Genomic DNA, 57671 nt, shown 5'->3' with positions numbered 1-57671 from the left:
CGGAAGATTCAAGCGATATGTGGGCAAATCCTCATCTCTTTAAAACAGATGAAAATGGAAAAGCAACCTGCATCGCAGGATGCCCACCAGATGAGTTCTCAGCAACTGGTCAGCTTTGGGGCAACCCAATCTATGACTGGGAAGCAATGGACAAAGATGGTTACAAATGGTGGATTGAACGCTTGCGTGAGAGCTTCAAGATCTACGACATCGTGCGGATCGACCACTTCCGTGGTTTTGAATCTTACTGGGAAATCCCAGCTGGTTCTGATACAGCAGCACCAGGTAAATGGGTCAAAGGTCCTGGCTACAAACTCTTTGCCGCAGTGAAAGAAGAACTTGGTGATTTGAACATCATCGCAGAAGACCTTGGCTTCATGACGGACGAAGTCATTGAGCTTCGTGAGCGCACAGGCTTCCCAGGCATGAAGATTCTTCAATTTGCCTTCAATCCTGATGATGAAAGTATCGACAGCCCTCACTTAGCGCCAAATAACTCTGTTATGTACACTGGTACACATGATAACAACACGGTTCTTGGATGGTACCGCAATGAAATTGACGATCCAACTCGTGAGTACCTTGCTCGTTACACCAACCGTAAAGAATACGAATCTGTTCCACATGCGATGCTTCGTACCGTCTTTGCTTCAGTCAGCTTTATGGCCATCGCTACCATGCAAGATTTGTTAGAGTTGGATGGCTCAGCTCGTATGAACTTCCCATCTACTCTTGGTGGCAACTGGGCATGGCGGATGACAGCGGATCAATTGACTCCTGCTGTTGAGCAAGAATTGCTTGATTTCACGACCATCTATCGTCGTGAAAATACTGACTTGGTGAAAGAAGAAGCGAAAAAAGCAGAAAAATAATCTTTCCCCCATTAAAATTGTTGAAACAAAGGAGACTTTAAAACATGGAATCATTACAAAAATATGTGATTGATCATCACCAAAAAACAATTGCAGAATGTTCAAATGAAGAATTGTACATTGCTTTGCTTAATTACACCAAGCAAGCAAGTGCCAAAAAGAAATTAAATACTGGTAAGAAAAAAGTTTACTATATCTCAGCTGAGTTCTTGATTGGTAAACTCTTGTCTAACAACTTGATCAACTTGGGTCTTTACGATGACGTCAAAAAAGAATTGGCTGATGCTGGTAAAGACTTGATCGAAGTCGAAGAAGTAGAATTGGAACCATCACTTGGTAATGGTGGTTTGGGACGCTTGGCAGCCTGCTTTATCGACTCTATCTCTACTCTTGGATTGAACGGAGACGGGATCGGTTTGAACTACCACTTTGGTTTGTTCCAACAAGTCCTTAAAAACAACCAACAAGAAACCATTCCAAATGCATGGTTGACTGATCAAAGCTGGCTCGTTCGTTCAAGCCGTAGCTACCAAGTGCCATTCGCACACTTTACATTGACTTCAACACTTTATGATATCGACGTACCTGGTTACAAGATCGATACTAAGAACCGTTTGCGTTTGTTTGACTTGGATTCAGTTGATTCTTCTATTATTGAAGAGGGAATCGAATTTGACAAGACAGATATCGCTCGTAACTTGACTCTTTTCCTTTACCCAGACGATAGTGACAAACAAGGGGAATTGCTCCGTATCTTCCAACAATATTTCATGGTTTCAAACGGTGCACAATTGATCATCGATGAAGCCATCGAAAAAGGAAGCAACTTGCACGACCTTGCTGACTACGCAGTTGTACAAATCAATGATACTCACCCATCTATGGTCATTCCTGAGTTGATCCGTCTCTTGACTGAACGCGGTATCGAAATGGATGAAGCCATCTCTATCGTTCGTAGCATGACCGCTTACACTAACCACACAATCCTTGCAGAAGCCCTTGAAAAATGGCCACTTGAATTCTTGCAAGAAGTGGTTCCTCACTTGGTACCAATCATTGAAGAATTGGACCGTCGTGTTCGTGCTGAACACAAAGATCCAGCTGTTCAAATCATTGATGAACACGATCGTGTCCACATGGCCCACATGGATATCCACTATGGATACAGTGTAAACGGGGTTGCAGCTCTTCACACTGAAATCTTGAAGAACTCAGAGTTGAAGGCCTTCTACGACCTTTACCCAGAAAAATTCAACAACAAAACAAACGGAATTACCTTCCGTCGTTGGCTCATGCATGCCAACCCAAGCTTGTCTCACTACTTGGATGAGATCCTTGGACGTGACTGGCACCATGATGCTTCTAAGTTGGAAGACCTTCTCTCATACGAAGATAAAGCTGCTGTCAAAGAAAAATTGGAAAACATCAAAGCCCACAACAAACGTAAATTGGCTCGTCACTTGAAAGATCACCAAGGTGTGGAAATCAATCCAAATTCTATCTTTGATATCCAAATCAAACGTCTTCACGAGTACAAACGTCAACAAATGAACGCTTTGTATGTCATCCACAAATACTTGGACATCAAGGCTGGTAACATCCCTGCTCGTCCAATCACAGTCTTCTTTGGTGGTAAAGCAGCTCCTGCCTACACAATCGCTCAAGACATCATCCACTTGATCCTTTGCTTGTCAGAAGTCATCGCAAACGATCCAGCAGTGGCTCCACACTTACAAGTAGTAATGGTTGAAAACTACAACGTGACTGCAGCAAGCTTCTTGATCCCAGCATGTGATATCTCAGAACAAATCTCATTGGCTTCTAAAGAAGCTTCAGGTACTGGTAACATGAAATTCATGTTGAACGGAGCTTTGACGCTTGGTACTATGGACGGAGCTAACGTGGAAATCGCTGAGTTGGTTGGAGACGAAAACATCTACATCTTCGGTGAAGATTCAGAAACTGTTATCGACCTTTACGCAAAATCAGCATACAAATCAAGCGAATTCTACGCTCGTGAAGCAATCAAACCATTGGTTGACTTCATCGTCAGCGACGCTGTTCTTGCAGTTGGTAACCAAGAACGTTTGTCTCGTCTTCACAATGAGTTGATCAACAAAGACTGGTTCATGACCCTTCTTGACTTGGAAGACTACATCAAAGTCAAAGAGCAAATGTTGGCTGACTACGAAGACCGTGACGCATGGTTGGATAAAGTCATCGTTAACATTGCCAAAGCAGGATTCTTCTCATCTGACCGTACAATCGCTCAGTACAACGAAGATATCTGGCACTTGAACTAATTTGTTTTCGACATTCTAGAAGCAATATACTTAGAAAGAAGAGCTCCTTTTGAATCATATCCTGATTTAGAGGGAGCTTTTTTAGCACAGGATCGCTGGGAAAATCTAAACTTGCGCTTCCCTAAGGTTCACGTTATAATAAATACTATGGATATTAGAAACGAGGAAATACAATGAAGAAAAATCCAATTTATATGTATGTCTTGCTAGCTCTATCAGCGATGGGAACTCTATTAACTGCTCAGTCCTTCTTTGGATTGGCTAAAGTGGAGCTCACAGATGAAATGGCAGCTTCTTTGAACTTAACCACTGCTCTTGAACGGGAAGAATACAAAGCCTTCCTTGAGAAATTAATCGTAGCCTTACGCGGACCGATTGCTTGGTTGTTGCTATCTCTTTTGATTGGGGGCTTGATTGCAGTTGCCTATTTCTTCCTGTCTAAAAAGGATATTGTTAAGGCGACCTATGCCTATATGGGACAGATTGGTGCCTTTGTCTTAATGAGCTTGCATAATTTCTTGTCTTATCGTTCTTCTATGTCTGTGATCACGTCAGACAAATTGCGGACCTTGTTACAGGCTTCTAGCTTATATGCACTTGTCTTGAGTGTGGTTGTAGCCCTTGTTTACTTGGGAATCCTCCTCTACAAATTGAAAAATAGACCAGCTAGCGACCTTCAAGCTTAGATCATAGCATTAAAAAACTCCTCAAGTCTGGAACAAAGAAGAGGAGCTGGTCTGATTGGAGAAAAAAATGAAAGTATGTTTTGTCTATATCAGTTTAAGTGGCAATACTGAAAGTTTTGTTCGTCGTCTCAGTGATTATCTATGGGAGCAGTACCCTGACTTGGACATTGAAAAAATCCATGTCAAAGACCTAGTCAAAGAAGGGAAGCCCTTCTTTGAAGTCGATACACCTTTTATCGCCTTTTTGCCGACCTACCTAGAAGGAGGAAATGGTGTTGATAATGGGGATGTGGAGATTTTAACGACCGATGTAGCAGACTTTATTGCCTACGGAGACAATGCCTCTAAATGTTTAGGAGTTGTAGGATCAGGAAATCGCAACTTCAACAATCAATATTGCCTAACGGCCAAGCAGTACAGCCAACGCTTTGGTTTCCCTATGCTAGCAGACTTTGAGATGAGAGGGATGCTAGGGGATATCAAAAAAGTAGCTGGCATTATCGAAGAGTTGTATCACTTTTAAAATTAGAACCCCCAAGCCTAAACTTGGGGGTTCTAATGTAGAGAAGCTATTTTTACATGAAATAGGAAAATGATTTTCACAAAAAGATTTTTATTTTGTGTCCATTAAGCAAATCTAAAACTTTCCGCTGTGAGTAAAGTGTCTGAAACAATTGTGTTTCAGACACTCGGAATTATTGAGACCATAGGCTCAATAATTAGTCATGGAACTTTGAAGGAGTTCGCTGACGTCCGTACTCACCTAAGGAAGGTTTTTCAGATTGAAGCACTTTCTTTATCAAAAGAGAAGAGGAGGCGAGAAACTAAATCTCGCCTCCTTTTTGCTGCTTATTTTAATTGATCTGTGATTTCTTTCGAGAGCAAGAGGCCGAGGCGATAGTCCTTATTGATGGCGTGGATGACATCGTTGATGTTTTCCGTCGTTTGGATTTGTTCCTTGATGCTTGCTTTGAATGCTTCATCTTTTAAGAGTTGCTCTTGTAAAATCTTTTGCAGTTTTTCTCTCTCGTATTTATTGATTAAAAAGAGAATAAGCAGACTAACTAAAATAAGAATATAAACAGTTTGATTCATAGGGTTCTCCAGAAGATAAGATAATGGATAAAGGGAAGCGATAATCCCTAAAAATATAGGTGTGTTTAACATAAGAAAAGGAGTGAGATGGAACTAAATAAGATTTATTTAGCGATTCCTCTCACTCCTAAAAGAGATGGTTTCCTATCAAAAAGTAAGGAAGATATTACATTTTCTCAGGTGCTTCGACACCCAATAGACGAAGCGCTTCTTTCAAGACTACTGCTGTTGAGTAGCTAAGAGCAAGGCGGCTATCGCGTTCTGGGCTTTCATCCAAGATACGAGTGTGAGCATAGTACTTGTTGAAGGCTTGAGCCAAGTTGATGGCATATTTTGCAATCAAGGATGGATCATAGTTTTCAGCAGCACGTTTCACGACACGAGAGAAGTCTTGGAGAAGTTTGATGATTTCCCAGCTTTCTGGGTCGCTCAAGCTGTAAGTTGCATCTGCAGATGGTGTGAAGTTGGCTTTGCGAAGGATGGATTGGATACGTGCGTATGCGTATTGAACGTATGGTCCAGTTTCTCCTTCGAAGGATACCATGGCTTCAAGGTCAAAGTCATACCCGTTGCGACGGTCTGTCTTCAAGTCGTAGAACTTAACGGCACCAACACCGACTGCATGTGCCACTTCTTCTTTGTTTTCCAATTCAGGATTCTTTTCTTCGATCTGAGCTTTGGCACGAGAGATAGCTTCTTGAAGAGTTGGTTCGAGCAGGATGATATTTCCTTTACGAGTTGACAATTTTTGACGGTTCTTTGTGACCAAACCAAAGTCAACGTGGATCATATCGTCGCTCCAGTCAAATCCCATTTTCTTCAAAACAGCTTTCAACTGACGGAAGTGGTTGGATTGTTCTTGACCGACAGCATAGATGTTTTTCACAAAGTTGTAAGTCCGTGCACGGTAGATAGCTGTTGCGATATCACGAGTGATATAAAGAGTGGCACCGTCTGATTTCTTAATCATAGCTGGCGGAAGGTTGACATCATCCAACTCAACGATGCTAGCTCCTTTAGACTCTTTCAACAAGCCTTTTTCTTCAAGGATTTGGACAGCTTCATCCATCTTGTCATTGTAGAAAGCTTCTCCGTTTAAGCTGTCAAATTCAACACCGAGGAGTTTGTAGATACGGTTGAATTCTACCAAGCTCTCGTCACGGAACCATTGCCACAATTCAGTCGCTTCTGGATCTCCATCTTCCAATTTCTTGAACCAGAGACGTCCTTCCTCATCCAAAGCAGGATCGTTTTCAATTTCGGCATTGATGCGGACATAGAGTTTCAACAATTCATCGATTGGATTGGCTTCGACAGCTTCCTTGCTACCCCATTTTTTGTAAGCGACCATCAAGAGACCGAACTGTTTGCCCCAATCTCCCAAGTGGTTGATTTTAATGGTGTTGTAGCCCATTTTGCGGAAGATATTTGAAAGAGCATCTCCGATAACGGTTGAGCGCAAATGACCAACTGAGAAAGGTTTTGCAATATTTGGACTAGAAAGGTCGATGGTAATATTTCCTCCATGTCCTTCGTCTTGCTGACCGTAGGCTGCACCCGCTTGGATAACCGCTTTAATGACTTGATCAGAGATTTGTGATTTATCTAAGAAGAAATTTACGTAAGGACCAGTAGCAACGACTTTTTCAAAGTGAGAGGCATCGATTTTTTCCGCAATATCAGCAGCAATCGCTTGAGGAGCTTTGCGTTCGATTTTAGCCAAAGAAAAGGCAGGAAAGGCGATATCTCCGAGGTCTGAAGATTTTGGTTGCTCTAGTAAATTTAAGATAGTTTCTTGGTCTAAGCCTTCAATGACTTTTGCCAATTCACTTGCAATAAGTTCTTTATGATTCATAGTAGCTCCTTTGGTCTTTTGTTACTATTCTATCACAAAATTCGGCCTTTCTTCAAACTTTTTGGTATAATCAAAGTATAATTATTCAAAAGTGGAGCAAAAATGAAAAAAGATGAACGTCAGCTTTTGATTCGAGAAATTATTCAACATGAGAAGTTATCGACGCAAAAAGACATTCAAGACCGTCTAGAACAAAGAGGGGCGGGAGTGACCCAGACAACCTTATCTAGAGATCTACGAGAAATCGGTCTGATCAAGGTAAAAGAAAAGGGTGGCCTCTATTATAAATTGGCAGATGAACCTGATCGAACAGACATTTTTAGACTGATTGCTCAATATGCACAAGTGGTCTCGAGAGCGGAGTTCACATTGGTTGTTCGGACGGAGCTGGGAGAAGCGGCTATTTTAGCCAACGCAGTCGATGAGATTTTGGATGATCAAATCCTTGGTACCGTCGCAGGGGCCAATACCCTCTTAATTGTTTGTAAGGACCAAGAAGTAGCACAAACAGTCCAGCAGACCATTCTCCAACATTCTAGTCACTAGTCAAGGGCGAGGGACCAGTCCAGAAAGGGATCGGCCCTCCTTTTATGTCAGTTTAGAGTTGGAGTAAGCACTCAGAATGAATGCAATGATATAGAAAAGGAACGATATGGCAGCAGAAAAAATATCACCTGGCATGCAGCAATACCTAGATATCAAAAAAGACTATCCGGATGCTTTTTTGCTCTTTCGGATGGGGGATTTTTACGAGCTCTTTTATGAAGATGCCGTCAATGCAGCACAGATTTTAGAGATTTCTTTGACCTCTCGGAATAAAAATGCAGAAAATCCAATTCCCATGGCTGGAGTTCCCTATCATTCGGCCCAGCAGTACATCGATGTCTTGATCGAAAAAGGTTACAAGGTAGCTATTGCAGAGCAGATGGAAGATCCCAAGCAAGCCGTCGGTGTGGTCAAACGGGAAGTGGTCCAAGTCATTACTCCGGGGACCGTTGTCGATTCGACCAAGGCAGACAGCGCCAACAACTTCCTGGTAGCCTTGTCTCATGATGAGACAGACTATGGCCTTGCCTATATGGACCTAGTGACCGGGGAGTTTCAGGTCACCAGTCTGAATGATTTTGCCATGGTCTGTGGGGAGATCCGCAACCTACGGGCGCGGGAGATTGTCCTAACCTACTCCTTGTCAGAAGGTGAAGAAAGAGTCCTTCTTGGGCAAATGAACCTCTTGCTCTCCCCTATCTCAGAAGTGTCGGAGGATGTCCAACTTTTAGGGGCTGACTTGACTCATTTGGAAAGAATAGCGGCAGGAGGCCTGCTCCAATACGTCCAGGAAACCCAGAAGAGGGAACTCCACCATATCAAGCCTGCCCATCACTATGAAGTCCGTGATTTCTTGCAGATGGATTATGCGACCAAGGCGAGCTTGGACTTGACAGAAAATGCTCGGACTGGCAAGAAACATGGCAGTCTCTACTGGCTTCTAGATGAAAGCAAGACAGCTATGGGAGGCCGTCTCTTGCGGGCTTGGATCCAGAAGCCTTTGATGGACCGCCATCGGATCGAAGAACGCCAAGAGATTATCCAGGTCTTCTTGGACCATTTCTTTGAGCGAAGCGATCTGGCAGATCGTCTCAAGGGGGTGTATGATATCGAGCGCTTGGCCAGTCGGGTTTCCTTTGGCAAGACCACTCCCAAAGACCTCTTGCAGTTGGGCGAAACCCTGCGCCATGTTCCCTTGATCAAATCGCTTTTGGTCGAGATGGGCGAGCCAGTGCTAGACCTCCTCGTTGCCCAGTTAGATGAGCTGCCAGAGCTTTGCCGTCTCATCGAAGCAGCCATTGATCCGGATGCTCCGATCGTTCTGACAGAAGGCAATATCATCCGTACCGGCTTTGACCCAACTCTGGACCAGTACCGTGTCGTCCTCCGAGAAGGGACTGGCTGGATTGCAGAGATCGAAGCCAAAGAACGGGAAGCCAGTGGCATCACTGGACTTAAAATTGACTACAACAAAAAAGATGGCTACTATTTCCATGTGACCAATTCCCAATTATCCCGTGTGCCAGCTCATTTCTTCCGCAAGGCGACCTTGAAAAATTCTGAGCGCTTTGGGACGGAGGAACTAGCTCGGATCGAAGGGGAGATGCTAGAAGCTCGGGAACAGTCGACTAGCCTAGAGTATGCGATTTTCCTACGGATCAGAGAGGAAGTCGGCAAGTACATTCAGCGTTTGCAGTCCCTAGCCCAAGCCCTAGCAACGGTGGACGTCTTACAAGGCTTAGCCTGTGTGGCTGAAAGGCAACAACTGACTCGGCCAGTCTTCCAAGAGGCGCGTGATATCCGGATTGAGAAGGGTCGTCATCCAGTTGTTGAGAAGGTGATGGGAGCTCAAAGCTACATCCCCAACAGCATTTCTATGGATGAGACCTGTGATATCCAGTTAATTACGGGGCCCAATATGAGCGGGAAGTCCACCTATATGCGCCAGTTGGCCATCATTGTCATTATGGCTCAGATTGGTTCCTTTGTACCGGCTCAAGCAGCGACCCTCCCTCTTTTTGATGCTATTTATACCCGGATTGGGGCTGCAGATGACTTGGTATCCGGCCAATCGACCTTTATGGTTGAGATGATGGAGGCCAACAATGCCATTCGCCAAGCGACTCCGGCTTCTCTTATCTTGTTTGATGAGTTGGGACGGGGGACGGCGACCTATGATGGGATGGCTCTGGCTCAAGCCATCATCGAATACATCCATGACCGGACAGGGGCCAAGACGCTCTTTGCCACCCACTATCATGAGTTGACCGACCTGGAGCAGACCCTATCTCGCTTGCGCAATGTCCACGTCGCCACCTTGGAGAAGGATGGCCAAGTGACCTTCTTACACCGAATCGAAGAGGGTCCAGCGGATAAATCCTATGGGATCCATGTGGCCAAGATTGCAGGTCTGCCAAGCGATCTCTTGAAGCGGGCAGATACTATCTTGAGTCAATTAGAAGGCCAAAGCCACGAAGTTCCGATGGCGTCTCCAACACAGCAATCCTCTCCACAGGTCGGAAAACAGATATCCTTGTTTGAAGCAACTTCCTCCCACTCTGTCTTAGAAGAGTTGAAGAATCTCGATATCTACAACATGACCCCGATGGAAGTTATGATGGCAGTTGCCGAGATGAAAAAGAGAATATAAAAAACAGTTCATTTGAACTGTTTTTTTTAGATTCCTCAGGCTTTTCCTTGCAACTGTTGGTTGATCTCTTCTACTTTTTTCTTGTAAATGCGATAAGAAACAGCCCAGATAACCAAGTACACAAGGCTAAACTCTATAATGACGGAGATGTAGAAGCTGATTTGGATTGGGAACCAGCCTCCCAAGGTTGCCAAAGGTAGAAAACCAAAGAGCATCAAAAGGTAGTGGCTGAGGGTCGCACGGAGGAGGCTCCAGTCTTTGTTGAACAGGTTTTTTCCTAAGCTGAAGAGCAAGCCGATGCCAGCCCATATAAGGATACAATAGAGCATGACAAGGGATCCATGCACGTCGTGGGCTTGCATCCATTGTCCAACGCCTGAACTTGGACTGAGAGGCATGTAAGTGGAAGGTGAGTTTAGGAAAGAAAAGACGATAGAGAGGGTAAGGCCGATGAAGATTCCTTTAGAGGCATTCGATAGATGAGTCTTTAACATGATAATTTCTCCTTAATAGCTTTTAAATAGCGACGAGACGAATAGGTGATGGTCCCGTTTTTCAGATTGATTTGGACCGATCCGCTGCTGGTAAAATGCAGATGATCGATTTCTTTGGTATTGATAATTTCAGATTGGGAAATTTTTAAAAAGTAGATGGGTAAGTCTTCAGAGAGTTGGTAGAGGGGGCCGGTGAGGATGAAGTGGTCATCCTTTGTTTCCCCAACGACTTGACGGTTTTCAATATAGAACCGATGAAACAAGTGAGTCTCTACAAGATAGGTTTCGCCCTCCTTCTTCGCTCGCAAGCGTTCCTTCTGGTCCAATTCCTCAATGAATTGTTGGACTTTCTGGATGCGTTCGCTAGGTTGTGGCCCTGTGATGGCCACGCCTTCTTCTTGAAAATGGGGGTCAATGGTAACTGTTACTTTCATACAAATCCCTTCTAACATATTGACGTCAGGTAAGCGATCCGCTAGCAGGACTTCTTGCTTACAAGTCTATTAAACACTTTTTCAGGCATCAAGACAAGGCTTTTCGCATATTCGGTCAGTTTGTCTGTTTATCTGGTAGAAGACCGGTATCTTTAATGGGGCTGGGGCACAAGGTTTTATAAAGGGAGGCCTTCCTTGGAGATATGGTATAATAGTTCTACCTATGCGCGTATAAAACATAAGAGGGGAAGCTATGTCACAGATTATCGAATTACCAGAAATTCTAGCCAATCAGATCGCTGCCGGTGAGGTCATCGAGCGCCCTGCTAGTGTGGTCAAGGAACTGGTTGAAAACTCCATCGATGCGGGAGCTAGTCAGATTGTCGTAGAGATCGAAGAAGCTGGCTTAAAGACCATTCAAATCACGGATAATGGACAAGGGATTGCCCATGAGGAAGTGGAATTAGCTCTTCGTCGCCATGCGACTAGTAAGATCAAGAGTCAAGCCGACCTCTTTCGTATTCGGACCCTAGGCTTCCGTGGCGAGGCCTTGCCGTCTATTGCCTCTGTCAGTGTCATGACCATCCTGACAGCTCAGGAAGGAGCTAGTCATGGGACCAAGCTAGAGGCTAAAGGGGGCGAAATTACTTCTCTTGAGCCGGCGACTAGCCCTGTGGGGACTAAAATTACAGTTGAGGACCTCTTTTTCAATACACCAGCCCGCCTCAAATATATGAAGAGCCAACAGGCAGAGTTGTCCCATATCGTCGACATTCTCAACCGCTTGAGTCTAGCCCATCCAGAGATTGCTTTTACCTTGATCAATGACGGCCATGAAATGACACGGACAGCAGGGACGGGAAATCTCCGCCAAGCCATTGCAGGAGTCTACGGGCTCGCTACCGCTAAGAAAATGGTTGCCATCGAGACAGGTGATTTGGACTTTGAAGTGTCGGGCTTCGTCTCTTTGCCAGAACTGACCCGGGCCAATCGCAACTACATTAGCCTCTTTATCAACGGTCGTTACATCAAGAATTTCTTGCTCAATCGGGCCATCTTGGATGGCTACGGTAGTAAACTTATGGTCGGACGCTTCCCGATAGCAGTGATTAATATCCAGATTGACCCCTATCTAGCCGATGTCAATGTCCACCCAACCAAGCAAGAGGTGCGCATTTCTAAAGAGCGAGAACTAATGGCCTTAATCTCCCAGGCCATTGTCTCCGCTTTGAAAGAGCAGGATCTGATTCCAGATGCTCTAGAAAATCTAGCCAAGTCAACGCTTCGTCGAACAGAAAAGCCAGTCCAGACCAGCCTTCCTCTAAAAGAAAATAGCCTCTATTACGACCGAGACAAGGGAGACTTCTTTGTCCGTCCAGAGGTCGGGGAATCCCAGCCAAGTGGTGAATTGACCCCAGAGCAAACGGTTCTCTTTGCCCCAGAAGAGGGAAATCAGGAGGCTAAATTACCAGCCATCAAATTTGCGGAGCGAAAGGCGCCTCAGTATGATCAACTGGACCACCCAGAGTTGGATCTAGCTAGTCTAGACAAGGCTTATGACAAGTTGGAAGGGGAAGAACATTCGACCTTCCCAGAGTTGGAATATTTCGGTCAGATGCATGGGACCTATCTCTTTGCCCAAGGCAATGGGGGTCTCTACATCATTGACCAGCACGCGGCCCAAGAGCGGGTCAAATACGAAGAATACCGGGAGAGCATTGGGGACGTAGACGGCAGTCAGCAACAACTGCTGGTTCCTTATATCTTTGAGTTCCCTGCAGACGATCTGATCCGCTTGCAACAGCGCAAACACCTCCTAGAAGAAGTGGGAGTTTATCTTGAAGAGTACGGAGCCAACCAGTTGATCTTGCGGGAGCACCCGATCTGGATGAAGGAAGAAGAGATCGAGTCGGGTATCTACGAAATGTGTGACATGCTCCTTTTGACCAAGGAAGTGTCCATCAAGAAATACCGGGCTGAATTGGCCATCATGATGTCCTGCAAACGCTCCATCAAGGCCAATCACACACTGGACGATTACTCCGCACGCGATCTCATCTACCAACTGTCCCAATGTGACAACCCTTATAACTGTCCTCATGGCCGTCCCGTCTTGGTTAACTTTACCAAGTCAGATATGGAAAAGATGTTCCGACGCATTCAGGAAAATCACACCAGTTTACGGGAATTGGGCAAGTATTAAACAAAGAATAAAGGAATCTTATGTACGAATATATTAAAGGAATTTTAACGAAAATCACTGCCAAATACATCGTGGTAGAAACAGCTGGAATCGGCTATCTCTTGCATGTGGCCAATCCCTATGCCTACTCTGGCAAAATGAACCAAGAGGTGCACGTCTACCTGCACCAAGTGGTCCGTGAAGACGCCCACCTTCTTTATGGTTTTGCGACCGAAGAAGAGAAACAGCTCTTTTTAAACTTGATCTCAGTCTCTGGGATTGGACCTGTCTCAGCTCTGGCTATCATTGCTGCAGATGACAATGCAGGCCTTGTCCAAGCCATCGAAAGCAAGAACATCACCTACTTGACCAAGTTTCCGAAGATCGGCAAGAAAACAGCCCAACAGATGGTCTTGGACCTAGAAGGCAAGATCAATCTTGACCTAGAAGATGCACCGGCTCAATCCAAAGCCAAAGCAACAGAAGAAAACCAAGCCCTCGAAGAAGCCATGGAAGCCATGTTGGCATTGGGCTACAAGGCAACGGAGCTTAAGAAAATCAAGAAATTCTTCGAAGGAACGACCGATACAGCAGAGAACTATATCAAGTCTGCCCTGAAGATGTTGGTGAAATAGGAGGTTCCTATGCCAAAACGCTGTGGCTGGGTCAAAATGACCAATCCGTTATATGTGGCCTATCATGATGAGGAGTGGGGACAGCCCCTCCACGATGACCAGGCGCTTTTTGAGTTGCTCTGTATGGAGACCTATCAGGCTGGACTATCTTGGGAAACGGTACTCAATAAACGGCAGGCTTTCCGAGAGTCTTTTCATGGCTATCACCTTCAAAGTGTCGCGGAGATGACGGATGAAGAGCTGGAAGCTTTGATGAATAATCCAGCAATTATCCGCAATCGAGCCAAGATCTTTGCGACACGAGCTAATGCTCAAGCCTTTTTACAAGTCCAGGCAGAGTTTGGCACCTTTGATGCCTATCTCTGGTCTTTTGTCGATGGGAAAACCATCGTCAATGATGTTTCAGATTACAGTCAAGCACCAGCTAAGACGACTTTATCTGAGATATTATCTAAGGACCTCAAAAAACGTGGTTTTAAATTCACAGGACCAGTCGCAGTTTTATCTTTTCTACAGGCTGCAGGCCTGGTCAATGACCATGAGAATGATTGTGAATGGAAAAATCCGAATAGCTAACCCATCGTAGAAAATTTTTCTACGATTTTTCTATTTTTGTGTTACAATGAAGAAAAATTACGAATAGTATAAGTGGAGGCGTTATGAAAGCAGAGATCATTGCAGTGGGAACTGAAATTCTCACAGGACAGATTGTCAATACTAATGCGCAATTCTTATCAGAAAAGTTGGCCGGTCTAGGAATCGACGTTTATTTCCAAACTGCAGTTGGAGATAATGCCGATCGTCTCTTGTCTGTTCTTGCGATTGCGCGTGATCGAAGTGATCTCGTCATCCTTACGGGAGGCCTCGGACCGACCGAAGACGACCTGACCAAGCAGACTCTAGCCCAGTTTTTAGGTAAAGACCTGACCTTTGATCCAGAAGCAATGGCCAAGTTGGATCGCTTCTTTGCCAGTCGACCAGACCATGTCCGAACTCCCAACAATCTGAGACAAGCTCAAATAGTGGCAGGTTCAAAAACGCTCCAAAACCTGACCGGTTTGGCAGTGGGAGGGCTGATTGAAGTAGAGGGCGTTAGCTATGTGGTCTTGCCTGGTCCCCCTAGTGAATTGAAACCCATGGTTAATGATGAGTTAGTGCCCTTGCTAGCCACAGGCGAGAAGCTCTACTCACGTGTCTTGCGCTTCTTTGGGATCGGGGAAAGCCAGTTGGTAACCGTTCTAGCCGATGTGATTGATGGCCAGACTGACCCGACGGTGGCTCCTTATGCCAAGACCGGAGAAGTGACCTTGCGCTTGTCGACCAAGGCTGCGTCACAAGAGCAGGCTGATCAGAAATTGGATCAGTTGGAGCAAGTAATCCTTCGTCATGAGACTTTAGATGGTCAAGCCTTGAGCCAGCTCTTCTATGGCTATGGAGATGACAATTCCCTAGCTAAGGTTGCTTTTGAACTCTTGCGAGAGAGAGGCTTGACTCTGACCGCAGCAGAGAGCTTGACAGCCGGGATGTTCCAATCGACTCTGGCTAATTTCTCAGGAGCCTCAGCGGTCTTACCGGGAGGTTTCGTCACCTACAGCATAGAGGAAAAGAGCAAAATGCTCCAAATCCCCCTAGCTGAGTTGCAAGAACATGGAGTGGTCTCTGCCCATACAGCTGAGCGGATGGCAGCGCAAGCCCGTCTCTTAACAGGGGCTGACTATGGAGTCAGTCTGACAGGTGTTGCAGGTCCAGACAGTCTAGAAGGCCACCCAGCAGGGACCGTTTTTATTGGAATTGCAGGTCCTAAAGGAGTCCAATCGATCAAGGTCAATATCGCTGGCCGGAGTCGTATGGATGTTCGGAAAGTTGCAGTCCTTCATGCCTTTAATTTGGTGCGCCTGGCTGTATTAAATGGTGAAAATTTGGTATAATGAAATTTGTGCCAAATGAAGAATAATTCTAAAAATGGATAGGAAATATGCCTTTCAAATGGTGGAAACCGTTTGTGAGTTGCATGCATTTCCTGTATAGCAAAAACATAGGAGAAAAGAATGGCGAAAAAACAGAAAAAATTAGATGATATCTCTAAGAAATTTGGAGATGAGCGTGAAAAAGCGCTTAATGATGCCCTAAAGTTGATCGAAAAAGACTTTGGTAAAGGATCGATCATGCGTCTGGGCGAACGCGCAGAGCAAAAAGTTCAAGTCATGAGCTCTGGTTCCTTGGCGCTTGATATTGCCTTGGGTGCTGGTGGCTATCCAAAAGGTCGGATCATCGAAATCTATGGTCCAGAATCATCAGGTAAAACAACCGTTGCCCTCCATGCAGTAGCGCAAGCACAGAAAGAAGGAGGCATTGCCGCCTTTATCGATGCCGAGCATGCCTTGGACCCATCCTATGCTGCAGCTCTTGGTGTTAACATTGATGAACTCCTCTTGTCTCAACCAGACTCAGGGGAACAAGGACTTGAAATTGCTGGTAAATTGATTGACTCTGGTGCCGTTGACTTGGTTGTTATCGACTCTGTTGCGGCCTTGGTCCCACGCGCAGAAATCGATGGAGATATCGGCGACAGCCACGTTGGTTTGCAAGCGCGGATGATGAGTCAGGCTATGCGTAAGCTTGGAGCTTCTATCAACAAGACCAAGACCATTGCCATCTTTATCAACCAATTGCGTGAAAAAGTTGGTGTCATGTTTGGGAACCCTGAAACCACACCTGGTGGTCGTGCCCTGAAATTCTACGCTTCTGTTCGTCTAGATGTTCGTGGAAACACTCAAATCAAGGGTACTGGGGACCAAAAAGATACCAACGTTGGTAAGGAAACCAAGATCAAGGTTGTGAAGAACAAGGTAGCTCCACCGTTCAAAGAAGCCATGGTCGAAATCATGTACGGAGAAGGAATTTCACGTACAGGCGAATTGCTAAAAATCGCGACAGATCTTGATTTGATTCAGAAAGCTGGCGCTTGGTATTCTTATAATGGTGAGAAAATTGGTCAAGGTTCTGAAAATGCTAAGAAGTACTTGGCAGACCATCCAGAAATTTTTGATGAGATTGATCACCAAGTGCGCGTGCGTTTTGGCTTGATCGATGATGACACTGCTGTAGTTGCACAAGATGAAGTAGCTGAAAGCCCACTTGTTGAAGAAGTAACACTAGATCTTGATGATGCCATTGAGATTGAAGAGTAATTTTTTTCAAAATAGGTCGAAAGACTGATGCTTTTTATGGTATAATATACTACAATGTTATTATCGTGTGGCGAAAGGAGTGCATGCATGATTAAAATTTACACAGTTTCAAGTTGCACGAGTTGTAAAAAAGCCAAAACTTGGCTAAATGCTCATCAGTTGATCTATAAAGAACAAAACCTTGGTAAAGAAGGAATTACAAAAGAAGAATTACTCGATATTTTGACAAAAACAGAAAATGGGATTGCAAGTATCGTTTCTTCAAAAAACCGATACGCTAAGAATCTAGGTGTCGATATTGAAGACCTCAGTATGAATGAAGTCATCGATATCATCTTAGAAACACCACGAATCTTGAAAAGTCCTATCCTAGTGGATAACAAGCGGCTTCAAGTTGGTTATAAGGAAGATGATATTCGCGCCTTTTTACCACGTTCTGTACGAAATGTTGAAAATGCGGAGGCTCGCTTAAGAGCAGCCCTATAAGAACAAGTAGCCAAACATTGAGCTACTGAGAAGAGTCGAGATGTCAGGATCTCGACTTTTTCTTTTGTATCTGGCCAAAGAATCCACGAAAAAATGGTTGTAAGAATGTTTTTGCGGGGGATTCTATGGTACAATACTTCTGTGGGGGAAATCCCTTTATAGAAGCTTATCAAAGGAGAAAACATGAAAAAGAAGCTTATTTGTCTAGGAGTCTTGCTCCTGACGCTGACAGCTTGTGGACAGAAGAAACATGGGAAAACCGATTCTTCCAGTGTTCAAAAATCCAACAGTGCTAAAATAGAATCGTTCAATAAAGAAAATCGAAATCTGTTAGACAAGGCAGAAGAGCAGCAAGTCTTTACCAAACACTTTGTCCTTCCAACAGATGAGAAAGGTATTCGCCAAGAGCAGACCATCACCTATCAAGGGGAACAATTACAAAAATTGGTCATGACCAATACCACTCCTGCCAGTGATGAATTGAAAAATGCCATTCAAGAAGTTGGCCTCGAAGAAGCCCAACGATTGATGGTGGAGTCGATGGACAAGGACGAACAACTCCAACAAGCACGGACTCTTCCAGGCTTTACCATTGAACTGACCGTCCCAAATGAAAATGAATACAAAACGGTCATCACCTATGATTTCACCCAGTTGGATACTAAAAAAGCGGTTGAGTTAGAGTACTTCAAATCAGCCAATATTGCAGATTTGTTGAAGTTGACACCAACAGAATATATGAATAATCTACTCCGTAATGGAGCAAAAGAAGAATAAGGAGAAAAAAACATGAAAAAATTTCTATTACTAGTCGTTTCTGGATTGCTTTTCTTGGCAGGTTGTGGGAACTCTCAATCAAAAGGGGGCAAGTCCTTATCGAAAGATAGCGTCGTTACTCGGACCTTTAAGATTAACAGAGATGTCAATGAGGCTGACGAGGTAGCCAAACAGGAAATTACAGTAACCGTATCCTACCAAGGTAAGAAATACAAAAAAGTTTCCATCAAACTAGCGACTCATGTGTCGGACGAATTCAAAGATGAAGTCAAGAAATTGATCGATGCTGAGGATGATAAAGAAGGTGCCAAACAAGCCTTGATCGAAGGTTACGAAGGTGAAGGTGGCATTGATGAATTGAGAGACTACGATGGAATCACCGTGACATCAGATTGGACAGGTGAAGCAATGATCTCTGAGATTGAGATTGATCCTGATAAAGTAGACTTCGATGACATTAAAAACAGCGAAGACTTGGGAGAAATTTGCAAGATGATCAAGACCTACTCTCCAACGCTCTTCATCAAAAACTTGGAAAAGAATGGCTTTAAAGAAGTCAAATAAAGTCATTGAAAAAATGTAGCAGATTGCTTTCGAAAATAAGTGATGAAAAGTCCAAGAAAGCCCGTAAAATCAATAATTTTCGTTTGAGAAAGTACGGAAATTATGATATAATAGTATGAATATAAAGAAAGAGGGTGGTATTGTGGGATTTACAGACGAAACAGTACGTTTTAATCTTGACGATTCAAACCGTAAAGAAATTAGTGATACATTAAAGGATGTCTACTTATCTTTGGATGAGAAGGGCTACAATCCAATCAATCAAATCGTTGGTTATGTACTCAGTGGTGATCCTGCTTATGTACCTCGTTATAACAACGCTCGCAACCAAATTCGTAAGTACGAACGAGATGAAATTGTTGAAGAATTGGTTCGTTACTACTTGAAAGGGCAAGGGATCGATCTCTAATGAGAATTATGGGACTAGACGTTGGCTCGAAGACAGTCGGAGTAGCCATCAGTGATCCATTAGGTTTTACCGCTCAAGGTCTAGAAATTATTCAGATTGATGAGGAGAAAGGAGAGTTTGGTTTTGACCGTCTCTCTGAACTGGTGAAGGAGTACCGGGTTGATCGCTTTGTTGTTGGTTTACCGAAAAATATGAACAACACAAGCGGTCCTCGAGTGGAAGCGAGTCAAGCTTATGGAAAGTGCCTTGAAGAGTTATTCAACTTGCCGGTTGAGTATCAGGACGAGCGTTTGACGACCGTTGCCGCAGAGCGAATGCTGATTGAACAAGCAGATATCAGCCGAAATAAGCGAAAAAAAGTAATTGATAAATTGGCTGCCCAGTTGATTTTGCAAAATTATTTAGATCGAAAATTTTAGAAAAAGAGGAAATAAGATGGCACACAATCATGACCACAACCATGACGAACGCGAATTGATTACATTGGTAGATGAGCAAGGGAACGAAACTTTGTTTGAAATCCTTTTGACCATTGATGGAAAAGAAGAATTTGGTAAAAACTATGTTCTTTTGATTCCTGCAAATGCAGAAGAAGATGAAAACGGTGAAGTAGAAATCCAAGCTTACTCATTTACAGAAAACGAAGACGGAACAGAAGGCGACCTTCAACCAATCCCAGAAGATTCAGATGATGAATGGAACATGATTGAAGAAGTCTTCAACAGCTTTATGGAGGAGTAAAAATGTTCAGTGAACATTTTTACCCTTGCGCTAGAACCAAGGACCGCAAGTAAGTCCAGTGGATGTTTTTAGCCCAACTCCAAGAAATTGGAAAGAGTTGGTAAGTCCGGGGGACGTTTTTAGCCCTGCTTCTAAAAATACTGGAAGTGAAATAAGAAACCAAAGAAATAGCAGAGCGTGAGCCGGCAACAAGGCTTGATCGCTCTTTTCTTTTAGGAGAAAGATATGAATCAAATTGAAGAATGGATGAATAGTCGAATTGGACTTAATTTTCGTTCAGGCTTGGGGCGGATGAAACAGGCTGTCAAGCTCTTAGGGGACCCTCATGAAGCTGTTCCGATGATCCATGTGACGGGGACTAACGGGAAGGGATCAACCATTGCGTTTATGCGCCAACTATTCCAACAACATGGCCTAAAAGTCGGGACCTTTACTTCTCCGCATATCGTTAGTATGCATGATCGGATTTGTATCAATGGGCAACCAATTTCGGATCAGGACCTGATTCGCTTGGGTCAGAGCATCCAAACGATGGAGTCTCAACTTCTCGAGACCCACGACCAACTGTCTTACTTTGAGATTATCACCCTCTTGGCCTTTTTGTATTTCTATGAGCAAGAAGTCGACTTGGCCTTGATCGAGGTTGGGATTGGAGGCCTCCTTGATACGACCAATGTCATCACAGGAGAGGTAGCAGTGATCACCTCAGTAGGGCTGGATCACCAGGAGACCTTGGGAGGAAGCCTAGAGGCCATTGCTAGGCAAAAAGCTGGGATCTTTAAAGCCGGGAAGCCGGCTGTTATCGGTCCACTGGCTGAAGAGGCTGAGCGTGTCTGCCTAGAAAAGGCCCAGGAAACAGGCTGTCCGCTGGCTCGCTATGGAGAAGATTTCCAACTGGTGAAGGGCGTCTTCCAAGATGCGTACCATCGGTTTGATTCACTAAAAATTGGGCTCAATGGAGCTTATCAAGAAGAGAATGCTGCGGTGGCTCTTGAAGCCTTTCTCCTCTTCATGGAGCAGAGAGGTCTGGCGGTCGATGAAAACGGTGTTCGGGAGGCTTTGCAAGCGACTAGCTGGCCGGGTCGTCTGGAAAACTTTGACCAAGGCGTCTATCTGGATGGCGCTCATAACCCCCATGCCATCCATCGCTTGGTCGAATATGCCCGTACCTTTTCAGATAAGCGCGTGAAGATCCTCTTTGGTGCCTTAAAGCGCAAGGACTACCAGGGGATGTTGGAGATTTTTGCAAGCGACTTGCCGGAGGCGGACTTGACGGTCACGACCTTTGCTTATGGGGAAGTGGTCCAAGAGGCGGATGGCTTAGGCTATCCTTATGTAGCAGATTTCAGAGATTATTTGCAAGATTTTTATAGCCGACAAGATGGTCAAGAGGTGCTCTTTGTCACTGGTTCTCTCTACTTTATTTCAGAAGTTCGCGCATATCTATTGGAGCAGGGAAAGAATCCTTCATAGGCAACGGTGTTCATCGGCCAGTCATAAAAATTGACCGAAAACAGGCTCTATCGTATACTAAAGGTGAGCCACAAATGAACGGGGAAGTCCGTTGAAAAGTTGGCGCGAAAGGAGACCATCCATGACAAAGAAAATGACTGCTTTATTAGCAACAGCTACAGTCCTCCTACTTGGAGCGTGTTCAAACCAGCAAACACCATCGCAACCGAACACGTCATCAAGTGCGACGACCACAACGGCAACTTCTTCTCAACAGACAACGACTAGTCCGCAGGTAAACCAAGCAGGTCTTGACGGAACCTATATGGGAATGGATGAAAGCGATCAAGTGACGCTCGTCATCGCTGGTGATTCAGGTACTTGGACGGCTGTAGAGGCAGATGGAGAGCAAGAGCTGAAACAAGTCAAGCTAGATGCTGCCAACCAGATCCTCTTTATCGGAGATGATGGCTACCGCTATCAACTGGAGGGGCAACAACTGACCCTGAAAGAAGCGGATCAAGACTTGAATGATCAGGATACGATCGTTCTGACCAAGCAATAAATTAGCAGAAGTGAGAGTGGGACAGAAATCGGTAATTCGTTAGAATTCGATTTCGTCATCCCACCTCCGCACAGTTGAGTAGGGCTGTAAAAGCTGATGAAATCAGCGTAGTAGAGCCCACTCAACCACTGCGTCTTGCTCGATAATCCAAAGACAATTGAGAGGCTAGGACTTTTGTCCCACTCTCTTTTTCATTTTATCGGGTTTGCGCTCACTTCGTAGAACTGGTATACTAGTAGGGATTATAAAAGAAGGAGAATGAGGGTGAGTTTTCGAAAGATTCGATTGTTAATGTCCAAATATGGGTTCAGTATCCTCTTTATGGGGTTTGAACTCTGGCTGTCCTTTGCGGCCTTCTTTTGGTTAAATGAATGGTTCCCCAACTGGATGTCTGTCACCATCATGGTCCTCTTGTATATCTCGACCATTTTGGCGATCGTCAACCGAAATATGCCTCCAGAGAGCAAGGTGACCTGGCTCTTAATCGCCGTCATCCCCGTCTTTGGTTTCCTTCTATACCTCATGTTTGGGGAGCGTCGTCTGTCCAAGAAAGAAATGGTCCAGTTGGAAAATATGGAGTCCATGAATTTCCGTGAGGACAACAGCCGTGAGCTTCGCCTCCAGTTAAAGGAAGAGAGCAAGACCGTCTATGGGATGGTCAAGTCTATTCTATCCATGGACCATACTGCAGACCTCTACAACGGAACAGCTTCGACCTTTTTCCCACTAGGGGATCAGATGTTTCCCCAATTGTTGGAGGATTTGCGCTCAGCCAAGAAATTTATCTTTCTCGAATTCTATATCATTGAGGAAGGTCTCATGTGGAACAGCATCCTAGATATCCTACTTGAGAAAGTCAAAGAAGGGGTCGAAGTGAAGCTGCTCTACGATGATATTGGCTGTATGGCGACCCTGAAGGGGAACTATACCAGACGCTTGCGCAAGTTAGGCATTGATGCCCACAAGTTTAACAAGGTGGTCCCACGATTGACGGTGGCTTATAACAATCGAGACCACCGCAAAATCTTGGTCATTGATGGCCAGATTGGCTATACAGGGGGGGTCAACCTAGCGGATGAGTATATCAACCAGAGAGAACGCTTCGGTCATTGGAAGGATAGTGCAGTGCGCTTAGACGGTCGAGCCGTCAAGGCCTTGACGCGACTCTTTCTCATGAACTGGTACATCAACCAGGGAGAAATTGAAGATTTCGATAAATACCATATGGAAAACCAAGCGGTAGATGGCGAAGGCTTCTATATTCCCTTTGGTAGTGGACCGAAACCCATCTATAAGTCCCAGGTGGGGAAGGCTGTGTATCAGAATATCATCAATCAGGCGACGGACTATGTCTATATTACGACCCCTTATTTAATCATTGATTATGATTTGACCGAAGATATTCGAAATGCGGCTCTCCGTGGTGTGGATGTACGCATCGTGACCCCTTTCATTCCGGATAAAAAATTGATCCAAATTGTTACACGAGGGGCTTATCCAGACCTGATGGAAGCAGGGGTGAAAATCTATGAATACACCCCAGGCTTTATCCATAGCAAGCAAGTATTGGCCGACGATGAAGTCGCAGTAGTCGGGACCATCAACTTTGACTATCGGAGCCTAGTCCATCACTATGAGAATGCTGTCTGGATGTATCGAAGCCCAGAATTGACCAAGATCCGAGCTGATTTTGAAGAGATCTTTTCCGTGTCCCAGCAGATCAAGTTGGACACTTTCCGGATTACCTGGTACCAGCATTTGATCAAAGAGATTATGCAGTTATTTGCGCCCATGCTATAGGCGATTAGATCCCTCCTCGAGAGAAGGGGTCTTTTTATTACGAAGTAGAGACAAAATATTACAATTTCTTTACATACGCTTGTCTAAGAATGTTCAAGGGGGCTATTTTTGGTATAATGAACATAATCTATAAAAAATAAGGAGAACTTATGAAAAAGCTCGTAAAATATGGTGTCTTACCAGCCTGCTTGTTGTTGTTGGCCGCTTGTTCGTCAAAACCAGCTACTGAGAAAAAAGCAGCCAAAGAGGACAAGGTAGAACAATCTAGCGAATCAAAAGAAGAAAAAACAAAAAAACAAATTGAGAAAGATGGAGACATCATTCTTCGTGCCATCTTCACTGACCATTCTTCTGGTTTCACAACTTTGATGGGAACATCAGTTGACAAGTGGAAAAAACAAATTACTGAAAAATTTGTTGATGAAAATGCATCAAAATATCTACCTGCAGAAAACTTCACACTTGAATTGACAACTGAAACATTCACTCCAGAAAAAATCTTGGAATTGTTTGACCAAGCTCGTTTCAAAGTGTTAGCAACAATTGGTGATGACTATGAAATCACTAAAGTTGAAGACGAAGGAGATACTGCTACAGTTACCTTCAAATCTCGTGCGATTGCAACACGTGACTTGGCTAACTTGATCAACCGTGCAAAATCTAGTCTGTTTGAAAACGGAATTGAAGATGTTAAAAAATTAGAAGACAACACAGATCCAGACCTAGAAAAACGCTTGTCTCTATTGAACAACTTCTTGTTCTACTATGCCTTTGATCGTTTGAACGAAGACTTCGGTTACATTGAGCCACGCGAATACACTTTGGAATTGACTAAAACCAAAGAAGGACGTTACATCCTTAGCGATGAAAGCTTCCTTGAATTGCGTAAGGAAATCTTTGTAAACGAATATTCTGCTGATGGAGCTGAAACTCGTAAAGGAAGCAATTCTTCACAGAGTGATTCTTCAACTAGCAAGGATTCAGATACAAGTTCAACCTCAAAAGATAAAGTATAAATCTATACAAAAGGTGAGTTTTCTCACCTTTTTTATTTGCTCATTTCTTTTTCCCATATTGCTGTACAGAGAGCACAGAATAGTATAAAATTAATAGTGGAGAATTGGGCATAGATTCCGATTTTTAGGATGATTTTATGTTATAATATTTAAGAAAATAGTATGGGGGATAAAATGAATCAAAGCAGAAAAAACAAACGTTCAACCAGAACTAGCAGTTGGGATCAGCTACGGATTGTCAATAGCGGTCTCTGGATCTTAACGCTACTTGTGGCTGGGCTCTTTCTTTATAATGTCTTTAGCTACAATATCCTAGCCTTCCGTTATTTGAATATCCTTGTGACGGCCTTGCTAGTTGGCGGACTTTTTTTAACCTTGGGTTTGATCCTTGCAGGCAAGGCTAAAAAGACGACGCTATTTTTATTGGTCCTAGGCTTGCTAGGAACTTCCGTGGGGACCTATGTTACCCAGCAATTGGTCGATGTCGCTGGAAATGTGAACCGCAATGCCAATTATACGGAGTTTGAAATGGCTGTCTATGTCAAAGCTGATAGCCCGATCCAAGATATCAAAGAAATCAGCAGTGTGGCAGCGCCTACGGGGAATAATAATGCAGATGATCTGATGGCCCTAGTAGAAGAAGTGAAGAAAACGCGCCAGCATGACTTGACCATCGAAGATGTGGAATCTTATGCGGCAGCCTATCAAGCCCTACAAGAAGACAAGACACAAGCCATTGCCTTGAACAGTACCTTTGAAGATACTGTAGCAAGTGTGGATGCTGACTACGCTAAGAAATTAAAGAAAATCTACTCTTACAAGATCCGTCGCCAAGTGGAAGCCAAGGCAAAGGCGGATGCCAATGCGGATACCTTTAACATCTATGTCAGCGGGATTGATACTTACGGTCCAGTCACTTCGGTTTCTCGGTCTGATGTCAATATTATCATGACGGTCAATCGAAAGACCAAACAAGTCTTGCTAACGACGACTCCGCGTGACGCCTATGTTCCAATCGCAGATGGTGGGAACAACCAAGGGGATAAATTGACCCACGCTGGGATTTATGGAGTAGATGCGTCTATTCATACCTTGGAAAATCTGTACAGCATCAAGATTGACTACTATGTCCGCTTGAATTTCACTTCTTTCTTGAAGCTTGTCGACCTCGTCGGAGGGATTGATGTAGAAAATGATCAAGAATTTACAAGTCTACACGGGAACTACCATTTCCCTGTAGGGAAAGTCCACTTGAATTCGGAACAGGCCCTTGGCTTTGTCCGTGAACGCTACTCTCTCGAAGGTGGAGACAACGATCGTGGGAAGAACCAAGAAAAAGTCATCGCAGCCATTATCCATAAATTAACATCGACCAAAGCATTGAGCAATTACAACGAAATCGTTTCTGGTTTACAAGATTCCTTGCAAACCAATATGCCGTTGCCAATGATCATGAATTTGGTCAATACACAGTTGGAGACTGGTGGAAGCTACAAGGTGACTTCACAAGCTGTCACTGGACAAGGGCGAAATGACTTGCCGTCATATGCGATGCCAGGATCTGCTCTCTACATGATGGAGTTGAATGCTGATAGCGTGGCACAAGCCAAAGAAAAGATTAACCAAACCATGGAAGGAAAAAACAATGATTGATATTCATTCACACATTGTCTTTGATGTGGATGATGGACCAAAGACGATTGAGGATAGCAAGCTCCTCATCGAGGAAAGCTACCGTCAAGGGGTTCGTACCATTGTTTCGACGTCTCATCGTCGAAAAGGGATGTTTGAAACCCCAGAAGAAAAGATCTATCAAAATTACTTGGCAGTAAAAGAGATGGTAGAGACCTATCTGCCTGAAATGAAACTGCATTTCGGAGCAGAAATCTACTATACGCGAGATATCCTAGAAAAGCTAGAAGCTGGAACTATTCCAACGCTTGCTGAGACCAGTTTTGCCTTGATCGAGTTTAGTATGGCGACGCCCTATAAGGAGATTCACCAGGCCTTAAGTGCAGTTTTGCGCTTGGGAGTGACTCCGGTGGTTGCCCACATTGAACGGTATCACTGTTTGGAAAAGAATGAAAAACGGGTGCGGGAATTAATCCGAATGGGATGCTATACCCAGATCAATAGTTCGAGCGTCCTCAAGCCCAAGCTATTTGGTGATCGCTATAAGTTCATGAAACATCGTGCCCAATATTTCTTGGACAAGGACTTGGTCCATTTTGTTGCCAGCGATATGCACAATGTCGATCAGCGCCCTCCATTCATGGACCAGGCTTATCAGTTGATTGAAAAACGCTACGGCAGTGACCGGGCGCGTGCCCTCTTTGTTGAAAATCAACAAACATTATTGGATGACGAATTATTTTAATCATCAAGTTCCATCACGGGGATTGAAAAGGAGAAAGTGAATATGAAAAACCAAGAGAGCAAAGAGATCGAATTGGATGTGGTCTCCCTCTTTAAAACCTTATGGCGTCGTAAATTCTCAATTATCATTACGGCCTTGTTGTTTGCGATTGGAGCCTTAGGGTACAGCGCTTTTATTGCGAAAAAGATCTACCAAAGTACCAGCCGTATCTACGTAGTCAGCCGTCAGAACCAAGAAAACAATGCCTTGACCAACCAAGATCTTCAAGCGGGATCTTACTTGGTTAAAGACTATCGCGAGATCATCCTTTCTCAAAATGTCTTGAACCAAGCCATCGAAGAGTTGAAGTTGGAAATGACGCCAGCAGAGCTTGCTAAGAAAGTCTCAGTGGCAGTACCAGCGGATACTCGGATTTTGTCCATCACAGCATCAGACCCAGACCCACAAGAAGCAGCTCGTATCGCGAATGGCTTGAAAGATGTCGCGGCAGAAAAAATTATTGCTGTAACCAAGGTATCTGACGTGACAACTTTGGACGAGGCTGTTGTGCCGCAAAATCCTTCTTCACCAAACATCAAGCGAAATGTTGTCATTGGTTTTGTCCTTGGAGGCGTCGTGATTTCCGTTCTGGTGATTTTGTCTGAGGTATTGGATGACCGTGTGAAGAAACCAGAAGATATCGAAGAAGTCATGGGCATCACTCTATTAGGTGTGATCCCTAGTGTGAAGAAACTGTAAGAGGGAGAATTCATGGCAACCTTAGAAATTGTAAAAAGCAAATTAGCAGCGATGACTCAGGCTGAAGAGTATTTTAATGCCTTGAGTACCAATATTCAGTTGAGTGGGACCAATATTAAGGTCGTTGCCATCTCATCTGTGCAGCCAAACGAAGGAAAATCAACTATTTCTACGAATTTGGCGACAGCCTTTGCGCGTGCGGGCTATCGTACTTTGTTGATCGACGCGGATATCCGTAACTCAGTCATGACAGGTGTCTTCAAGAGCCAAGGTCGTGTCGCAGGATTGACAGAAGTGCTTTCTGGTAAGAGTGAGATCTCCCAAGCGATTGCGACGACAGACTATCCAAAACTGGATGTTCTCTTGTCAGGGCAGATTTCACCAAACCCGACAGGTCTCTTGCAAAGTAAAAACTTCGAAGTCATCATTGAGGCGCTTCGCAATCACTACGACTACATCATCGTCGACACCCCTCCGATTGGGATGGTCATTGACGCAGCGATTATCGCTCAACGGTGCGATGGTAGCCTAGTTGTAACGGCAGCAGGAGCTGTGAGTCGCAAGGCTGTGCAGAAGGCCAAAGAGCAACTAGAGCAGACAGGAACACCATTCCTAGGAGTCGTCCTCAATAAATTTGATGTTCAATTAGAAAAATATGGTTCCTACGGTAATTACGGGAACTATGGCAATTACGGGAAAAAAAGATAAGGAATAGGATAGGGATATTATGACAGAAGGAAGGGGATTTCACAAATTTGCTTTGGCCTTTGTTCAAAGCTTACCAGTCTTAGTTGTGGCTTATTTGTTTAGTTTTGTGACAGAGACAGAAATCCACTCTAATACAATTTTCTATCTGTATTTGTTGCATTACGTAGCCTTTTACGTCAGCGATTACAACCAAGACTATTTCAAGCGGGGGCACCTGGTTGATTTCTTACAAACCTTGAAGTACAGCTTGTGCTTCGCACTTGTCATTAGTTTTTCGAGCTTCTTTTTGGAGGAGAAGTTCTCCCTCTCCCGTCGTGGGATGATTTATTTTCTAGTGCTTCTTACTCTAGCTCTTTACTTGATGAACTACCTCATCAAGCGCTACTGGAGACGCTTCTATTATGGTCTCAAAGGAAGTCACAAGATTCTCTTGATTACAGCGAATTCTCGCCTGGATAAAGTCTTGGATCGACTTCTTTCGTCAAACGATAGCGGTGGGGAAGTGGTTGCGGTGACAGTATTGGACCGCCTAGACTTTCAACACCCCTCTGTTCGGGTTGTTCCCCAGGAAGAATTACTGAACTATGCGACCTATGAAGTGGTAGATGAAGTCTTTCTCAATCTTCCAAGTGAAGAGTATGATATTGGGGAGTATGTCTCACAGTTTGAGACCATGGGGATCGATGTTACCGTTAACCTCAATGCTTTTGATTTGAACTTTGCTGGCAACAAACGGATTCGAGAAGTGGCTGGGCTCAATGTCGTCACATTCTCGACCAACTTCTACAAACCTAGCCACGTGACGGCAAAACGTGTGATTGATATCTGTGGCTCTTTGGTGGGCTTGGTTATCTGTGGCTTGGTGGGTATCGTGTTGGTGCCCTTGATTCGCAAGGATGGAGGTCCAGCTATTTTCGCCCAGAAGCGGGTCGGGAAAAATGGCCGCTATTTCAAGTTTTATAAGTTCCGTTCTATGTATGTCGATGCAGAAGAACGGAAAAAAGAATTGATGGATCAAAACACCATGACCGGTGGCATGTTCAAAATGGACAATGACCCTCGGATTACGCCGATTGGACGCTTTATCCGCAAGACCAGTCTGGATGAGCTGCCCCAATTCTTTAATGTCCTAAAAGGAGACATGAGTCTGGTTGGGACCCGTCCGCCAACAGTGGATGAGTATGAGAAGTACACTCCAGAACAAAAACGCCGCTTGAGCTTTAAGCCTGGTATTACAGGACTCTGGCAGGTGAGTGGACGCAGCGAAATTACAGACTTTGATGAAGTGGTTCGCTTAGATGTATCTTATATTGATGATTGGACCATTTGGTCAGATATTAAAATCTTGCTGAAAACGATCAAAGTTGTATTTAAACGAGATGGAGCGAAGTAGGAAATTCCTGCTTCGTCCTTTCCATGTAAGGAGAAAAATGAAACAGTCAGTTTATATCGTGGGTTCTAAGGGAATTCCAGCGAAATATGGTGGTTTTGAGACCTTTGTTGAGAAGTTAACCGAATTCCAACAAGACAAGGATATCCAGTATTATGTAGCTTGTATGAGGGAGAATTCAGCAAAATCAGGAATTACTGCAGATACTTTCGAGCATAACGGCGCAATCTGTTACAACATTGATGTCCCTAATATCGGTCCTGCACGTGCCATTGCTTATGATATTGCAGCACTTAACAAGGCGATTGAGATCGCAAAGGAAAACAAGGACCAGGCACCAATCTTCTATGTATTGGCATGTCGGATTGGCCCTTTCATTGCTGGGATCAAAAAGAAAATCAAGGCTATCGGAGGAACTCTGATGGTTAACCCAGATGGTCATGAGTGGCTTCGTGCCAAGTGGAGTCTTCCAGTTCGTAAATACTGGAAATTTTCTGAACAACTCATGGTCAAACATGCCGACCTTTTGATCTGTGACAGCAAGAATATCGAAGCCTATATTCAGAAGGATTATGCTAAGTATCAGCCACAGACGACCTATATTGCTTATGGAACCGATACAAGTAAGTCTATCCTGAGTAAAGAAGACGAGAAAGTACGGACTTGGTTTGCAGATAAGCAAGTTACTGAAGGGGATTACTACCTTGTTGTGGGACGTTTTGTACCTGAAAACAACTATGAGGCCATGATTCGTGGTTTTATGCAGTCCAATTCACAAAAAGATTTTGTACTGATTACCAACGTAGAGCAAAACAAGTTCTATGAACAGTTGCGTAAAGATACTGGATTTGATCAAGATCCTCGAGTGAAGTTTGTAGGAACTGTCTATGATCAAGAATTGCTCAAATACATCCGTGAGAATGCCTTTGCATACTTCCATGGTCATGAAGTAGGTGGTACCAATCCATCTCTTCTTGAGGCACTAGAGTCTACTAAGCTCAATCTCTTGTTGGACGTCGGTTTTAACCGTGAAGTTGGTGAAGATGGGGCACTTTACTGGAAGAAAGATCAATTGGCAAGTGTCATTGATCAAGCTGAACAATTAGACGCTCAAGCAATCGAAGATCTCAATCAGAAATCAAGTCAACGGATTGCTGAAGCCTTTACTTGGGAAAAAATTGTTACAGATTACGAAAAAGTATTTAAAGGATAGAAATGCAGAAAATTTTATATCTCCATGCTGGTGCAGAAATGTATGGTGCTGACAAGGTTTTGTTGGAGCTTATTAAAGGCTTGGATAAAGATGCCTTTGAAGCACACGTTATTTTACCCAACGACGGTGTCTTAGTGGGTGCTTTAGAAGAGGTCGGTGCAAAGGTTAAAGTTATTGATTACCCAATTTTGCGCCGGAAATATTTTAATCCAAAAGGGATTCTTGAGTACTTTGGCTCCTATAACCGTTACTCCAAACAAATTGCTCAGTATGCTAGGGAGAATGGTATTACTCTCATTCACAACAACACTACAGCGGTTCTTGAAGGAATTTACCTCAAACGGAAGTTGAAACTTCCTCTGATTTGGCATGTGCATGAAATCATCGTTAAACCAAAAGCAATCTCTGATTTCATCAACTTTTTAATGGGCCGCTATGCGGATAAGATTGTGACAGTTTCAAATGCGGTAGCCAATCATGTCAAGCAGTCTCGTTTTGTAAAAGATAACCAGGTTCAAGTCATCTATAATGGTGTTGACAATGCTGTCTATCAGGTGATGGATGCTAGCGCTGTTCGTGACCAGTTTGGAATTGCGCAGGATGCCTTGGTGATTGGTATGGTTGGTCGTGTGAATGCCTGGAAAGGGCAAGGCGACTTCCTAGAAGCTGTGACGCCAATCTTAAAAGCCAATCCAAAGGCGGTTGCTTTCCTTGCAGGTAGTGCATTTGAAGGTGAAGAGTGGCGCGTAGATGAATTGGAAAAGGCCATTGCAGACTCGCCTGTAGCTGGACAAATCAAGCGAATTGATTATTATAGCAAGACGACAGAGCTCTATAATATGTTTGATATCTTTGTCTTGCCAAGTACCAATCCAGATCCATTACCAACAGTCGTACTAGAAGCCATGGCTTGTGGTAAACCTGTAGTGGGTTACCGTCATGGCGGTGTCTGTGAGATGGTCAAGGAAGGCGAAAACGGTCTTCTTGCTACACCGAATCAGTCTGGAGAATTGTCTAAAGCTATTCTAGAATTAGTTGACAATACTGAGAAGAGAAAACAATTTGGTGAGGCGTCTGTCAAACGTCAAAAAGAACTCTTCTCATTACAAAGTTATATTCGGAATTTTTCGGACTTGTATAAGAAATATTAAATAATCAAATTCGCTGAAAAAAGGATTATATCCGAGCTGATTTAAAGATTTACCATATATTATTGAATGTTGTAAGTCAGTTAGATCAGAGAGGAGAAGATTTAGAGTAGAATAAAATTTAGGTAAAGAATCTATGAAGCCACTATTAACTGTCGTTATTCCAGTATATAATGTTGAAAGATATATAAAACGTTGCATTGAAAGTATTCTTGTCCAAGAATGGAAGGACTATGAGATTCTACTAGTTGATGACGGAAGTACTGATCATTCTCCTCAAATCTGTGATGAATATGCTAAAGATTATGACTTTATCTCAGTGATTCATAAAGAAAATGGAGGGCTTTCTGAAGCTCGCAATACTGGTATTTTACATGCTAAGGGTGAATATGTTTATTTTCCTGATTCTGATGACTGGCTTGAACCAGATACCTTTATAGCCTTGGCAGAAGCGTTAGAATCTCAAGAGTTTGATATTATTTCTTTTAATCGTGAGTTTGTAAAGAGTGAAGAAGATGCTATAGTTTCGGAACCAGAAGTGACTCAAGTGTTTGAAGGTAAAGATGCTTTTGTGCAAATGCTGAATCATAGTTATATTACTGGTTTCGCTAACGACAAACTCTATCGGAAATCCTTATTCTCTGATCATAACATCCAGTTTCCAATTGGTAAATACTATGAGGATCTTGGAACCAATTACAAACTGTTTCTTTCAGCTAAGAAGGTCTATGCAACTAACCAAAAGTATTATCATTACTTGATCGATAACCCAGATTCTATTACACAGTCTTGGACTGAGAAAAAGTTTCGAGATATGTTTGGGTTTTATAAAGAGATATTTTATTCAGATTTTGTACGTTCGCACTTAAATCGAGAAGAGTTGTATATCTCGCAACTTTATTATGTAAATGGATTGATTCATTTGTTAGCTAGTTTGTATAAATCTAAATTAGATCGTCAATATGCTGAAATAAGAAATGATGTCAATCAGGAATTAAGAAAAAATAAAATAATGTATAGTGAAATAAAATACCTGCCAAATAGGATGAAATATTTGTTATACCGTTTGAACTTGTTGAAGATGGCTTTTACTATACAAGGAATGAAGTAAGAGATTTAGGGGATTATTTTGAAGTACTCAGTCATTATACCGGTGTACAATGTAGAGAACTATCTTCATCGTTGCATCAATAGTATACTTGTCCAAGAATATACTGATTTAGAAATTTTATTGATTGACAATGGATCTACTGATAGTAGTGGTAGTATTTGCGATACTTATGCTAGTGAGTACTCGAATATCTCAGTCTATCATATTGAAAACCACGGTGTCAGTTCAGCTCGAAATTTTGGTTTAGCAAAAGCTCAAGGTGAATTTATTTGTTTTGTAGATGCAGATGATTATTTAGTAGGAAACCTATTTTCCGATATGGAAAATAAGCTGGATTCTGAATTGGATATGTTGGTATTTAGCTACTATAACTCTATTGAAAAGAATTTTTTTGAAACAGCTAGATCAGCAAAAATTCTTCCTATTGAAGGAAAAAAAGACAGGAATCAGTTCATTGCTCTTTTTACAGAATTATTTTTATCAGACATGATGTATACTGTTTGGAATAAAATTTATCGTAGAGAGTTCTTGGAAGAGCATCGAATAATGTTTGAGCAGTATGAATTAGGGGAAGATGTTCGATTCAATTTAAAAGTATACGAGCGTGTTAATAGCATTTCCTTTTCACAAACTTGTTATTATGTTTATATCTCGGGTAGAGTAGGCTCTGCGATGGGACAGTACAATCCCAAACGAATGAGCTGTCAATTGGAAGAACTAGGTAAAATTGATCAGCTGATGATGAGATGGAATATTCATAATGATCAATTTATTGATCAAATAAAAGCTCGTATTTTGATGAGTAACATACAGAATATTTCGATTCAAAACATATCGTTGTTTTTGAAACGGAGATATGTTGAGACATTGTGCAAAAATTCAGAGATGACTGCTTTATTAAATCAAGTGGATTCTTTCCTTAATCCGCTTGTTAGATTTTTATTGTATTGGAGAATGTACATTGCAGTGATTTTTCTCAAAAGGTTGCAAATGTTGTTGAAGTGGAGGCACCCATCATTTCATAATGGTGTGCCATATAAATATTAATCTTATTCTAATGAATGAAAGGTTTGGAAGACTATAGTGGTGAACAATCGTTTTATCTCTGAAAAAATTTATTTATTTACCTTATTTATATGGGTTGTTGTCGCATCATTAGTCACAACTACCTATTTTATTCGATTAGAAGGTTTTCTATCCCTGTATAGGATGCTCCTCTATTTTACAATTGTCATGATTTTAATAAAAGAGTTCATCACTCTTCCCAAGACCTTGTATTACTTTAGATTTCATTGGAAATCGCTGTTGATAGCACTTGCATTCCTCTTTTCGATGTTGATAGTTTCAAAAAATCGTGATGGTTTACTTGACATAAACGTGTTATTATTAGTTTTTTCTGCTAGAGATATAGATTTTAGGAAGTTATTGGGAACTTTCTCTTTTGCCACATTTCTAGTCCTTGTTTTGACAATTTTTGCTAGCAACAAGGGCGTGATTTCCAATATGTTTATGAGGGCAGATGGTGGCTATCGTTTTAGTCTAGGGTTTAACTATGTTTCATTTGCTTCACAGAGATTGTTTTTTGCATTGTGTAGCTATCTGATGTTTCGTGGTAAAAAAATTTCTTATATGGAATTGCTAGCCTTACTTTCGGCTACGATATATTTGTATCAACAAACTTCGACAACTAGTCCATTTTACTTAAGTCTTTTGCTACTTTCCTATACTTTGTTTAGTGTCAAAATCTTTAAGAAAGATTTTATTATAGAAAACTTCGGGATGAAGATAATCGCAAATTATGGTTTTATAATTGCTTTAATTATCTTATTATATTTTTGTTTTTATTCATCTGGAAATCTCTTCCACCTCGTGGATAAATTCACTCACAATCGACTACGGCTTAGTGTAGAAGGTTTTCAAAATTTTGGAGTCCTTTTGTTTGGGCAAAGAATATCTTTTTCTACATTAGATTTATTTGGGAATTTTACAAGTAATTATAATTTCATTGATAGCTCATTTGTTCAGTTGTTGGTTATTGATGGTTTAATCGTCAGTGCCTTTATGTTGTTTGCTCTTACAAAAGTTATGAAATATTTTGTATCCATTCGAAAAGATATCGTACTTGCCTGTTTAGGAATTATGATTATCCATGGTATGTTTGATCCTCAGATGTTGGTTCTTCGCTACTCCCCATTAATTTTGTTTATAAGTCGATTATTTATTATGAATCCAGATAATAAAATTGAATAAAATGAGTTAAGTCCAGTTAAAAAGAAAGATTAAGACGAGTTACATCCTTATGAAAGTTCTTAAAAATTACGCCTATAATCTCTCCTACCAGTTACTGGTGATTATCTTGCCGATTATCACCACCCCTTATGTGACGAGGGTCTTTAGTTCAAATGACTTGGGGACCTATGGCTATTTCAACTCCGTTGTTACCTATTTTATCCTTTTGGCGACCTTGGGAGTGGCCAATTATGGAACTAAAGAGATTTCGGGACACCGAAAAGATATCCAAAAGAATTTCTGGGGGATTTATACCCTCCAATTGGGGGCTACGATTTTATCCCTTACCCTCTATGTTCTTTTATGTGTGGCCCTACCTTCCATGCAAAATCCTGTCGCTTATATCCTAGGACTTAGCTTGGTTTCTAAGGGACTCGATATCTCCTGGCTTTTTCAGGGATTAGAGGACTTCCGCAAGATTACGGTTCGGAATATCACGGTCAAACTGGTTGGAGTCATCTCCATCTTCTTGTTTGTCAAATCTGCCAATGATCTGTATCTCTATGTATTCTTACTAACCATCTTTGAGCTCTTAGGTCAGCTGAGCATGTGGCTACCCGCTCGTGAATTTATTGGGAAAGCCCATTTTGATATGGCTTATGCACGGGTACATTTAAAGCCAGTCATTCTGCTCTTTTTACCGCAGATTGCTATTTCCCTCTATGTCACCTTGGATCGGACTATGCTGGGAGCTCTTGCCTCTACAAAGGATGTGGGGATTTATGACCAGGCCTTAAAACTGGTCAATATTTTGTTGACTTTAGTGACCTCACTGGGCAGCGTCATGTTGCCTCGGGTATCGAGCCTCTTATCCTCAGGGGACCATAAGGCGGTTAATAAGATGCACCAAATGTCCTTTTTGATTTATAATTTGGTCATTTTTCCCATCATTGCCGGTATGTTAATCGTCAATGATGACTTTGTTCAATTCTTCCTAGGGAAGGACTTCCAGGATGCGCGTTATGCCATTGCCATCATGATTTTTAGAATGTTCTTTATCGGATGGACCAATATCATGGGGATTCAAATTCTAATCCCTCATAATAAAAATAAAGAATTTATGATTTCGACCACTGTACCTGCCATTGTCAGTGTCGGATTGAACCTCATCTTCCTACCAAAAATGGGCTTTATTGGAGCAGCGATTGTATCAGTGTTGACAGAAGCCTTGGTATGGGGGATTCAACTCTACTTCACACGAACTTATCTTAAAGAAGTGCCGATTCTGGGTCCAATGATGAAGATTTTTTTGGCTTCAGCTGTTATGTATGCTTTATTATTACTTATAAAACCGATATTACATTTGACACCAACTTTAAATGTTTTAGTCTATGCGGTGCTTGGCGGATTGATTTATCTTATCACAGTAGTATGTCTTAGAGTAGTAAATATGGGTGAAATAAAACAAATAATAGGGAAACAATCGAAATGAAGAAAATACGAAATTTAAACTTAGATTTCCTTAAAATTGTGGCTTGTATAGGAGTTATAATACTCCATACTACAATGCCAGGATTTAAAGAAGCCGAATCTTGGAATTATTTAACATATTTATATTACTTAGGTACCTATTCAATTCCACTATTTTTTATGGTAAATGGCTATTTATTATTGGGAAAAAATGAAATAAGCTATTCATACATCCTACAAAAAATAAAATGGATTCTTGTAACAGTATCAGTATGGACATTAATCATTTGGATTTATAAGAGGGATTTTTCACAAAACCCAATAAAAAAAGTTTTGGGTTCTTTATTACAAAGAGGTTATTTTTTCCAGTTTTGGTTTTTTGGTGCTTTAGTTCTTATTTACTTGTGTCTACCAATTTTGAAAAAATTTTTAAAATCAAAAAATCGGTATTTGTTGGCTCTATCTCTCTTAGTAATTATCGGTTTTGTACTTGAGCTGACAAATTATTTACTTCAAAAGCCAGTGCAAGTTTATGTTATACAGACATTTAGATTATGGACCTGGTTTTTCTACTATATTTTAGGTGGTTTTATAGCGCAATTTAACTTAGCAACTCTAAGAAATTGCTTTAAGAATTGGATGAAAGTAGTAACTTTAGTTTTACTATTTATTTCACCATTTATCTTATATGTGCTAGCGAAGGGTATTCACCATAATCTTTATGCTGAATATTTTTATGATAGTATTTTTGTGAAAATTGTAAGTTTAGGAATTTTTTTGACCGTACTAACATTTGATTTAAATACAGATAAGAATAGATGGATAATTTATCTTTCTAATCAAATTATGGGTGTTTTTATTATACATACATATGTTATGAAAGTATGGGAGAAATTAGTAGGATTTAGTTTTGTAGGAGCATATTTGCTTTTTCTCATCTTCACATTAAGTGTCAGTTTCATTGTGATTGGAATACTAATAAAAATTCCTTTTTTCAATCGAATTGTTAAATTATAAATAGGAGCTCAAAATGTACGATTATCTGATTGTTGGTGCTGGTTTGTCGGGGGCAATTTTTGCTCATGAGGCGACCAAGCGTGGTAAAAAAGTAAAAGTCATTGATAAGAGGGACCACATTGGTGGCAATATCTACTGTGAAGAAGTTGAAGGGATCAATGTTCACAAGTATGGTGCCCACATTTTCCATACCTCAAACAAAAAAGTGTGGGATTATGTCAATCAGTTCGCTGAATTCAACAACTATATCAACTCACCAATTGCTAACTACAAGGGCAGTCTTTACAATCTTCCATTTAACATGAACACTTTCTATGCTATGTGGGGCACTAAGACTCCTCAAGAAGTTAAGGACAAGATTGCTGAGCAAACGGCTGATATGAAAGATGTTGAGCCTAAAAACTTGGAAGAACAAGCCATCAAGTTGATTGGTCCAGATATCTATGAAAAATTGATCAAGGGCTATACAGAAAAACAATGGGGACGCTCTGCAACAGACCTTCCACCATTTATCATCAAGCGCCTTCCAGTTCGTTTGACCTTTGATAATAATTACTTTAATGACCGTTACCAAGGGATTCCAATCGGTGGTTACAACGTCATCATTGAAAACATGCTAGGCGATGTTGAAGTAGAACTTGGAGTTGATTTCTTTGCTAATCGTGAAGGGCTTGAAGCATCAGCTGATAAAGTTGTCTTTACAGGAATGATTGACCAGTACTTTGACTACAAACATGGGGAACTGGAATATCGTAGCTTGCGCTTCGAACACGAAGTCTTGGATGAGGAAAACCATCAAGGGAATGCCGTGGTTAACTATACCGAGCGTGAGATTCCTTACACTCGGATCATCGAGCATAAGCACTTTGAGTATGGAACTCAACCAAAGACAGTCATCACCCGTGAATACCCAGCCGACTGGAAACGGGGGGATGAACCCTATTACCCAATCAATGATGAAAAGAATAACGCTGTGTTTGCCAAGTACCAAGAAGAAGCAGCTAAAAATGACAAGGTCATCTTCTGTGGACGCCTGGCAGACTATAAATACTACGACATGCACGTGGTTATTGAGCGTGCTCTAGAAGTCGTTGAGAAAGAATTTACTAAATGACACAAGAAAAAATTGATATCGTAGCTCTTTGGGTCGACGGAAGTGATCCTGAGTTTATCTGCGAGAAACAAGCCATGACAGGTCAAATGTCAGAAATAGACCAAGAAATCGACGGAGAGCAACGTTATCGTGATTACGGCATTTTTAATTATTGGTTTCGAATGATTGAAAAGCATGCTCCTTGGGTCAATCATGTTTACTTAGTCACCAATGGACAAAAACCGGAATGGTTGAACTTGGAGCATCCAAAGCTCAAGTTGGTCACTCATAAAGAATTTATGCCAAAAGAGTATCTGCCTACTTATAATTCAGCGGCGATTGAACTTAATCTCCATCGGATTGAAGGCTTGTCGGAAAACTATCTCTATTTCAATGATGATATGTACTTGATTAGAGACAGTCAACCTTCCGATTTTTATAAGAATGGACAACCCAAGCTTTTAGCAGTATACGATGCTTTGGTTCCTTGGTCGCCGTTTACGAACACTTATCACAATAATGTTGAATTAATTTATCGCCATTTTCCTAATAAAAAGGCTTTGAAATCTTCGCCTTGGAAATTCTTTAATTTCCGTTATGGTTCCCTAGTTTTGAAAAACTTGTTACTCCTGCCTTGGGGTCCGACGGGATACGTGAATCAACATTTACCTGTTCCAATGAAGAAAAGCACTTTGGCACATTTATGGGAAATTGAAGGGGAAACTTTAGATAAAACATCACGTAATCAACTTAGAGATTATGGAGTAGATGTTAATCAATATATCTGTCAGCATTGGCAAATTGAAAGTAATCAGTTTTATCCTATGCCAAAGAATTTTGGAGTGTCGATAGATTTAAATCAAGTAGATAGGTTAGAAAGTATCTTTAAAGATAAGCGTAAAAAACTGCTTTGTGTGAATGATGATATTGACTTTAAAGAGGAGTATATCATTCGTTTCAAGGAAATCTTGAATGAATACTATCCTGAAAAATCAGCTTTTGAAAAATGAGAAATAAGAGATGAAATACTATTTAAAAGAAGAATTTTTACACGATAACAATGTAAAAAATGCGGGTAACAAGGCTCGTAATGACGTTGAAGAAATTGTAAAGAGAGAGGGCTATCAGGCCTTGGTTCTTTCAGTTGACAATTGGTACGAGATGAGCACTGTTAAAGCACAGCTTCATAAATCAAAGGCTTTTGGTCAGGCTTTGGATCAATTGCAACAAGGAGATGAATTGCTTATTCAATTCCCAATGCTTCACCATAGCTTTTTTACGACACATCATGTCAAGAAAGCGCAGAAAAAAGGGGTAAAAGTTAATTTTATTATCCACGATTTAGAAGCTCTTCGTTATGTCAATGTTGAAAATTTCCCTTTAAAGCATAAGATTCGTATTCAGATTCAAGAATCAGGTCTTCTTGGTGCAGCTGATGGTATCATCGCCCACAATCCAATTATGAAATCTGTTTTGGTGGATAAAGGGATTGCGGAAGATAAGATTGTTAGCCTTGGCATTTTCGACTATTTGATTCCAAATTTCCAAGAGAAGACAGGTCTAAGTAAGAATCAGCCAATTATTGTGGCTGGTAATCTGGCACAAGAAAAAGCTGGTTATCTTTACTCACTTCCTGCAGAACCTGCTTATAACCTTTATGGTGTTGGTTTCGATGAGAGCAGAGCTCTTGCGAATGAGACATACTTTGGATCATTTCTACCTGATGAGCTTCCTGCAGCCCTCGAGGGTGGTTTTGGGCTTGTCTGGGATGGTGATAGTGCTGAGACATGTAGTGGTGTCTTTGGCGAGTACCTTCGCTATAACAACTCTCATAAGGCGTCACTTTACCTAGCATCGGGTTTCCCACTTGTAGTATGGAAACAGTCAGCTCTGTCTCACTTTGTGCTTGAGAAGAGCTGTGGGATTGCAGTAGAGTCGCTACACGATTTGAAGGTGACAATCGACAAACTCTCTGATACTGATTACCAAAACTTGGTGGATAATGCCAAGCGTGTTGGAAAAGGGATTAGAGGGGGACAATATTTAATAGATGCCTTGAATAAAATTGTAAAATAGAAGTCTGAAAAGGCTTCCTTTTTATATTCCGTAGAAAAAACGCCTAGAAACCTTTTCGAATCCCTCTCGGTATGCTAAAATAGGAAAAGTATAAAATATGATTAAAGGAATGGAAATGAGAAAAAAGGATTTCATTTATTTTGCCAGTGCAGCTGTATTGCTAGCTGCATCTGTCCAAGTTGCCAATGCCGATGAAGTGGGAGTGAAAGAATCGGCAGTCACTGAAAGTGAAGCAGTTACGACACAAGCTAGCCCAGCACCGGTTGTTGAGGCTAAACAAGAAGTAGGGGCTCATCAATATGTGGCGCCAGCCTCAGTAACAGAGCTTCCAGTCACTAGCTCAGAAGTTACGAAGGCAGACGAACCAAAGGAAGAAACACAGCCTATCTCAGAAGGACAAACTGCCCCATCTTCTGAGTCAGCTACGAAACCTGTAACTGGAACTACTACTTTCTATAGTGCGGGTTCCAAGGCCCCATCTGGCCGGACAGTTAGTACTCTAAATCGTCCTCAAGGAGATTTAAGTATAGAAAATAATAACGAAGTCACAGGAACTTTTGATGCAGTTGTTCGTAATGTAGTATCACCTTCTGGCTTAAAGGAAGTCTTGATTCCGTCTTGGAGTGTAGCAGGGTGGCAGGATGATTTAATCTGGCATAAAGCAAGTCTTCAGTCAGATGGTTCCTACCGAGCAACAATCAAGGCAAGTGATCATAAGAACTCAGTTGGTCAGTACCAAGTTCATGTTCATTACCTTGATCAGGAAAATAGACGCCGTTATGTTACAGAAACGGTTGTAGAAGTGCGTCAATCTAAGCCAAGTGGAACGCTCTCGATTGAAAATAATAATTCAAGTACAGGAACCTTTGACGCTGTTATTCGTGATGTTGTGGCTCCAAATGGTTTGAAAGAAGTTTTAGTTCCAACATGGTCTGATAAGAACTGGCAAGATGATTTAATTTGGCATAAGGCTGTCCGTCAAAGTGATGGAAGCTACCGTGCGACAATTAAAGCAAGTGATCATAAGAACGACATAGGTAAATACCATGTTCACGTATATTTTATAGATGCTAAAAATCATCGAAATTATGTGACAGAAACAATTACAGAAGTACGTCAGGTTAAACCAAGTGGAACACTCTCGATCGAGAATAATAATTCAAGTACAGGAACCTTTGACGCGGTTGTTCGTAATGTAGTTGCGCCAACAGGTCTCAAGGAAGTACTAATTCCATCATGGAGTGTAGAAGGAGGTCAAGATGATTTGATCTGGCATAAGGCTGTCCGTCAAAGTGATGGTTCCTATCGAGCGACTATAAAGGCAAGTGATCATAAGAATACTTTAGGTCAGTACCAAGTACACGTTCATTATCTGGATCAAAATAATAGACGTCGTTATGCTACAGAGACTGTTGTGGAAGTTCAGAAAACAACTCCAACTGGTACAATCACAATCCAAAACAATAACAAGGATAATGGGACTTTCGATGTCATTATCAGCAATGTTTATAGTCCAAAAGGTGTTCGTGCCGTACAGGTTCCTACCTGGTCTGATGTGAATGGTCAAGATGATTTGGCTTGGTATGAAGCGATTCGTCAATCGGATGGGACTTACAAGTTAAGCGTGAAGGCTTCTGACCACAAGTTCTCGACAGGTACATACCATGTTCATCTGTACTATATCCAGGGGGACGATAGTCGTGTTGGTATTGGAGCGACAACTGTACAGGTAGAGAACAAGAGCTTTGTAACTAGAAATCAGCTTTATCTGAAGCATATTTCTGCAAGAGAGGCTGACGGTCAGTTAGGTCGAGTTCTAAAAGCTGCAACAAGCCTGATTGGCGTTGAGACTGGAACTCCTGAGCACCTAAAATTGGTTAAAGATTACAATAGCGTTTATCCGTTGCCAGTTGGATATCCGGTGAAGAGTACGGATGACTGGTGCGATGTGTTTGTCACAACCGTCTTCCAACGCGAAGGGCTTAGCCATTTGATTGGTCGTGAGTGTGGAGTAGAACGCCACATCCAAATCTTTAAAAACCTTGGTATTTGGAATGAAGACGGGGCTTCTACACCGAAGTCAGGTGATATTATCACCTTTAACTGGGACCAAGACTATCAACAAAATGATGGTTGGGCGGATCATATTGGGATTGTTGAATATGTTGAAAATGGATTGATTCATACAATCGAAGGAAATTCAGGTGAAGCTGGAACTGTAAAACGCAATGTTTACCGTATCGGACACGGTAATATCCGCGGATTTGCGACACCACGTTATAATTAACCTACATGGTTTTCAGCATTTTTGCCTAAAGACTTTTCTAGGATAGAAAGACAACCAGCTCTATGAAGGGGCTGGTTTTTTGCATCCCTTTGATGATAGGAGGAGTCGTTAGACAAGAAATCAATATTAAAACTCAGAAACACCCTAAATATATCTATGCAACTATTTAAAGGTAACTGAGAAGGGTATAAAAAAGCTATGAAAACAAGGGCTGGAGCCATATAATAGATCTTTGCAAACATATTTTTGGAGGACTTAACCTAAATTGGCTGGTTGATGCAGAAATCAAGAAAACTTAAAAAAACAAAAACATTAGATGGTTCATTTGTTCATTTAGCGACACTTTTTATATAATCGTTGGCTTAATTGACTTATATGTGATAAAAATGGAGAGAGGAACTTTTGCGGTTCAAAATGATAAAAAGGAGATGAAAGAATGAACAGGAGATCATCCTTATGGAAAACCTTTTTGAAAAAAGGGTTTGCCCTCTTCACCATTTTGATGATGCTGGGTCAAATGGGTCAAGGTGCTGTAACAGCCCTGGCGCAAGAGCTAGCAGTCGGAGATAATGGTGCCTTAGATGTTAGCCTCTTGTATGGAGATAAGCAAGAACATCCAGGTGGTATGGCCTATAACACATCTGATACCATGTCTGGCTACATTCAGATTACCCCTAAGAATCTGACAACAGATCTCAATGACGTGGTTGTAAATCTAGTCCTTCCAGGGAAGTACTTGGATGAGGTCAATGTTCCCGAGTTTAATAGTAGCTCGCAACATGACGCACCAACAGTGACAAAGGTGGGAGATGACTACCATGTCAGCCTACATTTTACGAACTACCAAAAATCGGAAGTCTTGACCCTACCCTTCATCGCCAAGTTTAAGTTAGGATTCCCTCCTACCAACTACTCGATGGATATCACAGGTACTCTCAATATCAACGGTGCTGAGACTGCTTTAAATAGTATTACTTGGAAACCTCAATACAAGGACTATACCTTGACCAAGTTTGTCAATCAGAACTATGATGCGACCATGTCCAGAGACTATGCGGAAGCCTCTCCAGGGATTGTAACTGGAGCAGATGGCAAAAAGTACATCGAAAAAGCTACTTCCGTTCCGTTTGCCTTCTTGTTAGATGGGATGCGTGGCCAGTACAATGGTAGCTATCGTCAGTTGGAATCTGCAACGATCACAGATAAGCTGCCAACCTATACGGACAAAGATGGAAAAACTCGTACAGCGGTTCTAGATACAGAAAAATCAGAAGGTTGGGTCGATAATGGAGATGGTACTGTATCAAAAACTTTTGTAGCTGATGAAAATAAAAATGTTCAAAGTTACCACTCAGATTTGATGCAAAAAATTCAAGACAAGAGTTTCTTGTACTTGAAATTCCCTGATTTGGTCATGGAAAAAGACCAAACCTTAGAAGATGTCTTAGTGAAAGATTTGACCAATACTGCGTCTGTCGTGGGGATTCCTGCGGAACGTGGTGAGGGAGAGCCGGATGTAACGGCTGAAGATTCTCTCATCTTCCGACTCACTTCACGTGACTTGGAAGGTAAAGGAGCCTTTGCTAAGCAAGCAGAAGGAAATGTCTACGATTCGACAGACTACAAGGCGGCTAACTACAAGTGGCTCTTGAAATACAATAACGTCACTCCATTTGCTCAAAAGAATGTTGTCTTTTATGATGAGCAAGTAGACTCGCGTTTGAAGTTTACTAAGATTGAATATGCTCGTATGATGATTGGGATCTATGGGAATGGACCTCTGATCAGTCAATATGTGAAACGCATCATCTTAACCATGGAAGATGGTTCAACTAAAGAAATCCAACCAGAGGCAGACAAGGATGGATTTGGAAGCATTGATTTGACCAAATATGGAACGGTCGTCGGCTGGAGACTGGAGATGAAAGATGACTTCGAGCTTCCATCTGGTCAAGGGATTTATATTTCTACCTATACTGCCTTCAAGGATCCAGAAAAGACTCATATTGATGAGAACGATGATAGCAAGAATGCCTATGAAAATACTGGTCGCATTACTTACAAAACTCAATCAGGAGCAGACAGAGACCAATCTGCTAAATGGCAGTTCAAACTTCTTCCATTGACAGAAAATGTTAATCTGACTAAGAATACAGATTATAACAATGTCCAATTCACAGATGGAAAAACCATTCGTTTCTCCCTATCTGCTGAAAATGTTCGCTTGGATCCAGGTAAGGATTACAAGGACTTGCGTGTTATTGATCTCTTTGATCCAAATACCTTGGACATTGACTTCAATTACCTAAATCAATATTTTGATAAAAATAACACTCGTTTTTATGCCCCTTGGAACAAGTCCTATGAGGTCATTGAAAACTACCACAACTCTGGACGTTCTGCCTTGATTATCCATTTGGATCAAAAGGAATTTATCAAACGTGCTCTAGAGACTGGTGGTCAAGTTCGTTTGCCGTTTATTTATACCAAGCTGAAAGGCAAGGCTGATGGCGGAACCTTTACCAACCATATCTATCTGGCAGGAGAAGGCCTTTGGGATCTAGAAACTGCTAACCCGAATACAGTTGCAGTAGATAGCTATGATTTAAACAACAATGGTTCGACAACGGATAAGATTCCTCATGCGGAATCCAACTATACCATTGTCGCAGCTGAAGGAGTTTATTCTCGTAAGTTCATCGCCAAGAACGATGACTTGTCTGATGCTTCAACAGTAACTCGTACCTTTAAACCAGGGGAAACCTTTAATTACAAGTTAACGATTAAAAACAATACAGATAACCCTGTTGAAAATACAGTTATCTATGATGTTCTTCCTAAAGTTGGGGACGTCAATACTCTGGATGCTTCAGCCCGTAAGACAGAATACACAGTTAGTCTCCGTGGACCAGTGACGGCTCCAGAAGGTTGGACAGTATACTACACAACAGATGCCACAGTCACAGCTAAGACCATGGCTCAAGCTGTCGATAAAGATATTTGGTCAACAGATGTCACAGACTATAGTAAGGTAACAGGAATTAAGGTCGTTGCGAATGAGGGAACCACTATCGGTGCACGTAGCCAAGTAGATGTTGCGGTGCCAGTGGTCAACCCAAGCGAATTGACTGACCAAGTCAAGCAGTTGATGCTAGAACGGACAGAAGATAACAAGGACAATGGTGGCCGTTCAGGTGTCGTTCAAGCCCATAACCAATTCGGATATAGAGCCAAAGGACATGATGGAAACCGCGAATCCAACACTGTAACGTCTCAAATCTTTGCGGCGAGCTTCCATGTGAAGAAAGTAGACAAGGATGATACTAGCAAAGGCTTAGCAGGTGCGGAATTCACCTTGTCAGATGCGACTGGTGCTGTCCTTGCAACTCAAGTTTCTGATAAGGATGGCGACCTTGCTTTCACCACTCTAACAGAAGGAACTTACACTCTTAAAGAAACGAAAGCTCCAAACAACTACAAGTTGGATGAGACAGAGCATACAGTCGTTGTCACTTACGATGCAGATCAGCAAATCTATCATGTCACGATTGATGGCGAAGCGACTGGTTCAAAAGCTTCACCAAAAGTGATCACCAATGAGAAAGATATCCATTATATCGATCTAGAAGCTTCAAAAGTCTGGGATGACCAAGACAACGTCGAAGGTCTTCGTCCAGAAAAGATTGAATTCCAATTGTACAAGAATGGAACAGCAGAAGGCAAACCAGTAGCCCTTTCAGCAGGAAATGACTGGAAAGTAACCTTCAGCGCTCTTCCGGACAAAGACAATGACGGCAACGTGATTACCTATACTGTAAAAGAAGTCAAGGTACCGACTCACTATACAGCTGATAGTCAAGAAGCTCAGTTCGTCGATGGAAAAGCAACTATTACCAACAAGCGCACTCCTGAAACTACAGAAGTAAGCGTGAAAAAAGTTTGGGACGATGCTCAGAACCAAGACGGTCTCCGTCCATCAACCATCACGGTCCATCTCCTAGCCAACGGAGAAGAAGTACAGACGGCTACTCTGTCTGGTGAGGGAGATACATGGAGCCATAGCTTCACAGACCTACCAGTCTACAAGAATGGTCAAAAACTAGTCTATACGGTAACAGAAGATACAGTTGCCAACTACTCGACAGCTATCGAAGGATCAACCATCACCAACACCTACAAACCAGGTAAAACTAGCTTGACAATAACCAAGAAGTGGGCTGATGCAGAAAACCAAGATGGGCTTCGTCCGAACAGCATCAAGGTTCAACTCTATGCGAATGACCAAAAATCAGGTAAAGAGGTAGAACTTTCTGCAGACAACGACTGGACCTATACCTTCTCTGATTTGGATGAGAAAAAAGCTGGTCAAGCTGTTCAGTATACCGTGAAAGAAACAGAAGTTCCAGAAGGCTATACTCAAACGGTAGAAGCGACCAATCCTGGTCAGGTAGTGATTAGCAATACGCACACTCCTTCTAAGACGACAGTTCAAGTAACCAAGAAATGGGAAGATGGTAATAACCAAGATGGTCTTCGCCCAGCGACAATTACAGTCAAACTCTATAAAGATGGAGTTGCTACAGACCAGACCCTTGAATTGTCAGAAGCGAATCAATGGCAAGGAACGTTTGAAAATCTTGATGAAAAAGCAGCCGGTAAGGCCATTCACTACACTGTGAAAGAAGAGAATGTCCCAGAAGGCTACACCCTTTCAATTGATGACAAGGATCCAGCACATCCTGTCTTGACCAATAAGCATGAACCAGCTGTCACTCAGGTTAAGGTCACTAAGAAATGGGATGACGCTAATAACCAAGATGGCCTACGTCCAAAAGAAATTCGCGTCCAATTGTATGCGGGTGATGAAAAGCTAGGCAAGGAAGTTGTCTTGTCTGCTGACAATAAATGGACTCATACCTTTGAGAAACTTGCTGAAAAAGTAAACGGACAAGAGATTCATTATTCTGTGAAAGAAGTGGCTGTCCCAGAAGGTTACGCCGTAACAGAAGAGAGCAAGGAGAAGGGCGATATCGTCTTGACCAATACGCACACTCCAAGTACGGTGGATATTCCAGTCACTAAGATCTGGGTGGACAATGACAACCAAGATGGTCTACGTCCGGCTAAGATCACTGTGAAGCTTCTAGCCAATGGTGGAGAAGTGGCTCACAAAGATATTACAAGCGAGACTGATTGGAAAGAAACCTTTACTGGCCTTTCTAAGTTTAAGGATGGCAAGGAAATCGTCTACACCCTTCAAGAAGTAGAGGTTAATAACTATTCACCAAGCATTGACCAAGAAAGCTATACTATTACCAATACGCACACTCCAGGTAAGAAAACCCTCTCTGTAACCAAACAGTGGGATGACCAAGAGGACAAAGATGGCCTTCGTCCGAAGAGTGTGAAAGTGCAGCTATATGCGGACGGTAAGAAGTCTGGTGACGTCATTGAGTTGTCCGCTGAGAACAAGTGGACTCATACCTTTGCGGATCTAGACAAGAATGTCAAGGGCAAAGCTGTCACCTATACGGTGGAAGAGGTAGATGTTCCAACCGGTTACCAAGTGACGAAAACAGATGACGGTCAAGGTAATGTTGTTCTGACCAATAAACATGAACCAACAGAGCCAGTGACACCAGAACCTAAAAAACCAGGTAAGAAGGTTGGTATCTTGCCAAGCACTGGAACCACCATCTCCTTGATTAGCTTGGTATTAGCCTTTGTAGTCGCAAGCGGTGCAGCTTATCTCCTTAAAAAGAAGAAAAAATAAGCGCATGGTTAAATCAAGATACAAAGGGCGTTCGCGGATAAAGTCAAAATAGGAAGTTTGACGCTGAATCTTTGGATTCTAGGAAGACTTATCTTTTTGACACGATCCGCAGCCCGTGTTCAATTCTTTTTGAACCCCTTGCATCCCATTTTTTAGGCTCAGGCTAAAACAGTTTCCTGAACTGTTTTACTATCAAAACTCCCGAGTGCTAGAAACACAATTGTTTCTAGCACTTTTCTCACAGTGGAAAGTTTTTAAGATTGCTTTGTCTTCAATCTGAGAGGCTCCTAAGGGGGCCTCTTTTTTCTGTGTGATAAAAAATACAAAAAAATTCTTGACAAACTAAAAAATTAGCGTTATCATTAACTAGTTAATTAACTGTTTAATAAACCAATTAAGGAAAAGAAGGGATTTATACATGTTTGGGAGGAAACTAAGGGTCTTAGGAATAGGTTTCATCTGCCTTTTGCTGCTAGTGGCTTGTGGGAGCCAGAGGAGTTCGGGAGCTGGCTCTACTAAAAAGGGGCTTAAAATTGTGACGAGTTTTTACCCTGTCTATTCCCTGGTGAAGGAAATTTCAGGCGATCGAAACGAGGTCTGGATGGTTCAGTCAGGTGCTGGGATTCATGATTACGAACCTTCGGCCAAGGAGACAGCCCAGATCTATGATGCGGATGTCTTCGTCTACCATTCTCAAACACTCGAATCTTGGGCTGGACGTCTAGATCCTAGCTTGCAAGACTCGAAACTGCGGGTCATCGAAGCCAGCAAAGGAATGGAATTGGATAAGGTCTCTGGCTTAGAAGATATTGAGGATACGGAAGGGAAGGATGCAAAGCACTTGTATGACCCTCATACTTGGATGGATCCACTAAAAGTTGCCGAGGAAGGAAAGATCATCGCCAAAGAGTTGGGAGACATCGATCCAGAGAACAGAAGTTATTATGAGGCCAATGCCAAAAAGCTTGAAAAACGTTGTGAGGCTTTGGTTGCTAAATACCAGCCTCTCTTTGAAAAAGCGACACAAAAGACCTTCGTGACTCAGCATACAGCCTTCTCTTATCTAGCCAAGCGCTTTGGCTTGAAACAATTAGGAATCGCAGGGATCTCGCCTGAGCAGGAACCAACAGCCCGTCAATTGGCTGAGATTCAGCAGTTTGTCAAGGATTATCAAGTTCAAACTATCTTTGTTGAGAAGCATACCTCGTCTAAGGTGGCCGATAGCATTGCCAAGGCGACAGGGGCAAAAGTGAAGGTCTTGGATCCTCTCGAAGCAGATCCAGAAAATAACAAAGATTTCTTGGAGAACCTAGAAGAAAATATGGCGAGTTTAGCGAAAGAATTACAGGAGTAAGTAGAAGAATGAAGAAAAAAGGAACAATTGGATTAGTAGCAACCCTAGGTTTGGGTTTATGTGCCTATGCCTTAAGTCAACAAGCACCAGTCAAGGAAGACAAAAAGAGTCAGAATCAGGTGCAGTATTTACAAGGAGACAAGAAAAAGTCAGCTAGCCACTCAAACAAACAGGAAGAAAGCATTGAATCCGTCAACTCGAAGGAAAAGACTCAGGCAGAGCAGATTGTGGTCAAGATTTCTGACGAGGGCTTTGTGACTTCCCACGGAGATCATTTCCATTACTACAATGGCAAGGTCCCTTATGATGCGATTTTTAGTGAGGAGCTGATTTTACGGGACCCTTCTTACCAACTGCAGCAATCGGACATTGTCACACAGGTGCGAGATGGCTATATTATCAAGAAGGATGGAACCTACTACCTTTATCTAACTGATCCGCAACATACGCTGAATGTCCGTTCAGTGGAGGAAATTGCCCAACAGAAAAAAGGAGAGCTAGTTTCAGGTTCGAAAGAGGGTGCCCAAAAAGCTGGGCAAACTCGTGACTTCAGTCAGCCGAGTCAGGCCCTACGAGAAGGTAAAACAGTCGCTAGTCTAACAGCCGGAGTCAAGCCAAGTCAAGCTGGCTACCGGACAGATGACGGCTATGTCTTCCATCCTGGGGATGTGATTTCTGATACCGGGGATGGCTTTATCGTGCCTCATGGTGGGCATTACCACTTTATTCCGAAGAGCGCCTTATCAGCTGGAGAATTAGCGGCTGCCTTATCTATCTTAAATGGTAGAGGTGGAAAAAATGAGGTGAAACCTGTATTGCCTCCTTCTATCCAGCTGACTGCACCGGTTAATCCGAATCAGCCAATTCCAGCACCTGTCACTCCAGCGCTCTCCACTCCTCTTACCCACCCAACAGTGACGACAGACGGACGTAGTCTGGAAAGTCTTCAGGAAGAGTTACAGCATACTCCGCTTTCAGAGCGCCATGTTGAGTCAGATGGTTCTGTCTTTGATCCAAGCAAAATTACCAAATGGACAGAGCAAGGAGTGGTGTATCCGCATGGAGATCACTTCCATTTCATCCCTTATAGTGTGCTTTCGCCTTTAGAGCGGGAATTGGCACGCCAGTATCAAGTCCTCCGTTCTCAAACTGGGGCTGTCGCAACTGAAGAAAAGCCAACTCAACCTTCAAGTCCAGACACAAAGCCAGTCGATCAGGACCACGACCATGAGAAGGAAGATCCTAACCACAAGCATGACCATGAGGACCATGAAGCCGATCATGACCATCATCATGAAGGCGAACATGATCATGGTTTCCATGCAGATCATGTCATCAGCAAGGATGACGAGGGTTATATGGTCGCTCACGGAGACCATGCCCATTACTTCTACAAGAAGGATCTCTCACCTCAAGAAATCGCTGCTGCAGAGGCAGTGCTAGCTGGTAAGAAGGAAGAGGACAAGGGGCAACCACTGACAGATGATGTGGCGACCTATTCGCGCGATGCTTCGGATGAAGAAAAAATCCAATATATTAGCCAAACTTACGGCGTCCCTCGGGAAGCTATCAAGATTTCCAATGGTTTCTTTGTCTTTAACAATCCAGACCAAGAATACGATCCAACCCATATCCACCCTTATGCAGTTCGGAAGGAGCATGTCCGGATTCCACTTGAAACAGGAAATCCTGAGCTAGACTTTATTAATGAGCTCTATGCAACAGCGCTTCGCTCTGGTATTTCCCCTTATACGATGCAAATCGAGAATGGTCAGTTTGTCATTCCACACGGGGACCATAACCACTATATCAAGGTGCGCTCAGCAGGCTTGGCGGACTACCTGGCTCATCGTCTACCGACCATCCAATCAGCTTACCAGAAAGGTGACTTGGACCAGAAAGCTGTAGAGGACAAGGTCAACCAACTCCTCGCAGAAAGTCGGACTTTATACGCATCCGATCCTCTGCAACAAAGACGGATTGAGTTGAACTTGGGTCAATTCTTAGAAACTGTTAAAAACTTCCCAAGCAATTCGACAGCAGGATACTTGGCTAGTCTTGAGCAAGTTGACAAGGAATATATCCACGCGACCCAGGAAGTCAAACCGAAAGAAGAAACGGCCTTGGACCGTCGCTACCAGGAATTATTGGAACAGGTTCGCTTGCTAGATACCGAAGCCTTCCAACTCAAAAAAGAAAGCCTCGTGGCTCAGTTGCAGGAAGCCTATACGGCCAAGGATAGCCAACGATTGGAGCAAGAAGGAAAATTGCTTCAGGCCATTCAGGAGATGCAAGATCGGACTGGTGTGACTTCGGTAGACTACCTCAAGTATTTCTACCAAAGTTTAAGCGATGCGCGCTTGACGCCAGAATTACGGGCGACAGCAGCAGACCTTGCTTTGAAGCTTTACCGAGCTCAGGCCTTTGAAGAAGCTTGGGACTCAAAAGCCCATTTCATGGAGCTTTACCAAGCCAAGCAAGCCATTGACCAAGTAGTGTCTCAGGAAAATGCTCCTACCTATCCAATTGAAAAAACAGTTCTGGATCAAAAGGGGGCAGATGCTCCATCCTATAACCTAGCTGTTTACGACTTCCTCAAGGGGGTCTACGGTGACCTGGATGAAAAGACAGAGTCTCGTCAACGCTCTAATCTCTTAACAGCGCTTTTCGACCAAATCACTTCTCTTTTGCCACAGGTAGAAGAAAGTAAGCGTCCTGCTTTTGAAGAGCGTTTGGAACAGGTGCGCCAAGAGCCAGATGCTGACAAGGCTTTAACAACTGGGAAAACTCTTTTGCGTGAAGTTGGTGAAACGATTGAACAACAAAAGCAAAAGAAAACAGAAGAACCTCAACTGGGAGACGTAGCCCTCTATCAAGAGATTTATAACCAGTTGATTGCTCTCCACCAACAATTGGTTGAAAAAGGGGCCAGTGATGCTCAGTTTGAACGCTTGGAAGCCCTCTTTGATCAACTAGCTGATCCGAAGAGCGACAAGAAAGCCTTGTTACAGGCGATTCAAGCTCTTCGAGATGATTTGCTAGCGGCGCCATCGACAGCAGTGGCGGAAGCAGACAAAGCAGCCCCAGCCCCTCAAAGTCCTGCCACAAGCGATCCTAGTCTTAATAAGGAAGAAGCTTCAGACCCTGCACAGACTCCATCTCCAGAGTCAGAAAACACAGAAACCAGTCCAGTCGCAAGTGAAGAAACGACAAACTAGGAAGCATGCAGAAATAACAGAAAACACAGAATCTATTTGATTCTGTGTTTTTAGATGTAGACAATCTTTCTTTTTACATAAAACAGCTAGATGCTTTTCAAAAATGACTTTGTCTTCAAACTGAAAGCTTCTTCTAGTCCACTAGATTAGAAACATCAGGAATTTTGCTCTATGGAGATATCTGCTCTTTTAATCCCTTTTCAAAACTTGCAGAAGGAGCCTCAACTTGGATTTTTTCTAAGGTAAAGGGATGGGTGAGTCGCAAGCGGTGGGCGTGGAGCATGAGGCGAGGAGCTCTTTCGGGGTTATAGAGCGGATCCCCCACGATTGGATGGCCATGGTGAGAGAGGTGGACGCGGATCTGGTGGGTGCGACCTGTCTGGAGCTGGCAGTTGACCAAACTGGTGCGTTTGAAAGTCTTTAAGCTAGTCACATGGGTCTCTGCATAGAGGCCCTTTCGAGGATCAACAATGCGTTTGCGTCGATCGTGGCGATCTCGTCCCAATTTGTCCTTATAAACCAGTTGCTTTTTTGGTAAGCTGCCTAGGATTAAGGCCCAATAGTCTCGTTGGATTTTCTTGTCTTCTAACAGCCGATTCAGGACGGGTAAAACAAAGGGATTCTTGGCAAAGACCAGAGCCCCACTGGTTTCCTTATCTAAGCGATGGACTACATAACAGGTCTTCCCGACATAAGTGGAGACGTGGTTGAGGAGGGCGATTTCATCTGGTTGATTGGCGTGCGTTTTCATGCCTTCCGGTTTGTTCACGATGATGAGATGCTCATCTTCATAGAGGGCTTGGACTAGGTTAGCATCCCCTGCTAGGATCTCCTTTTCTTCATAATCTTCCGGATCAAAGGTGAGGGTCAGTTGGTCACCAGCCTTAAGCATGGATTGCCAATGGACAGTCTCCCCATTGACTTGGACATGTTTTTTGGTTCGCAAAAAATGACGAATCTTTCGTGGGATGAGAAAGTAATCTTCTAGGGCCTCTTTGACCGTCATGGCGGGCAAGGCGTTTGGTATCGTTATAGTATAATGCATAGTGTTATTGTATCAGAAAGCGGGTGGAAAGAAAAGGCGAGAATGAGGAGGAAGGGGGAGGGAGGAACAAGATGCTGAAACCCTATATAGAGTGGACTTGACGGTAACCTTAAAGAAAGCTAAAAGCATCCTTTCTTGCGAAGGTCTTTCTTGTCTAGACGTTAGGAAGGTGATAAAATAGGGACTATGAACAAATTAAAAGAATTAATGGAGGGAATGATTCGTCATTTCCAACGAGAAAAAAAACCAACGAAAATTGCGGAAGAGGTTGAGTTATCAACGGACGGGGAGGAGCAAGCTCCAACCTATAGCCGCTCTGAGAAGTCACGGAGAAAATCTCACTCCCAACATCCGATCAGACGTTTTTGGCGCAAGTATCACTTGACCAAGATCTTCCTACTGATTGGCTTGACCTTTAGTCTCGTCGTCGGAGGTTATCTTTTCTACATAGCCAAGACGACCAATGTAGCAGATCTGCAAAATGCCCTCAAGGCAACCACGATCATCTATGATAAAGATGGGAACCAAGCAGGAAGCCTAACAGGACAAAAAGGGACTTACGTTGAGTTAGATGCCATTAGCGAAAATTTACAAAATGCGGTTGTTGCGACGGAAGACCGGAGTTTCTACAAAAATAGTGGGATTAACTATGGTCGTTTCTTCCTGGCGATTTTGACTGCTGGTCGCTCAGGTGGGGGATCGACGATCACCCAACAGTTGGCTAAAAATGCCTATCTTTCTCAGGATCAGACGGTTGAGCGGAAGGCTAAGGAGTTCTTCCTAGCCCTTGAGATTAACAAAAAGTATAGTAAGAAAGAAATCCTGACCATGTACCTCAATAATGCCTATTTTGGAAATGGGATTTGGGGGATTGAAGATGCTTCTAAGAAGTATTTTGGTGTATCCGCTAGTGAGTTGACTCTGGATCAGTCGGCTGTCCTCGCTGGTATGCTCAAGGGGCCAGAAATTTATAACCCCCTTTATTCTGTCGAGAACGCAACCAATCGTCGCAATACGGTCCTACAAAATATGGTCGCAGCTGGCTATATCGACCAAGCCACAGCAGATCAATCCGCTGCAGTCGATATTCATGGCCAACTGGTGGATGCCTATGAAGGCAAGTCAGAAGATTATCGCTACCCGTCCTATTTCGATGCGGTTATCAACGAGGCTGTCAACGAATATGGTCTAACAGAAGAAGATATCATCAAGAATGGGTACCGGATCTATACAGAGATGGACCAGAATTACCAAGCCAGCATGCAGGTCATCTACGACAATGTAGATCTCTTCCCTGTTGCTGAAGATGGTACACGGGCAGAATCTGGTAGTGTAGCCCTGGATCCTAAGACCGGAGGAGTGCGGGCGATCGTTGGACGCGTGGCTAGTGACCAAGATGCTGGCTTCCGAAGCTACAACTATGCGACTCAATCTGCGAGAAGTCCGGGTTCTACCATTAAACCTCTCGTCGTGTATAGTCCAGCTGTTGCCAACGGCTGGTCGACCAACAAAGAATTGGACAATACGACTAAAGTCTACGGCAGTTATACAGTCGATAACTACGGTGGCATTCAAGGTAGCCCGACCGTTCCTATGTACCAAGCCTTGGCAGAATCTCTCAACCTTCCAGCTGTAGCGACAGCCAATGAGTTAGGGCTCAATACTGTCTTTGATTATGGGAAAAAATTTGGTCTCAACATGGACAATGTGGACAAATCTCTCGGAGTAGCCCTGGGATCAGGCGTGACGACCAACCCTCTTCAAATGGCTCAGGCTTATGGAACCTTTGCCAACGATGGAGTAATGAACGATGCCCATCTCATTACCAAGATTGAAAATGCTAGCGGTCAGGTCGTGAAAAGCCACAGTCAGAAATCAAAACGAGTGCTCAGCAGCTCAGCCAATAAGAAGATGACCAATATGATGTTGGGAACCTTTACCAACGGAACGGGTGTCAACGCAGCACCGTATGGTTATACCATGGCTGGTAAAACAGGAACGACTGAAACAGACTTCAACCCCGACCTCTCTGGCGACCAGTGGGTCATCGGCTACACGCCAGATGTGGTCATTAGTCAGTGGCTAGGATTCCCTAAGACGGATGAAACCCACTATTTGACAGGGACCAGTGCAGAGACGGCCTCTGTGATCTTCCAAAATGTAGCCAATAGCGTCCTTCCATATACAGAAGGAACCAGCTTTGACCATGTAGAAAATTCCTACGAGGAAAATGGCATTGCTCCTGTCGGCCAAGAAACAGAAACAGAGACTCCAGAAGAAGACAAGGGCTTCTTTGATACGGTCAAAGAACGCGCTGCAGGTATCGTAGATGATGCCAAGAAAACCATCGATGAAGCAGATATTCCTGGAAAAGCAAAAAATGCCTGGGATACTTTCAAAGGTTGGTTTGGTTTTTAAAGAATAGACGTTTAAAAGATGGGAAGGTTCTTTCCATCTTTTAGATTGTAGACAAACTATATTTACATAAAATAACGTGGAGATCCTTCAATAAAAAAAGATGACTTCTATTATATGAAATTATTCAATTCAATCTCGAAAATTTTCTCACGGCGGAAAGTTTCTGAGAAGATGTTGAATGCAAAAAATTATTTCAATAATTTTCGTTTCTTAGTTAACTGTCGATAGGGTAACAAAAAAGCCTTCAGATGAT

Annotated in this window: 45 protein-coding genes and 1 pseudogene (1 of these 46 running past the window's edge); 41 read left to right on the top strand and 5 right to left on the bottom strand. The window is 42.7% G+C overall.

The window, feature by feature from the left end; all coding sequences use genetic code 11:
* The 4 genes from malQ to nrdI all read left to right on the top strand — a co-directional run.
* Positions 1-872: the 3' portion of a 4-alpha-glucanotransferase gene (gene malQ / locus AC3E8G_RS06090; RefSeq protein ID WP_490677259.1), read on the top strand. The gene continues 661 nt to the left of window position 1, outside the view; 872 of the gene's 1533 nt are visible here — the last part of the coding sequence; the start codon falls outside the window, past its left edge; the stop codon is at positions 870-872.
* A 44-nt stretch (positions 873-916) separates the two neighbouring features.
* Complete coding sequence (gene glgP / locus AC3E8G_RS06085; RefSeq protein WP_490677258.1) at positions 917-3175, top strand: glycogen/starch/alpha-glucan family phosphorylase; 2259 nt, start codon at positions 917-919, stop codon at positions 3173-3175.
* 173 nt (positions 3176-3348) lie between these two features.
* Positions 3349-3861 (top strand): ABC transporter permease, encoded by a 513-nt coding sequence (locus AC3E8G_RS06080; protein WP_006595384.1) that lies wholly within the window; start codon positions 3349-3351, stop codon positions 3859-3861.
* 67 nt (positions 3862-3928) lie between these two features.
* Entirely contained in the window at positions 3929-4384 is a 456-nt protein-coding gene (gene nrdI, locus AC3E8G_RS06075; RefSeq protein WP_490677257.1) for a class Ib ribonucleoside-diphosphate reductase assembly flavoprotein NrdI, read from the top strand.
* A gap of 326 nt (positions 4385-4710) precedes the next feature.
* Here nrdI and AC3E8G_RS06070 read toward each other — a convergent pair whose 3' ends face one another.
* Together AC3E8G_RS06070 and argS are read right to left on the bottom strand one after the other, a co-directional pair.
* Positions 4711-4956: a hypothetical protein gene (locus AC3E8G_RS06070; protein WP_006596982.1), complete on the bottom strand. Its 246-nt coding sequence runs from the start codon at positions 4954-4956 to the stop codon at positions 4711-4713.
* A gap of 166 nt (positions 4957-5122) precedes the next feature.
* Positions 5123-6811, bottom strand: a complete 1689-nt coding sequence (gene argS / locus AC3E8G_RS06065; protein WP_490677256.1) for an arginine--tRNA ligase — start codon at positions 6809-6811, stop codon at positions 5123-5125.
* A gap of 102 nt (positions 6812-6913) precedes the next feature.
* Between argS and argR the strand changes: the two genes are divergently transcribed.
* Together argR and mutS are read left to right on the top strand one after the other, a co-directional pair.
* Positions 6914-7357, top strand: coding sequence for an arginine repressor (argR, locus tag AC3E8G_RS06060; RefSeq protein WP_126404976.1), 444 nt, complete (start codon positions 6914-6916; stop codon positions 7355-7357).
* Positions 7358-7463: 106 nt separating this feature from the next.
* Positions 7464-10007, top strand: a complete 2544-nt coding sequence (mutS, locus tag AC3E8G_RS06055) for a DNA mismatch repair protein MutS (protein WP_490677255.1) — start codon at positions 7464-7466, stop codon at positions 10005-10007.
* Between the two features lie 35 nt (positions 10008-10042).
* On the opposite strand, the gene AC3E8G_RS06050 is transcribed toward mutS, so the two are convergent.
* Complete coding sequence (locus tag AC3E8G_RS06050) at positions 10043-10501, bottom strand: DUF3021 domain-containing protein (RefSeq protein ID WP_061564496.1); 459 nt, start codon at positions 10499-10501, stop codon at positions 10043-10045.
* The gene (locus tag AC3E8G_RS06045) at positions 10495-10935 is read right to left on the bottom strand and encodes a LytTR family DNA-binding domain-containing protein (RefSeq protein ID WP_490677254.1); all 441 of its coding nucleotides are present in this window, start codon (positions 10933-10935) and stop codon (positions 10495-10497) included. Before AC3E8G_RS06045 ends, AC3E8G_RS06050 begins: the two co-directional genes overlap by 7 nt.
* Positions 10936-11188: 253 nt before the next feature.
* Here AC3E8G_RS06045 and mutL point away from each other — a divergent pair, with 253 nt between their 5' ends.
* From mutL to AC3E8G_RS05875, 34 genes and pseudogenes are all read left to right on the top strand, one after another.
* Positions 11189-13138, top strand: a complete 1950-nt coding sequence (mutL, locus tag AC3E8G_RS06040; protein ID WP_490677253.1) for a DNA mismatch repair endonuclease MutL — start codon at positions 11189-11191, stop codon at positions 13136-13138.
* 20 nt (positions 13139-13158) lie between these two features.
* On the top strand, positions 13159-13752 hold the full coding sequence (gene ruvA, locus AC3E8G_RS06035) for a Holliday junction branch migration protein RuvA (protein ID WP_490677252.1): 594 nt from the start codon (positions 13159-13161) through the stop codon (positions 13750-13752).
* A gap of 9 nt (positions 13753-13761) precedes the next feature.
* On the top strand, positions 13762-14328 hold the full coding sequence (locus tag AC3E8G_RS06030) for a DNA-3-methyladenine glycosylase I (protein ID WP_490677251.1): 567 nt from the start codon (positions 13762-13764) through the stop codon (positions 14326-14328).
* Between the two features lie 83 nt (positions 14329-14411).
* On the top strand, positions 14412-15680 hold the full coding sequence (locus AC3E8G_RS06025) for a competence/damage-inducible protein A (protein WP_154857048.1): 1269 nt from the start codon (positions 14412-14414) through the stop codon (positions 15678-15680).
* A 120-nt stretch (positions 15681-15800) separates the two neighbouring features.
* Positions 15801-16943 (top strand): recombinase RecA, encoded by a 1143-nt coding sequence (recA, locus tag AC3E8G_RS06020; protein ID WP_006595398.1) that lies wholly within the window; start codon positions 15801-15803, stop codon positions 16941-16943.
* Between the two features lie 87 nt (positions 16944-17030).
* Complete coding sequence (gene spx, locus AC3E8G_RS06015) at positions 17031-17429, top strand: transcriptional regulator Spx (protein WP_006595399.1); 399 nt, start codon at positions 17031-17033, stop codon at positions 17427-17429.
* 183 nt (positions 17430-17612) lie between these two features.
* Entirely contained in the window at positions 17613-18206 is a 594-nt protein-coding gene (locus AC3E8G_RS06010; protein ID WP_154857050.1) for an SP0191 family lipoprotein, read from the top strand.
* 12 nt (positions 18207-18218) lie between these two features.
* A complete protein-coding gene (locus tag AC3E8G_RS06005; RefSeq protein WP_154857052.1) occupies positions 18219-18770 on the top strand; it encodes a hypothetical protein in 552 nt (183 codons plus the stop codon).
* 142 nt (positions 18771-18912) lie between these two features.
* On the top strand, positions 18913-19179 hold the full coding sequence (locus AC3E8G_RS06000; protein WP_006597020.1) for an IreB family regulatory phosphoprotein: 267 nt from the start codon (positions 18913-18915) through the stop codon (positions 19177-19179).
* Positions 19179-19598 carry a Holliday junction resolvase RuvX gene (gene ruvX, locus AC3E8G_RS05995; RefSeq protein ID WP_490677250.1) on the top strand — a complete coding sequence of 140 codons (420 nt, stop codon included), beginning with the start codon at positions 19179-19181 and terminating at the stop codon, positions 19596-19598. The genes AC3E8G_RS06000 and ruvX overlap by 1 nt, the downstream gene beginning before the upstream one ends.
* A 16-nt stretch (positions 19599-19614) precedes the next feature.
* A complete protein-coding gene (locus tag AC3E8G_RS05990; RefSeq protein ID WP_233331823.1) occupies positions 19615-19920 on the top strand; it encodes a DUF1292 domain-containing protein in 306 nt (101 codons plus the stop codon).
* A gap of 225 nt (positions 19921-20145) precedes the next feature.
* Complete coding sequence (locus AC3E8G_RS05985) at positions 20146-21393, top strand: bifunctional folylpolyglutamate synthase/dihydrofolate synthase (RefSeq protein WP_490677249.1); 1248 nt, start codon at positions 20146-20148, stop codon at positions 21391-21393.
* 121 nt (positions 21394-21514) lie between these two features.
* Positions 21515-21937 carry an SP_0198 family lipoprotein gene (locus tag AC3E8G_RS05980; RefSeq protein ID WP_490677248.1) on the top strand — a complete coding sequence of 141 codons (423 nt, stop codon included), beginning with the start codon at positions 21515-21517 and terminating at the stop codon, positions 21935-21937.
* Between the two features lie 264 nt (positions 21938-22201).
* Entirely contained in the window at positions 22202-23737 is a 1536-nt protein-coding gene (cls, locus tag AC3E8G_RS05975; RefSeq protein ID WP_490677247.1) for a cardiolipin synthase, read from the top strand.
* A gap of 149 nt (positions 23738-23886) precedes the next feature.
* Entirely contained in the window at positions 23887-24753 is an 867-nt protein-coding gene (locus tag AC3E8G_RS05970; RefSeq protein WP_485772041.1) for a hypothetical protein, read from the top strand.
* A 174-nt stretch (positions 24754-24927) separates the two neighbouring features.
* The gene (cpsA, locus tag AC3E8G_RS05965; protein ID WP_490677246.1) at positions 24928-26406 is read left to right on the top strand and encodes an LCP family glycopolymer transferase CpsA; all 1479 of its coding nucleotides are present in this window, start codon (positions 24928-24930) and stop codon (positions 26404-26406) included.
* On the top strand, positions 26399-27130 hold the full coding sequence (cps4B, locus tag AC3E8G_RS05960; RefSeq protein ID WP_490677245.1) for a capsular polysaccharide biosynthesis protein Cps4B: 732 nt from the start codon (positions 26399-26401) through the stop codon (positions 27128-27130). Before cpsA ends, cps4B begins: the two co-directional genes overlap by 8 nt.
* A 42-nt stretch (positions 27131-27172) precedes the next feature.
* Positions 27173-27868, top strand: a complete 696-nt coding sequence (locus AC3E8G_RS05955; RefSeq protein WP_490677244.1) for a Wzz/FepE/Etk N-terminal domain-containing protein — start codon at positions 27173-27175, stop codon at positions 27866-27868.
* A gap of 12 nt (positions 27869-27880) precedes the next feature.
* A complete protein-coding gene (locus AC3E8G_RS05950; RefSeq protein ID WP_490677243.1) occupies positions 27881-28576 on the top strand; it encodes a tyrosine-protein kinase in 696 nt (231 codons plus the stop codon).
* A gap of 19 nt (positions 28577-28595) precedes the next feature.
* Positions 28596-29969, top strand: coding sequence for a sugar transferase (locus tag AC3E8G_RS05945; protein ID WP_490677242.1), 1374 nt, complete (start codon positions 28596-28598; stop codon positions 29967-29969).
* 37 nt (positions 29970-30006) lie between these two features.
* Positions 30007-31179 (top strand): beta 1-4 rhamnosyltransferase Cps2T, encoded by a 1173-nt coding sequence (gene cps2T / locus AC3E8G_RS05940; RefSeq protein WP_154857066.1) that lies wholly within the window; start codon positions 30007-30009, stop codon positions 31177-31179.
* 2 nt (positions 31180-31181) lie between these two features.
* Positions 31182-32330, top strand: a complete 1149-nt coding sequence (locus AC3E8G_RS05935) for a glycosyltransferase family 4 protein (RefSeq protein ID WP_154857068.1) — start codon at positions 31182-31184, stop codon at positions 32328-32330.
* A gap of 133 nt (positions 32331-32463) precedes the next feature.
* Complete coding sequence (locus tag AC3E8G_RS05930; RefSeq protein ID WP_154857070.1) at positions 32464-33438, top strand: glycosyltransferase; 975 nt, start codon at positions 32464-32466, stop codon at positions 33436-33438.
* 18 nt (positions 33439-33456) lie between these two features.
* Positions 33457-34485: a glycosyltransferase family 2 protein gene (locus tag AC3E8G_RS05925; RefSeq protein ID WP_490677241.1), complete on the top strand. Its 1029-nt coding sequence runs from the start codon at positions 33457-33459 to the stop codon at positions 34483-34485.
* Positions 34486-34521: 36 nt separating this feature from the next.
* Positions 34522-35688, top strand: a complete 1167-nt coding sequence (locus AC3E8G_RS05920; RefSeq protein WP_233331809.1) for a polymerase — start codon at positions 34522-34524, stop codon at positions 35686-35688.
* Positions 35689-35737: 49 nt separating this feature from the next.
* Positions 35738-37159: a flippase gene (locus AC3E8G_RS05915; protein ID WP_154857076.1), complete on the top strand. Its 1422-nt coding sequence runs from the start codon at positions 35738-35740 to the stop codon at positions 37157-37159.
* Positions 37156-38154 carry an acyltransferase gene (locus tag AC3E8G_RS05910; RefSeq protein ID WP_154857078.1) on the top strand — a complete coding sequence of 333 codons (999 nt, stop codon included), beginning with the start codon at positions 37156-37158 and terminating at the stop codon, positions 38152-38154. The genes AC3E8G_RS05915 and AC3E8G_RS05910 overlap by 4 nt, the downstream gene beginning before the upstream one ends.
* Positions 38155-38167: 13 nt before the next feature.
* On the top strand, positions 38168-39268 hold the full coding sequence (glf, locus tag AC3E8G_RS05905) for a UDP-galactopyranose mutase (RefSeq protein WP_154857080.1): 1101 nt from the start codon (positions 38168-38170) through the stop codon (positions 39266-39268).
* On the top strand, positions 39265-40257 hold the full coding sequence (locus AC3E8G_RS05900) for a Stealth CR1 domain-containing protein (protein WP_154857082.1): 993 nt from the start codon (positions 39265-39267) through the stop codon (positions 40255-40257). The genes glf and AC3E8G_RS05900 overlap by 4 nt, the downstream gene beginning before the upstream one ends.
* 10 nt (positions 40258-40267) lie before the next feature.
* Positions 40268-41323, top strand: coding sequence for a glycosyltransferase (locus AC3E8G_RS05895; RefSeq protein ID WP_154857084.1), 1056 nt, complete (start codon positions 40268-40270; stop codon positions 41321-41323).
* 115 nt (positions 41324-41438) lie between these two features.
* Positions 41439-43610, top strand: a complete 2172-nt coding sequence (locus AC3E8G_RS05890; protein ID WP_154857086.1) for a GBS Bsp-like repeat-containing protein — start codon at positions 41439-41441, stop codon at positions 43608-43610.
* 436 nt (positions 43611-44046) lie between these two features.
* On the top strand, positions 44047-49383 hold the full coding sequence (locus tag AC3E8G_RS05885; RefSeq protein ID WP_154857088.1) for a Cna B-type domain-containing protein: 5337 nt from the start codon (positions 44047-44049) through the stop codon (positions 49381-49383).
* 418 nt (positions 49384-49801) lie between these two features.
* On the top strand, positions 49802-50737 hold the full coding sequence (locus tag AC3E8G_RS05880) for a metal ABC transporter solute-binding protein, Zn/Mn family (protein ID WP_154857090.1): 936 nt from the start codon (positions 49802-49804) through the stop codon (positions 50735-50737).
* 8 nt (positions 50738-50745) lie between these two features.
* Positions 50746-53298 (top strand): annotated as a pseudogene (locus AC3E8G_RS05875) (pneumococcal-type histidine triad protein); the annotation flags it as partial.
* A gap of 826 nt (positions 53299-54124) precedes the next feature.
* Here AC3E8G_RS05875 and AC3E8G_RS05870 read toward each other — a convergent pair.
* Positions 54125-55000 carry an RluA family pseudouridine synthase gene (locus tag AC3E8G_RS05870; protein WP_490677240.1) on the bottom strand — a complete coding sequence of 292 codons (876 nt, stop codon included), beginning with the start codon at positions 54998-55000 and terminating at the stop codon, positions 54125-54127.
* 186 nt (positions 55001-55186) lie between these two features.
* Between AC3E8G_RS05870 and pbp2a the strand changes: the two genes are divergently transcribed.
* Positions 55187-57418, top strand: a complete 2232-nt coding sequence (pbp2a, locus tag AC3E8G_RS05865; RefSeq protein WP_490677239.1) for a penicillin-binding protein PBP2A — start codon at positions 55187-55189, stop codon at positions 57416-57418.
* Positions 57419-57671: the final 253 nt, after the last annotated feature.

Source organism: Streptococcus sp. SCPM-O-B-15294 (M123) (assembly GCF_058200455.1).
Note: the sequence above shows the minus strand (reverse complement) of the source record. Positions and strands in the feature narration are given on the sequence as shown.

What these genes read in the sequence shown, in the direction of transcription:
- glgP (WP_490677258.1), top strand. Translation starts at nt 917, where the DNA reads ATGGAATCATTACAAAAATATGTGATTGATCATCACCAAAAAACAATT.
- AC3E8G_RS06080 (WP_006595384.1), top strand. Translation starts at nt 3,349, where the DNA reads ATGAAGAAAAATCCAATTTATATGTATGTCTTGCTAGCTCTATCAGCG.
- nrdI (WP_490677257.1), top strand. Translation starts at nt 3,929, where the DNA reads ATGAAAGTATGTTTTGTCTATATCAGTTTAAGTGGCAATACTGAAAGT.
- AC3E8G_RS06070 (WP_006596982.1), bottom strand. Translation starts at nt 4,956, where the DNA reads ATGAATCAAACTGTTTATATTCTTATTTTAGTTAGTCTGCTTATTCTC.
- argS (WP_490677256.1), bottom strand. Translation starts at nt 6,811, where the DNA reads ATGAATCATAAAGAACTTATTGCAAGTGAATTGGCAAAAGTCATTGAA.
- argR (WP_126404976.1), top strand. Translation starts at nt 6,914, where the DNA reads ATGAAAAAAGATGAACGTCAGCTTTTGATTCGAGAAATTATTCAACAT.
- mutS (WP_490677255.1), top strand. Translation starts at nt 7,464, where the DNA reads ATGGCAGCAGAAAAAATATCACCTGGCATGCAGCAATACCTAGATATC.
- AC3E8G_RS06050 (WP_061564496.1), bottom strand. Translation starts at nt 10,501, where the DNA reads ATGTTAAAGACTCATCTATCGAATGCCTCTAAAGGAATCTTCATCGGC.
- AC3E8G_RS06045 (WP_490677254.1), bottom strand. Translation starts at nt 10,935, where the DNA reads ATGAAAGTAACAGTTACCATTGACCCCCATTTTCAAGAAGAAGGCGTG.
- mutL (WP_490677253.1), top strand. Translation starts at nt 11,189, where the DNA reads ATGTCACAGATTATCGAATTACCAGAAATTCTAGCCAATCAGATCGCT.
- ruvA (WP_490677252.1), top strand. Translation starts at nt 13,159, where the DNA reads ATGTACGAATATATTAAAGGAATTTTAACGAAAATCACTGCCAAATAC.
- AC3E8G_RS06030 (WP_490677251.1), top strand. Translation starts at nt 13,762, where the DNA reads ATGCCAAAACGCTGTGGCTGGGTCAAAATGACCAATCCGTTATATGTG.
- AC3E8G_RS06025 (WP_154857048.1), top strand. Translation starts at nt 14,412, where the DNA reads ATGAAAGCAGAGATCATTGCAGTGGGAACTGAAATTCTCACAGGACAG.
- recA (WP_006595398.1), top strand. Translation starts at nt 15,801, where the DNA reads ATGGCGAAAAAACAGAAAAAATTAGATGATATCTCTAAGAAATTTGGA.
- spx (WP_006595399.1), top strand. Translation starts at nt 17,031, where the DNA reads ATGATTAAAATTTACACAGTTTCAAGTTGCACGAGTTGTAAAAAAGCC.
- AC3E8G_RS06010 (WP_154857050.1), top strand. Translation starts at nt 17,613, where the DNA reads ATGAAAAAGAAGCTTATTTGTCTAGGAGTCTTGCTCCTGACGCTGACA.
- AC3E8G_RS06005 (WP_154857052.1), top strand. Translation starts at nt 18,219, where the DNA reads ATGAAAAAATTTCTATTACTAGTCGTTTCTGGATTGCTTTTCTTGGCA.
- ruvX (WP_490677250.1), top strand. Translation starts at nt 19,179, where the DNA reads ATGAGAATTATGGGACTAGACGTTGGCTCGAAGACAGTCGGAGTAGCC.
- AC3E8G_RS05990 (WP_233331823.1), top strand. Translation starts at nt 19,615, where the DNA reads ATGGCACACAATCATGACCACAACCATGACGAACGCGAATTGATTACA.
- AC3E8G_RS05985 (WP_490677249.1), top strand. Translation starts at nt 20,146, where the DNA reads ATGAATCAAATTGAAGAATGGATGAATAGTCGAATTGGACTTAATTTT.
- AC3E8G_RS05980 (WP_490677248.1), top strand. Translation starts at nt 21,515, where the DNA reads ATGACAAAGAAAATGACTGCTTTATTAGCAACAGCTACAGTCCTCCTA.
- AC3E8G_RS05970 (WP_485772041.1), top strand. Translation starts at nt 23,887, where the DNA reads ATGAAAAAGCTCGTAAAATATGGTGTCTTACCAGCCTGCTTGTTGTTG.
- cpsA (WP_490677246.1), top strand. Translation starts at nt 24,928, where the DNA reads ATGAATCAAAGCAGAAAAAACAAACGTTCAACCAGAACTAGCAGTTGG.
- cps4B (WP_490677245.1), top strand. Translation starts at nt 26,399, where the DNA reads ATGATTGATATTCATTCACACATTGTCTTTGATGTGGATGATGGACCA.
- AC3E8G_RS05955 (WP_490677244.1), top strand. Translation starts at nt 27,173, where the DNA reads ATGAAAAACCAAGAGAGCAAAGAGATCGAATTGGATGTGGTCTCCCTC.
- AC3E8G_RS05950 (WP_490677243.1), top strand. Translation starts at nt 27,881, where the DNA reads ATGGCAACCTTAGAAATTGTAAAAAGCAAATTAGCAGCGATGACTCAG.
- AC3E8G_RS05945 (WP_490677242.1), top strand. Translation starts at nt 28,596, where the DNA reads ATGACAGAAGGAAGGGGATTTCACAAATTTGCTTTGGCCTTTGTTCAA.
- cps2T (WP_154857066.1), top strand. Translation starts at nt 30,007, where the DNA reads ATGAAACAGTCAGTTTATATCGTGGGTTCTAAGGGAATTCCAGCGAAA.
- AC3E8G_RS05935 (WP_154857068.1), top strand. Translation starts at nt 31,182, where the DNA reads ATGCAGAAAATTTTATATCTCCATGCTGGTGCAGAAATGTATGGTGCT.
- AC3E8G_RS05930 (WP_154857070.1), top strand. Translation starts at nt 32,464, where the DNA reads ATGAAGCCACTATTAACTGTCGTTATTCCAGTATATAATGTTGAAAGA.
- AC3E8G_RS05915 (WP_154857076.1), top strand. Translation starts at nt 35,738, where the DNA reads ATGAAAGTTCTTAAAAATTACGCCTATAATCTCTCCTACCAGTTACTG.
- AC3E8G_RS05910 (WP_154857078.1), top strand. Translation starts at nt 37,156, where the DNA reads ATGAAGAAAATACGAAATTTAAACTTAGATTTCCTTAAAATTGTGGCT.
- glf (WP_154857080.1), top strand. Translation starts at nt 38,168, where the DNA reads ATGTACGATTATCTGATTGTTGGTGCTGGTTTGTCGGGGGCAATTTTT.
- AC3E8G_RS05900 (WP_154857082.1), top strand. Translation starts at nt 39,265, where the DNA reads ATGACACAAGAAAAAATTGATATCGTAGCTCTTTGGGTCGACGGAAGT.
- AC3E8G_RS05895 (WP_154857084.1), top strand. Translation starts at nt 40,268, where the DNA reads ATGAAATACTATTTAAAAGAAGAATTTTTACACGATAACAATGTAAAA.
- AC3E8G_RS05890 (WP_154857086.1), top strand. Translation starts at nt 41,439, where the DNA reads ATGAGAAAAAAGGATTTCATTTATTTTGCCAGTGCAGCTGTATTGCTA.
- AC3E8G_RS05885 (WP_154857088.1), top strand. Translation starts at nt 44,047, where the DNA reads ATGAACAGGAGATCATCCTTATGGAAAACCTTTTTGAAAAAAGGGTTT.
- AC3E8G_RS05880 (WP_154857090.1), top strand. Translation starts at nt 49,802, where the DNA reads ATGTTTGGGAGGAAACTAAGGGTCTTAGGAATAGGTTTCATCTGCCTT.
- AC3E8G_RS05870 (WP_490677240.1), bottom strand. Translation starts at nt 55,000, where the DNA reads ATGCATTATACTATAACGATACCAAACGCCTTGCCCGCCATGACGGTC.
- pbp2a (WP_490677239.1), top strand. Translation starts at nt 55,187, where the DNA reads ATGAACAAATTAAAAGAATTAATGGAGGGAATGATTCGTCATTTCCAA.